The sequence below is a fragment of the Cupriavidus sp. 207A1 genome, assembly GCF_057798955.1.
In genome coordinates, this window is record NZ_JBYOJO010000014.1 from 133646 (window position 1) to 185243 (window position 51598).

General features: G+C 68.6%; 42 protein-coding genes and 1 tRNA gene. 22 read left to right on the forward strand and 21 right to left on the reverse strand.

Annotated features, from left to right (window positions below; all coding sequences use genetic code 11):
- The first annotated feature begins 151 nt into the window (after positions 1-151).
- The 6 genes from AC3FMM_RS24040 (at position 152) to AC3FMM_RS24065 (ending at position 11211) form a co-directional block, all read left to right on the forward strand.
- Positions 152-1615 carry an efflux transporter outer membrane subunit gene (locus AC3FMM_RS24040; protein ID WP_488687582.1) on the forward strand — a complete coding sequence of 488 codons (1464 nt, stop codon included), beginning with the start codon at positions 152-154 and terminating at the stop codon, positions 1613-1615.
- 228 nt (positions 1616-1843) lie between these two features.
- Positions 1844-4567 carry an FHA domain-containing protein gene (locus tag AC3FMM_RS24045; RefSeq protein ID WP_488687583.1) on the forward strand — a complete coding sequence of 908 codons (2724 nt, stop codon included), beginning with the start codon at positions 1844-1846 and terminating at the stop codon, positions 4565-4567.
- Positions 4564-5946 (forward strand): beta-barrel domain-containing protein, encoded by a 1383-nt coding sequence (locus tag AC3FMM_RS24050; RefSeq protein WP_115710254.1) that lies wholly within the window; start codon positions 4564-4566, stop codon positions 5944-5946. The genes AC3FMM_RS24045 and AC3FMM_RS24050 overlap by 4 nt, the downstream gene beginning before the upstream one ends.
- Positions 5947-6024: 78 nt before the next feature.
- The gene (locus AC3FMM_RS24055) at positions 6025-6777 is read left to right on the forward strand and encodes a peptidylprolyl isomerase (RefSeq protein WP_488687584.1); all 753 of its coding nucleotides are present in this window, start codon (positions 6025-6027) and stop codon (positions 6775-6777) included.
- Entirely contained in the window at positions 6758-9871 is a 3114-nt protein-coding gene (locus AC3FMM_RS24060) for a peptidase domain-containing ABC transporter (RefSeq protein ID WP_240987683.1), read from the forward strand. Before AC3FMM_RS24055 ends, AC3FMM_RS24060 begins: the two co-directional genes overlap by 20 nt.
- Complete coding sequence (locus AC3FMM_RS24065; protein ID WP_115710251.1) at positions 9868-11211, forward strand: sigma-54 interaction domain-containing protein; 1344 nt, start codon at positions 9868-9870, stop codon at positions 11209-11211. The genes AC3FMM_RS24060 and AC3FMM_RS24065 overlap by 4 nt, the downstream gene beginning before the upstream one ends.
- A 34-nt stretch (positions 11212-11245) precedes the next feature.
- Here AC3FMM_RS24065 and AC3FMM_RS24070 read toward each other — a convergent pair whose 3' ends face one another.
- Together AC3FMM_RS24070 and AC3FMM_RS24075 are read right to left on the reverse strand one after the other, a co-directional pair.
- Positions 11246-12022, reverse strand: coding sequence for a PP2C family protein-serine/threonine phosphatase (locus AC3FMM_RS24070; RefSeq protein ID WP_115680713.1), 777 nt, complete (start codon positions 12020-12022; stop codon positions 11246-11248).
- A gap of 66 nt (positions 12023-12088) precedes the next feature.
- Positions 12089-12382: a hypothetical protein gene (locus AC3FMM_RS24075; RefSeq protein ID WP_115710249.1), complete on the reverse strand. Its 294-nt coding sequence runs from the start codon at positions 12380-12382 to the stop codon at positions 12089-12091.
- A 316-nt stretch (positions 12383-12698) separates the two neighbouring features.
- Here AC3FMM_RS24075 and AC3FMM_RS24080 point away from each other — a divergent pair.
- The 3 genes from AC3FMM_RS24080 (at position 12699) to AC3FMM_RS24090 (ending at position 13579) form a co-directional block, all read left to right on the forward strand.
- Positions 12699-12773, forward strand: a tRNA-Arg gene (locus AC3FMM_RS24080).
- Positions 12774-12954: 181 nt separating this feature from the next.
- Complete coding sequence (locus tag AC3FMM_RS24085; protein ID WP_115710247.1) at positions 12955-13176, forward strand: DUF2188 domain-containing protein; 222 nt, start codon at positions 12955-12957, stop codon at positions 13174-13176.
- A gap of 124 nt (positions 13177-13300) precedes the next feature.
- Positions 13301-13579: a hypothetical protein gene (locus AC3FMM_RS24090; protein WP_115681475.1), complete on the forward strand. Its 279-nt coding sequence runs from the start codon at positions 13301-13303 to the stop codon at positions 13577-13579.
- Between the two features lie 96 nt (positions 13580-13675).
- Here the strand turns inward: AC3FMM_RS24090 and AC3FMM_RS24095 are convergent, their stop codons facing one another.
- Positions 13676-14008 carry a DMT family transporter gene (locus AC3FMM_RS24095; protein ID WP_115680710.1) on the reverse strand — a complete coding sequence of 111 codons (333 nt, stop codon included), beginning with the start codon at positions 14006-14008 and terminating at the stop codon, positions 13676-13678.
- A 264-nt stretch (positions 14009-14272) separates the two neighbouring features.
- Between AC3FMM_RS24095 and AC3FMM_RS24100 the strand changes: the two genes are divergently transcribed.
- Positions 14273-14791: a hypothetical protein gene (locus AC3FMM_RS24100; RefSeq protein WP_115710245.1), complete on the forward strand. Its 519-nt coding sequence runs from the start codon at positions 14273-14275 to the stop codon at positions 14789-14791.
- A 19-nt stretch (positions 14792-14810) separates the two neighbouring features.
- Here the strand turns inward: AC3FMM_RS24100 and AC3FMM_RS24105 are convergent, their stop codons facing one another.
- Entirely contained in the window at positions 14811-15989 is a 1179-nt protein-coding gene (locus tag AC3FMM_RS24105) for a benzoate/H(+) symporter BenE family transporter (RefSeq protein ID WP_326346721.1), read from the reverse strand.
- 340 nt (positions 15990-16329) lie between these two features.
- Between AC3FMM_RS24105 and AC3FMM_RS24110 the strand changes: the two genes are divergently transcribed.
- On the forward strand, positions 16330-18264 hold the full coding sequence (locus AC3FMM_RS24110) for an ATP-binding cassette domain-containing protein (RefSeq protein WP_473703913.1): 1935 nt from the start codon (positions 16330-16332) through the stop codon (positions 18262-18264).
- Between the two features lie 28 nt (positions 18265-18292).
- Here AC3FMM_RS24110 and AC3FMM_RS24115 read toward each other — a convergent pair whose 3' ends face one another.
- Together AC3FMM_RS24115 and AC3FMM_RS24120 are read right to left on the reverse strand one after the other, a co-directional pair.
- Positions 18293-18433 (reverse strand): hypothetical protein, encoded by a 141-nt coding sequence (locus AC3FMM_RS24115; RefSeq protein WP_172581748.1) that lies wholly within the window; start codon positions 18431-18433, stop codon positions 18293-18295.
- Positions 18433-19644 (reverse strand): MFS transporter, encoded by a 1212-nt coding sequence (locus AC3FMM_RS24120; protein WP_115680706.1) that lies wholly within the window; start codon positions 19642-19644, stop codon positions 18433-18435. The genes AC3FMM_RS24115 and AC3FMM_RS24120 overlap by 1 nt, the downstream gene beginning before the upstream one ends.
- Before the next feature lie 347 nt (positions 19645-19991).
- Here AC3FMM_RS24120 and AC3FMM_RS24125 point away from each other — a divergent pair, with 347 nt between their 5' ends.
- The 3 genes from AC3FMM_RS24125 to parC all read left to right on the forward strand — a co-directional run bounded on the left by AC3FMM_RS24125 (position 19992) and on the right by parC (position 25296).
- Positions 19992-21983, forward strand: a complete 1992-nt coding sequence (locus AC3FMM_RS24125; RefSeq protein WP_115680705.1) for a DNA topoisomerase IV subunit B — start codon at positions 19992-19994, stop codon at positions 21981-21983.
- A 96-nt stretch (positions 21984-22079) separates the two neighbouring features.
- On the forward strand, positions 22080-22877 hold the full coding sequence (locus AC3FMM_RS24130) for a lytic transglycosylase domain-containing protein (protein WP_115710239.1): 798 nt from the start codon (positions 22080-22082) through the stop codon (positions 22875-22877).
- Between the two features lie 79 nt (positions 22878-22956).
- Entirely contained in the window at positions 22957-25296 is a 2340-nt protein-coding gene (parC, locus tag AC3FMM_RS24135) for a DNA topoisomerase IV subunit A (RefSeq protein WP_116312858.1), read from the forward strand.
- Positions 25297-25364: 68 nt separating this feature from the next.
- On the opposite strand, the gene AC3FMM_RS24140 is transcribed toward parC, so the two are convergent.
- Together AC3FMM_RS24140 and AC3FMM_RS24145 are read right to left on the reverse strand one after the other, a co-directional pair.
- Positions 25365-27194, reverse strand: a complete 1830-nt coding sequence (locus AC3FMM_RS24140) for an ABC transporter ATP-binding protein (RefSeq protein WP_115710235.1) — start codon at positions 27192-27194, stop codon at positions 25365-25367.
- 179 nt (positions 27195-27373) lie between these two features.
- On the reverse strand, positions 27374-29056 hold the full coding sequence (locus tag AC3FMM_RS24145) for an L-lactate permease (RefSeq protein ID WP_115681473.1): 1683 nt from the start codon (positions 29054-29056) through the stop codon (positions 27374-27376).
- A gap of 412 nt (positions 29057-29468) precedes the next feature.
- Between AC3FMM_RS24145 and AC3FMM_RS24150 the strand changes: the two genes are divergently transcribed.
- Entirely contained in the window at positions 29469-30119 is a 651-nt protein-coding gene (locus AC3FMM_RS24150) for a LysE family translocator (protein WP_115710234.1), read from the forward strand.
- Between the two features lie 27 nt (positions 30120-30146).
- On the opposite strand, the gene AC3FMM_RS24155 is transcribed toward AC3FMM_RS24150, so the two are convergent.
- From AC3FMM_RS24155 to AC3FMM_RS24185, 7 genes are all read right to left on the reverse strand, one after another.
- The gene (locus AC3FMM_RS24155; RefSeq protein ID WP_115710232.1) at positions 30147-30791 is read right to left on the reverse strand and encodes a glutathione S-transferase family protein; all 645 of its coding nucleotides are present in this window, start codon (positions 30789-30791) and stop codon (positions 30147-30149) included.
- A gap of 38 nt (positions 30792-30829) precedes the next feature.
- Complete coding sequence (locus AC3FMM_RS24160; RefSeq protein ID WP_326346724.1) at positions 30830-32014, reverse strand: aminotransferase-like domain-containing protein; 1185 nt, start codon at positions 32012-32014, stop codon at positions 30830-30832.
- 75 nt (positions 32015-32089) lie between these two features.
- The gene (locus AC3FMM_RS24165; protein ID WP_115680699.1) at positions 32090-32557 is read right to left on the reverse strand and encodes a RidA family protein; all 468 of its coding nucleotides are present in this window, start codon (positions 32555-32557) and stop codon (positions 32090-32092) included.
- A gap of 11 nt (positions 32558-32568) precedes the next feature.
- On the reverse strand, positions 32569-33486 hold the full coding sequence (locus AC3FMM_RS24170; RefSeq protein ID WP_488687592.1) for a DMT family transporter: 918 nt from the start codon (positions 33484-33486) through the stop codon (positions 32569-32571).
- A 119-nt stretch (positions 33487-33605) separates the two neighbouring features.
- Complete coding sequence (locus tag AC3FMM_RS24175) at positions 33606-34268, reverse strand: LysE family translocator (RefSeq protein ID WP_326346725.1); 663 nt, start codon at positions 34266-34268, stop codon at positions 33606-33608.
- Entirely contained in the window at positions 34265-34978 is a 714-nt protein-coding gene (locus AC3FMM_RS24180; RefSeq protein WP_488687585.1) for an alanyl-tRNA editing protein, read from the reverse strand. Before AC3FMM_RS24180 ends, AC3FMM_RS24175 begins: the two co-directional genes overlap by 4 nt.
- A gap of 32 nt (positions 34979-35010) precedes the next feature.
- Positions 35011-35688, reverse strand: a complete 678-nt coding sequence (locus AC3FMM_RS24185; RefSeq protein ID WP_473703916.1) for a VOC family protein — start codon at positions 35686-35688, stop codon at positions 35011-35013.
- Positions 35689-35772: 84 nt separating this feature from the next.
- On the opposite strand from AC3FMM_RS24185, the gene AC3FMM_RS24190 reads away from it, so the two are divergent.
- The 6 genes from AC3FMM_RS24190 to AC3FMM_RS24215 all read left to right on the forward strand — a co-directional run bounded on the left by AC3FMM_RS24190 (position 35773) and on the right by AC3FMM_RS24215 (position 42544).
- Positions 35773-37323 carry an aminotransferase-like domain-containing protein gene (locus AC3FMM_RS24190; RefSeq protein WP_488687586.1) on the forward strand — a complete coding sequence of 517 codons (1551 nt, stop codon included), beginning with the start codon at positions 35773-35775 and terminating at the stop codon, positions 37321-37323.
- Positions 37324-37441: 118 nt separating this feature from the next.
- Entirely contained in the window at positions 37442-39343 is a 1902-nt protein-coding gene (gene htpG / locus AC3FMM_RS24195) for a molecular chaperone HtpG (protein WP_488687587.1), read from the forward strand.
- 113 nt (positions 39344-39456) lie between these two features.
- Positions 39457-39960 (forward strand): DNA-deoxyinosine glycosylase, encoded by a 504-nt coding sequence (locus AC3FMM_RS24200; protein ID WP_115710217.1) that lies wholly within the window; start codon positions 39457-39459, stop codon positions 39958-39960.
- A gap of 231 nt (positions 39961-40191) precedes the next feature.
- Positions 40192-40629: a universal stress protein gene (locus tag AC3FMM_RS24205; RefSeq protein ID WP_111521449.1), complete on the forward strand. Its 438-nt coding sequence runs from the start codon at positions 40192-40194 to the stop codon at positions 40627-40629.
- Between the two features lie 225 nt (positions 40630-40854).
- Positions 40855-41607, forward strand: coding sequence for a tetratricopeptide repeat protein (locus AC3FMM_RS24210; protein ID WP_488687588.1), 753 nt, complete (start codon positions 40855-40857; stop codon positions 41605-41607).
- A 64-nt stretch (positions 41608-41671) separates the two neighbouring features.
- Positions 41672-42544: a class I SAM-dependent methyltransferase gene (locus AC3FMM_RS24215; protein ID WP_488687589.1), complete on the forward strand. Its 873-nt coding sequence runs from the start codon at positions 41672-41674 to the stop codon at positions 42542-42544.
- Between the two features lie 55 nt (positions 42545-42599).
- Here the strand turns inward: AC3FMM_RS24215 and AC3FMM_RS24220 are convergent, their stop codons facing one another.
- Positions 42600-44240: an ABC transporter substrate-binding protein gene (locus AC3FMM_RS24220; RefSeq protein ID WP_488687590.1), complete on the reverse strand. Its 1641-nt coding sequence runs from the start codon at positions 44238-44240 to the stop codon at positions 42600-42602.
- A gap of 118 nt (positions 44241-44358) precedes the next feature.
- Here AC3FMM_RS24220 and trmB point away from each other — a divergent pair, with 118 nt between their 5' ends.
- Positions 44359-45045, forward strand: a complete 687-nt coding sequence (gene trmB, locus AC3FMM_RS24225; RefSeq protein ID WP_115710210.1) for a tRNA (guanine(46)-N(7))-methyltransferase TrmB — start codon at positions 44359-44361, stop codon at positions 45043-45045.
- 63 nt (positions 45046-45108) lie between these two features.
- Here trmB and AC3FMM_RS24230 read toward each other — a convergent pair whose 3' ends face one another.
- From AC3FMM_RS24230 to prpC, 5 genes are all read right to left on the reverse strand, one after another.
- Positions 45109-46311 (reverse strand): DUF2863 family protein, encoded by a 1203-nt coding sequence (locus AC3FMM_RS24230; RefSeq protein WP_115680688.1) that lies wholly within the window; start codon positions 46309-46311, stop codon positions 45109-45111.
- Between the two features lie 108 nt (positions 46312-46419).
- Positions 46420-46584, reverse strand: coding sequence for a hypothetical protein (locus AC3FMM_RS24235; protein ID WP_172581746.1), 165 nt, complete (start codon positions 46582-46584; stop codon positions 46420-46422).
- Between the two features lie 233 nt (positions 46585-46817).
- Complete coding sequence (gene acnA / locus AC3FMM_RS24240; RefSeq protein ID WP_115710208.1) at positions 46818-49523, reverse strand: aconitate hydratase AcnA; 2706 nt, start codon at positions 49521-49523, stop codon at positions 46818-46820.
- A 214-nt stretch (positions 49524-49737) separates the two neighbouring features.
- The gene (locus tag AC3FMM_RS24245) at positions 49738-50298 is read right to left on the reverse strand and encodes a hypothetical protein (protein ID WP_115680686.1); all 561 of its coding nucleotides are present in this window, start codon (positions 50296-50298) and stop codon (positions 49738-49740) included.
- A gap of 176 nt (positions 50299-50474) precedes the next feature.
- Positions 50475-51598 (reverse strand): bifunctional 2-methylcitrate synthase/citrate synthase (gene prpC / locus AC3FMM_RS24250; RefSeq protein ID WP_488687591.1); only part of this gene is annotated, 1124 nt, incomplete at its 5' end.

Here is a 51598-nt window from a genome sequence, read left to right on the forward strand (position 1 = left end):
GGCGACCCCGCGGCGCTTTTGCCGACCCCGTGCCGATCGGGGTTGGAGCGCGCGCCCGCGCGCACCACAATACAGACAGACGCGGCGGCCCCGCTTAACGGCGAACCGGCACAGCCCTGCCGAACGCCGCCGTCGCACGCAGGAACACATCGTGCCCGAATTCCCCATCGCTCCGTCCGTGCCTGCGGTGATCCGCGCGCCGCGCCGTGCGGCCTGGCTTGCCGCGTTGGCGGCCGGCCTGGCGTTGCTGGCGGGTTGCGCCGATTTCCGCCCGCCGGTGTACCAGCGTCCCGAAACGCCCGCCAAGGCCGAATGGTCGCGCCAGGACTCGATCACGGTATCGCCGTCCGAAGCGGTGCAGCCCAACTGGTGGCTGGGCTTCAAGGACCCGTACCTGAACCAGCTGATCGAACGCGCGCTTGGCGGCAACTACGACATCAAGGTGCTGGCGGCGCGCATCCGCGTAGCCAACGCGCAAATCGGCGAGGCCCGCGCCGGCGGGCTGCCGGTGATCGACATCGGCGCGGGCGCGAGCTTTGAAAAAAGCACCGGGCAGAAGTCCACATGGACCTATAGCGCCGGCGCCCAGCTGAACTGGGACATCGACATCTGGGGCAAGGTCGAGAAGGGCGTGCAGGCGCAGACGGCCGAGTTCCGTGCCACCGAGGCCGACTGGCGCGCCGGCTACCTGACGCTGGTGGCCAATGTCTCGACCACGTACTTCCAGATCCTGCAGTTCGACGAGCAGATCGAGCAGCAGTCGCGCACCGTGGCCAGGAACGGGCAGATCCTGTCGACCTACCAGGCCATGTACCAGAACGGGCTGGTGCCGAAGATCCGCGTGATGCAGCAGCAGGCGGAGATCAATCGCCTGAACAAGGACCTGCTCGAGCTGCGCCGTTCGCGCGATGTGGCGGAGAACGCGCTGGCGACGCTGGTGGGCGTGCCCGCCGGCAATCTCAAGGTGCCGGCCGGGCGCCTGCAGGATCGCGTGCAGCCGCCGGCGGTGCCGGCGGGATTGCCGTCGCAGCTGCTGGCCCGGCGCCCGGACGTGGTGGCGGCGGAGTACCGCGTGCTGGCCGCCTACAACATCGTCGGCCAGGCGCGCCTGGCGCAGCTGCCCAGCATCAGCCTGACCGCGCGCGGCGGCACCGCCAGTTTCGCGCTGAGCGACCTGCTCAAGTCCTTCACCTTCGGCTTCATGCCGAGCATCAACCTGCCGATGCTGGACCCGAACGTGCGTGCGCGGGTCAAGACCACCGAGGCGCAGGTGGGCGTGGCGGAAAACGAATATGGCCGCACCGTGATGACCGCGTTCGAGGAAGTCGAAACCGCGCTGGTCAACGTCGACGCCCACAAGAATCAGCGCATCGAGCTGCAGCAGCAGGTGGAACAGCTGCGCGTGGTATCCGCGCAGATCGAGGCGCAGCTGAAGGAAGGCGTGGTCTCGCAGCTCGAAGTGTTCGAGACCGAGCGCTCGCTGCTGGCCGCGCAGCTGCAGTTGTTGGCGGTCCACCAACAAATCCTGGGCGACACCATCACGCTCTACAAGGCGCTCGGCGGCGGCTGGCCCGAGGCCGATGTGCGCAACACCGCCCTGAATCCACCGCAGTAAGTGGTGCCGGCGATGCCGTGCCGGTGCAAAGGTGATGCCGGCGCACGCAACGCGTTGCGCAACGCCTGCGCGCACGCCGGCCGCTGGCTTCAAGCCGATGCCGCTGCCACCCCAACCACGCCTGCCGTGGCCGATTGACTAGCCTAGGCCGTCGCCTACTATGTTCTTAGTCGCTTCATCCCCCCTGGCCCGCCGCAGCGGCAGCCGCGCTGTTGGCTCGCTGGAAACATGGCTCCTGACGAAGCACTGATCATGGAAATGCCGGTGAAAATGGCCCAGGGATCCGCACGGGAACTCGCTCAGCATGCGGCGCAGGACGTGGCGCCGAATGTGGCGCCGAACGTGGCGCAAAACGCCGCGCAAGACGCGGCGCAGGAATTCGATGTCTTCCTGACGCCGGTGGCGCGCCCCGAGCTCGGCGAAATCCGCATCGACGAAGCGCTGTTCGCGGTCGGCCGCAGCGAGCTGCCGTTCGCGACTTACCCGGAAGCGCTGGCCGCACCGCTATCGCGGCGCCATGCGCGCATTTTTGCCGAGCATGGCGCAGTCTATGTGGCGGACCTCGGCAGCAAGAACGGCACGCGCGTCAACGGCGTGGCCGTGGCGCGCCAGCCGGCGCGCCTCTGCGATGGCGATGAAGTCGCGTTCGGGCCGATGCTGTCGTTCCGGGTGCGGCTGTCGCCGCGCGCGCTGCGGCCCGAGCCGCCGCGCGTGGCGCTGACGCTGGTGCCGGAACGCCATGACGTCGGGCTGCAGCCGCTGCACGTGGAGCAGTTCCCCTACCTGATCAGCAAGGGCGACGATGCCTTCGCGCGTTTTCGCGACAGCTATCCGCACCAGGTCAACTACCTGTCGCGGCGCCATGCCCATATCTACCTGAAGGGCGGCATCCCCTTCGTCGAGGACCTTGGCAGCACCAATGGCACCTTCGTCAACGGCAAGCGCCTGGCCGACCACGGCGTGCCGCTCGACGATGGCGACCTGATCGCGTTCGGCGGCAACCACTTTGTCTACCAGGCCCAGGTGCGATCCGACGGCGCCGGCGATGCCACGGCGACGCGTTCGCTGCTGCAGCTCCCAGACCCGCCGGCCGCGCCTGACACGCCCGGCACGCCCGCATCGCCTGCCGCGTTGGCTGCCGCAATTGCCACGCCGCCCGCCCGCGACGACGGCGACCGCACCACCTTTGTCGGCGCGCCCGATTCCTTCCTCGATATCTTCTGCGTCGACTATGCCGCCCATCAGGAAGACGAGGTCAACACCGAAGCCGAGGCCCAGGCCGCGGCAGCCACCGCCGCCGCTGACGGCGCGCGCGGGGGACACCGTGCGCGCGGCCGTGCCGCGCTGCTGCTGGCGGAAGGGGCCCGGCTGTTCGGACTGGAGCAGCCGCCGCGCATGCGGCGCGCGACGCGCTGGGGCGGCGCCTTGCTGCTGCTCGTGCTGGTGGCGGGCGCCGCGGTCTACTGGCGTGGCGCGCCGGAGCGCGCGGTGCAGTCGCGCTTCGCCGCGGGCGATCACGCGGGGGCGGCGCAGGCGGCCGACAGCTACCTGGCGCGGCATCCCGACGATGTCGAAGTCCAGGCCGTCGGCACCGAAGCCTTGCTGCGCGCCTACGTGCCCGACTTTGCCGCCAGGCTGAAGGCCGGCGACATGGCCGGTGCCGATGCCGTGCTGGCGCGCCTGCGCCAGCTCAGCACGCACAACGCGGAAGCACGGCCGCTGGTGGCCGAGCTCGACTGGGTCGGCAGGCTCGAGCGCTTCACCGCGCCGCGCGCCGTCGATGCGCCGATCCGGCTCTACACCGACGAGACGCCGATGCGCCAGCTGCTGGCGTACTGGAACCAGGACACCGCCGCGCACCAGCGCGCGCTCGGGCGCATCGCGGCCGACGTGCCGGCGTTCCGCGACCTGTATGCCGATGCGCTCAGCGATGTGCGCCGGCTGCAGAACGATGCCTCGGTCTATCTGGCGGCGATCGACCGGCTCAATGCCACCATCGCTGCCGAACTGGGCCGCGACCGCCCGGAGGCCTTGCAGCCGGTGCTTGCCGAATACCGCGAGAAGTATCCGCGCCTGGCCGGCCTGGACCGGCTGCAGTCGGACCTGGATCGCTACACCGGCCTGCTGCAGGCATTGCGCGCGCGCCGGCCGGGGCAACTGGTGGCGCGGCTGGCCGACAGCCGTTTCGCCACGCCGCCGTTCCAGGCGCAGCTGGCCACGCTGGGCGCGCGCCTGCCGCCGGCCGAGGTGGCGCGCGCGTATGCGACCGCGGCCCGGGCGTGGCAGCGCGGCGACACCACCACCGCGCTGGCCGCGCTCGGGCAGATCCGTGGCGGGCCGTGGGCCGACGACCTGGCGCGCGACCTGGCGCACAAGCAGAAGGTGGCGGCGCAGTATGCCGCGTTGCAGTCCGCGCGCGGCAGCCGTGGCTACGAGGACCGCCTGCTCGATTTCTACGCCATGCTCGAGGCGGAGGAGGACGGCTATTTCGCCAAGGCGGTCGAGGCCGATGTCAACGGCGTGCGCGACAGCGCCCTGCGCCGCGCGCGCGAGCTGATGGCGAGCGCGCTCGCGGCGTGGAAGCAGTATCGCGCCAACGGCGTGATCGGCGGCGAGCAGCGGCTCGAGCCCGGCATCTCGCCGAAGTTCCGCGCGCAGGCGCGGCTGCTGTCGCAGGCGCAGGACGACGCGCGCCAGGGCATGCGCATCTTCACGCAACTGCGCGCGGGCGAGAGCGCCGACCTGGCGCAACTGGCCAAGGTCGAGCAGGAGATCCGCGCCGAGGCCGAGCAGCAGCGGCACGCGCTGCGCGAGCTAAGCACGGTGCTCGACCCCGCCGTGCTCAAGGCCAAGCTCGCGCTGATCGGCGGTGAAGACACCGGCAAGGCGCCGGAGTCAGTCGCGGCTGCGTCTGCGGCTGCAGCCACGGTCCCGCCACAGGGGAAACCATGAAGGACGATGCCCGCCACGCCGGCCTCAAGCCGCTGTCCGAGGCGCTCGAAGACCACGGCGCCGAAGGCATCGGCCTGCTCAGCGCGGAGCCGTCGCGCCTGGGCCTGCTGACCATCGTCACCACCTTCGCACTGGTGTTGTGCGGGCTGGTCTGGTCCTTCGTCGGCCACGCCGATGTCATCGTCACCGCGCAGGGTACGCTGGCGCCGGAATCCGAGGTGCGGCGCTTCTATGCCCCGGTGGACGGCGAGCTGGCCGACCTTTACGTGGCCGAAGGGCAGCCCGTGTCCAAGGACGATGTGCTGGCGCGACTGAATGCGCGTGGCGCGATCGAAGCCGCCGCCAACGCGCTGGAGGCGCAGCTCAAGCTGGAAGACTCCGAGCGCGAGTGGAAGCAGTTCCCCGACAAGAAGGCGCTGATGGAACGCCGCGCGGCGGCGCTCAAGCAGCAGATCGACGTGGCCACGCGCCAGCACGAGACCCGCATCGCCGAAGGCACCACGCGGCTGGCCGAGCAGCAGCGCGCGCAACTGCAGGAAGCGCGCAGCAACCTGGACAATGCGCGCCGCGCGCGCGAGTTCGCGCGCCAGGAGCAGGACCGCTATGCGCGCCTGCTGGCGCTGCCCGGCGGGGGCGGGGTTTCGCAATCGCAGGTCGATGCCAAGCGTGCCGCGGCGCAGGATGCGGACAACAACCTGCGCGTGGCGCAGTCGCGGCTGGGCGAACTGGAGGCGCGCCTGGGCCGCGAGCTGACCCAGGCCAGCTCCGAGCTGGAAAGCAGCGGCCAGGACCTCGCGGGCTTGCGCGTGCAATATGACGCGGCGCTGCGCGAGATCGCCAATACCGAGGACAAGCTGCGCCTGCAGGTGCAGACCGCCCGGCTGGTGGCGGACGCCGCCGCGCGCATCCGCTTCGAGAACATCGACAAGGACAACTTCCTGCTGATCCTGGCGCCGGTGTCCGGCGTGATCACCGACGTCACCTCGACCCAGCGCGGCGACAAGGTGCAGGCCAATACGCCGCTGGGAGGCATCGCGCCCAAGGATGCGCGCCCGGTGGTGAAGATCGTGATCGCCGAGCGCGACCGCGCCTTCCTGCGCGAAGGGCTGCCGGTCAAGCTCAAGTTCAATGCCTTCCCGTACCAGCGCTACGGGATCATCGACGGCACACTCGAGTTCATCTCGCCTGCGACCAAGCCGGGCGGGGCTGACAAGCAGCCGGTCTACGAGGGCCGCGTGCGCCTGGCGCGCGACTATTACACCGTGGCCGACAACAAGTATCCGCTGCGCTATGGCATGACCGCCACGGCGGAGATCGTGGTGCGCGAACGGCGCCTGATCGACCTCGGGCTCGATCCCTTCCGCGAGGTGGCGGGCTAGCGTCGTGGTGGCACACAGGAACAGGAATCTGGACAGCCGGGCGCGCCACCGCGCCAGGCCGCCAAAGGAGTCGGAAAAATGACTGGCATCGTGCGTATCGATGATGAGGTGCTCGGCGTCGAGGAATTCGTGCGCCTGCTCAAGCTGACCGGGCAGTTCGAAGGGCTGGTCGAGCAGGTCGTGCGCGACAAGCTGACCGTGCACGCCGCCAGGCGCCAGGGGCTGGTGGTCACGCCGGAAGAGATCCAGGAACGCGCCGACCAGTTCCGCCGCGTGCAGGGCCTGCACCGCGCCGCCGACATGAACCACTACCTGGATGCGCTCAACGTCAGCCTGGACGAGTTCGAGGCCTTCATCACCGACAGCCTGTATCGGGAGCGGATGATGGCGCAGGTGTGCAGCGATGCGGCGGTGCAGGAATACTTTGCGCTGAACTCGCCGCGCTTCGACAGCATCGAGGTCAGCCATATCGTGGTCGACAGCGAAGGGAAGGCGAGGGAGCTGATCTCGTACCTGCAGGACGATCCCGAGGCCTTCGCCGAGATGGCGCGCGAGCATTCCATCGCCGACACGCGCGAGCGCGGGGGCGAGATCGGCAAGGTGCTGCGCGGCTCGCTCAAGACCGAGATCGAGGCCAAGGTATTCAATGCCGAGCCGGGCGACCTGCTGGGGCCGTTCCCGGCCGCCGACCGCTCGTTCTTCGAGGTCTTCCTGGTGCGGGCCAAGCACCCGGCGACGCTCGACAGCGAAGTGGCGGTCGAAGTGCGGCGCCTGCTGCGCGAGGACTGGCTGATGGCCAGGGCGCAGGAACATGTCATCGAAGCCCGCTAGCGAGGCCGGTCCGGCCGACGCCGCCACCGCCGCGCCGCAGCCGCTGGAGGCGGGCCCGGCGCTGGCCGCTTTCCTGGCGACGGTCGAGATCCTGTCGGTGCTGACGCCGGATGAACTGGCGCGCCTGGCCGACGCCGCGCAGGTGCTGAGCTTCGGCTTTGGCGACACCGTCTGCAATGCCGGCGAAGCCGCGCCCGGCCTGTTTATCGTCAGGTCCGGCTCGGTGCGCGTGTTCAACGAGGAGCACGGCAAGGAAATCAGCATGGGGGTGCGCAAGACCGGCGAGGTCTTTGCCGATCTCGCGCTGCTGCGCGAATACCGGCACGAGTCGTCGGTGCGCGCCTCGGGCAAGACCGAGTTGCTGATGATCCCGCGCAGCGTGAGCGAGCCCGTGGTGGCGGGCAATCCCGCGGCGCTGGCCTTCATCACCAGCTATGTCGCGATCAGTTCGGCTGGTGGCTTTGTCGCGCGGCTGTTCGACCTGCGCGGCAAGCTCGACAAGCAGGAACTGGAAGACGCGGTGCGCAGCGTCGGCGTGAAGCGCGTCGCGGCCGGCCGGGAAATCCTGAAGCAGGACGGACGCGAGGACCGGCGCCTGTACGTGGTGCGCCAGGGCACCGTGCGCATCGTGCGCAGCGAAGACGGCAGCGAGTTTCCGCTGGCGACGCTGGGCCAGGGCGATATCTTCGGCGAGCGCGCCTGCGTGATGCGGCAGGAGCAGCTGGCGTCGGCCATGGCCGAGACCGACGTGCGCCTGCTGGTGATTCCCGAGAAAACCGTGCAGCTGATCCTGGAGCGCAATCCGCGCCTGCGCGAGGTGCTGGAGGAGCGCATCCGGGTACTGGACCGCGAGCTGCATCGGCAGAAGAAGCTGGCCGAGCGGCGCAAGCGTCCGGTACTGCTCGACCTGGCCTCCCGGCCCGAGCTCGGCGAAAAGCTGATCCGCCGCTTCGCGCTGGTGGAGCAGGCCGAGGAAATGGATTGCGGCGCGGCCTGCCTGGCGATGATCTGCCGGCACTACGGCATCCCGATGACGCTGGGCAAGCTGCGCGAGCTGGCCAACGTCACCACGCAGGGCGCCACGCTCGACAGCCTGGCGCGTGCCGGCGAATCGCTGGGCTTCACCACGCGCGGGGTGCAATGCACGCGCGATTCGCTGATGGGCTTCGAGCTGCCGTTCATCGTCCATTGGGAGGGCTACCACTACGTGGTGGTGTACGGGATCTCGTCGCGCTGGGTGTGGGTGGCGGATCCCGCCATCGGCTTCCGCAAGATGAGTGCCGAGGAATTCGAGCGCGGCTGGAGCGGCACCTGCCTGCTGTTCACGCCGGGCGAGAGCATGACCCAGCTGTCGGTGCAGCGCTCGCCGTGGCTGCGCTTCATCGGCTACCTGGCGCCGTACAAGAAGATCCTGGCGCACCTGTTCCTGGCGACCTTCGTGATCCAGATGCTGGGGGTGGTGCCGCCGCTGATCATCCAGAACATCCTCGATGGCGTGGTGGTGCACCAGAACGTGGGGCTGCTGCACCTGCTGATCGCGGGGCTGATCATCTCGAGCGTGTTCTCGCAGCTGATGTCTACCATCCGCGCCTACCTGGCCAACTTCATGGTGCGCAACATGGATTTCGCCATGATGTCGCATTTCTTCAGGCACACGCTGTCGCTGCCGCTGTCGTTCTTCGCCAAGCGCAAGACCGGCGACATCTTCGCGCGCTTCCAGGAGAACCAGACCATCCGCGCCTTCCTGACCGAATCGACGGTGACCACGGCGCTGAACCTGCTGATGGTGTTTATCTACTTCACCATCATGTTTCTCTACAACGTCAAGCTGACGCTGCTGCTGATCGCCTTCGTGATCCCGATCGCCGCGCTGACGGTGGTGGTGACGCCGCGGGTCAAGGGCTATGCGCGCGACGTGTTCGCTACCTCCACCGATGCCAAGGCCTACCTGATGGAAACGCTGGGCGGCGCCGAGACCGTCAAGGGCATGGGCATCGAACGCCCGGTGCGGCTGCGCTGGGAGCGCAAGTACACCAAGGCGCTGGAATCGCAATACAAGGCGCAGCAGTTCCATATCCTGGTGGGGCTGGCGAGCCAGCTGCTCAATGCCGCCACCACCATCGCGGTGCTGTGGGTGGGCGCGACGCTGGTGCTGGAGCGCGAGCTGACCATCGGCCAGCTGATGGCCTTCAACGCCTTCATGGGCAGCGTGCTGGCACCGCTGATGGGGCTGGTGGCGCTGTGGGGCCAGCTCAACGACGCCGGCGTGGCGATGGAGCGGCTTGGCGACGTGCTCGATCTGGAGCCGGAGCAGAAGCCGCAGGACGTGCTGTCGCGCGTGATGCTGCCCGACCTGCAGGGCGAGATCGTGATGAAGGACCTGTACTTCCGCTACGGCGGCGAAGACACGCCCTATGTGCTGGAGAACATCAGCTTCGCCATCCGGCCCGGCGAGATGGTGGCCATCGTCGGCCGCAGCGGCTCGGGCAAGACCACGCTGGCCAAGCTGCTGGTGGGCTTCTACAAGCCCACCGAGGGTTCGATGACGGTCGACGGCTACGACCTCAACGTGATCGATGCGGCGTTCTACCGCGCCCAGGTCGGTTATGTGATGCAGTCCAACCTGCTGTTCTCCGGCACCATCGCCGAGAACATCGCCTGCGGCGACGACAGCCCGGACCGGCGCCGCATCGAGGAAGTGGCGCGCATGGCCGACGCGCATGCCTTTATCAGCAAGCTGCCGCTGGGCTACGAGCAGGTCGTCGGCGAACGCGGCATCGGACTGTCGGGCGGGCAGATCCAGCGGCTGTGCATTGCGCGCGCGCTGTACCACGACCCGCGCCTGCTGGTGTTCGACGAAGCCACCTCGGCGCTGGATACGCAGTCCGAGAGCAACATCCTGGCCAATATGCAGGAAATCCTGCGCGGGCGCACGGCGGTGATCATCGCGCACCGGCTCAGCACCATCATGCAGGCCGACAAGATCCTGGTGCTGTACGAAGGCGCCATCGTCGAGCAGGGCCGGCACGAGGAGCTGCTGGAGCGCAAGGGCATGTATTTCCAACTGGTGCAGAAGCAACTGAGTGCCGCATGAAGCTATACAACCAGGGTGCCACCCCCGTCTCGGTGACTTCGCCGGTGTCGTTCGCCGGGCTGATCGAGAAAATCGAGATCCTGCGCTCGACGCTGCGCTGGGCGTCGAAGCTTGACCGGCCCGAGATCGAGAAGCTGCTCAAGCAGGCCACCACGCTGCGCGACGAGGTGATGGGGCTGTCGCACAAGGAGCGCTTCGTGCAGGCGGCATCGTCTGCCGACACCGCGGCAGGATCCACGGCCACAGATGCGCCGCCGCAGGCGGAGGTCGAGCGGCTGCCGCGCGAGCGCCGCCAGGCGCTGATGGAGCGCAGCTTTATCTTCGAGGGGACCTTCGGCGACAATCCCCGGCTGCTCGAGGCGCTGGAAATCGCCGAGAAGGCCGCCCCGACCGACCTGCCGGTGCTGATCGACGGCGAAAGCGGCACCGGCAAGGAGCTGATGGCCAAGGTGATCCACGCCAACGGTGCGCGCACCGACAAGCCATTCATCTCGGTCAACTGCGGCGCCATTCCGGACAGCCTGCTCGAGTCCGAGCTGTTCGGGCACAAGAAGGGCGCCTTCACCGGCGCCAGCAACGACCGGCGCGGCAAGTTCGAGAGCGCGCATACCGGCACCATCTTCCTGGACGAGATCGGCGAACTGCCGCTGACCGGGCAGGTCAAGCTGCTGCGCGTGCTGGAGGCGCACGAGATCCAGCGCGTCGGCTCGGACGAGATCATCTCGGTCGATGCGCGCATCGTCGCCGCGACCAACAAGGACCTGCGCCGCATGAGCCAGGCCGGCACCTTCCGCGAGGACCTGTTCTATCGCCTGAGCGTGATCCACGTCAGCCTGCCGGCGCTGCGCGAACGGCGCGACGAGATCCCGCTGCTGGTGTCGTACTTCAGCGACGAGGCTGCTGGCATGCTGCGGCGCGCGCCGGTGCGGCTGACGCCGCGACTGCGCGACTTCCTGCTGCACTACGACTACCCAGGCAATATCCGCGAGCTGCGCAACCTGCTGTACCGGCTGAGCTGCCTGGCCGGCGATACCGCCGATCTGCCGCACCTGCCGCAGGACATCCGCCCGAAGCCTGCCGCGCTGGCGGTGGTCGGCGCGGGCGCATCCGGCGCTGACATCGCCATGGCGACCTCGCTGAGCGAAGCCAAGCGCGCGGCCAGCGACGAGGCCGAGCGCGCCTTTCTCGAGCGCGGATTGCAGGAGGTGGGCGGCACCGTCGCCGAACTGGCGCGGCGCTTCGACATGAACCGCTCGCACCTGCAGATGCTGCTGAAGAAGCACGGCATCCACTCGAAGGATTTCCGCGCCAGCCGGCAGGCCGAAGCCGGCAAGGGCTAGGTCGCGGCCGGTTTCTGGCGTCAGGCGTCAGGCGTCAGGTGTCGAGCTCGGGGTTGACCAGGGTGCGGTCCGATCCGCAAGGATCGGCCGCGCGCAGCACCACCACCGAGATGTTGTCGCGCCCGCCCGCGTCGAGCGCCTTCTGCACCAGCGTCAGCGCGGCCTGCGCCACGTCCTGCTGCGCCAGCACCGCGGCGATCGCATCATCGTCGACTTCGTTGCTCAGGCCGTCGCTGCACAACAGGTAGACGTCGCCGTCGGCCACGTCGGTCAGCAGCTGTTCCGGCGCCAGCGTCGGCGCCGCGCCGACGGCGCGGGTGATGGTGTTCTGGGCGGGATGGTGGCGCGCCTGCTCCGGCGTGATCAGCCCGCGCGCGAGCAGGCGCTCGACCTGGTTGTGGTCGCGCGTGAGGCGCGCCAGCTGGCCGCCGCGCAGCCGGTACAGGCGGCTGTCCCCGGCCCACAGGCAGGCACAGCGGCTGTCGCCGGCCAGCAGCACCACCACCGTGCTGCCGATGCAGCGCACGCCCAGGCGCGCGGCTTCGTCGACCAGCGCCAGATTCACGCCCTGCAAGGCCGCGCGCGTGGCGTCGATGCGGTCTTCCAGCCGCGCCTGCGGCGGCAGGGCTGTCAGCGCCCGCACCACCGCCTGGCTGGCGAAATCCCCCACGGCATGGCCGCCCATGCCGTCGGCCACGGCCCACAGTTCCTGCCCGGGCAGGTCCAGGCAGGCGTCCTCATTGCGCTCGCGCACGCGCCCGACGTCGGTGCACGCCGCCGAGGTCCACCGGAAATGCGAGTCGAAACCCAAGCTGGTCTCCGCTGCGATCCGCAACGCTCCACGCCAGCGCCGGAGGGCACCCGGGCTACGGCCAAATCAGACCAGCCGGCCGTCGTTCCTGGCACCCTGGTCGCCCCGCACATTGATATTGGCGTTCGGCGCGTTGTTGCGGATATCGATGTTCTGGAACTGGTTGTTTATCTGATCAGCATAGAAGCTGTAGTTGATCTCGTAAAAGTTGATCACCGTGCCGAGCGGCGCCGGCGACGACGGCACGAACGGCCGGATCCAGCCGAATACCCATTGCCCACCCGCGCCGCGTACGCGCGCCATGGCGGCGGGAGCCAGTTCGCGGCAGGCGGCAAGGTCATTGATCGAGAGGGTGGCCATATGTGGTCTCCGGTGGAAGGCGCCGATGCGCCGGGGGCGGTACGGGCTATCGAGCAAGCGGCGTGCCACCGACGGCCAGCGGGCCGGCTCGGGCCGGAATCCGGGGCCTCACGCGGTTTCCCGGCAGGGCGGGGGACCCGCCGCCACTTGCCGCCGGCGCCGCCGCGTTGGATGCGCGCCGACACCCCGGCATGCCGGTGTCGGCCAACACCCACCACCCCGGCGGCGCCGGGCCGCGGGCGTGCGGATTTTGATATACTCCCGCCCGTCTCCAGGATCACCGCGCCCGCGGCTTCCGGTCCTGGCAGTCCTGTCCCTCGCCGTAGTTCAATGGATAGAACGAGCGCCTCCTAAGCGCTAGATACAGGTTCGATTCCTGTCGGCGGGACCACCGATCCTTTTGGCAACCGTCTGCCAAAAATCCTTCCTCCCGCGTCACTCCAGGATTTTCAGCGGCCTTATCGCCTGCCGTAGCTCATCCTCCGCCGTTGCAAATCTGCCCTGTCGGACAAAATCCGATACCGACCCGGGGGCCGACTGCAGATACTCTCTCCGTCAGTTTTGGAGCAGCCATGTCGGACGTTCACGTTTTGCGGATCGAGGGACTTCAGTGGGTGGTGGAACGCGCCTGCGGCAGCGAGGGCCGTCTGCTTTTCCCCAACCGGGAGGCGGCCATCGCGGCCGGCACGGCGAAGGCCGAGGAAGATCGCGTCGACCTGATCGTCCACACGCGCGATGGCCGCGTCGGCCGGCGCATCTCCTTTGGCAAGGACAAGGTCCGGATCCACCCATAATGCCCTTGTCAGCGCGAATGATTCGCGTTGCCCGGTGAATTACCGATTTGTAGGACGGAGCCTGATACACAGGGCTTTGCATCTGGCCTATCACCTAACCATATCGCTCAGATGGGAGATGGCCATGCAACCGGGAGTCGAGCCCCTTCGCAGCATCGAGGAGGATCTCCAGGATCTGGACGAAACCGATCAGGCGATCGAGCGCCTGTCCAACCGAATCGATGCCCAGCAGCTGCGGGTTGCGCAGCTGAAGCGCGAGCGCGTCAACGCCGACACGGCGGAATCGATGCTGGCAAACATGCGCGCGAGCCTGAAGCAGCTCGTCATGCATCGCGCGCTGGTGGTGCATGCCATGGCCCGGCGCGGTGCCGGGCGTACCCGCGTGGCCCGGTTTCACAACTAGCCGACCTGGAGTCGGCCAAGCGGCGCTCGGCAAGTGCGCGGCAATGCGGGGAATCCGGCGTCCCGGAACTGACCGGTGTTGGATTTTCCCGCCCTGTCAATGTGCGCTGGTCTTGGAAAACAGCTGGATCACCGCCACCCCGGCAATGATCAGCCCGATGCCGACACAGGCCGCCAGGTCCGGCACCTGCCGGTACAACACCACTGCGATCAGCGATACCAGCACGATGCCCGCGCCGCTCCAGATCGCATAGGCGATGCCGACCGGGACGGTGCGCATCACCAGCATCAGCAGATAGAAGGCGGCGACGTAGCCGGTGACCACCAGCACGCTGGGCAGCAGCCGGGTAAAGCCCTGCGAGGCTTTCAGGCTGCTGGTGGCGATGACCTCGGCGACGATGGCGAGGGCGAGAAGCACGTATCCGTTCATGGCATGCAGAAGAGGCTGGCCGGCAATGGGCCTGAGCCGGCATCTTAGCGTCCCGCGCATGTTGCGCCAAAGCCGCGTCCCTCCCTCGCGGTGGTTGTGCGAAGCGGCAACGCACGGTTGAATGTGCCGCACAAGACCGCAGCAGGCGGGCGCAGGCCGGCCCGCGGCAAGACGGTCGTTCCAGGCAGTCGCGGCAGTCTCGCCTGACCAGGCCGGCACATCCCTGACGATGCCGGCGGCGGGCATGGGGTATAGGGGAGCGGTATGCAACACACTGGCATCGACGGCGCACCCGTCCCGGCGTCCTTGGCATCCTCGGCGTCCGGGGACACGGCCATGGCGCCGGACGGCAATCCTTGGCAGGACACCATCGCAGCGGCGGACCAGGCGCTGGAAGAGGCCGCGCGCATCCAGCGCGGCGTGCAGCAGAACCTGAAGCAGCTGCAGGACCTGCGCGCGCTGCGCGAGGAACTGCGCAAGGCCCATGCGGAGACCGACCGCTACCGCGGCATGCACGCCAGGGTGGTGGTGAGCATGCGGCAGCTGGAAGAAGAAAACACCGGCGCCATGAGCCAGCTGCATGCCGAGAACGAGATGCTGCGGGTGCGGCACCGGGTCTACCGGCTGCTGGCCGAGCACTACGCGCGCGTGGCGCTGCGGCTGGATCCGGAAACCTTCGCCGGCAATCGCGACCGCGTGCTGCAGCACATCCTGTTCCAGCGGCGCAAGGGCGTGCCGCCGGAGGACATCGGCCTGTCCGACCTGGCTTTCCTGCTGCTGTAGCCCCGCGCCGGATCTGCTGTCAGCCTGCCCGGCGGCGCAGCACGTGGTAGGCGAGCATGCCGCCCACCACGCCCCAGAAGGCCGAGCCGATGCCGGCCAGGGTCATGCCCGAGGCCGTGATCATGAAGGTCAGCAGGGCGGCTTCGCGCTCGGCCGGGACCTGCATGGCGACGGTCAGGCCGTTGGCGATCGAGCCCAGCAGCGCGAACGCGGTCACGCCCACCACCAGCGCCTGCGGGAAGGCCGCGAACAGCGCCGCGATGCTGGCGGCCAGCGTGCCCGCGACCAGGTAGCCGACGCCGCAGACCACCGCCGCGGTATAGCGCCGATGTCGGTCGGGATCGGCCTGCGGGCCGGTGCAGATCGCCGCGGTGATGGCCGCCAGGTTGATGCCGTGCGAGCCGAACGGCGCCAGCGCGGCCGATGCCAGTCCGGTGATGGTGATCAGCCGCGAGGCCGGCACGTGGTAGCCATCGGCCTGCAGCACGGCCAGCCCCGGGATGTTCTGCGACGCCAGCGCGACGATGAACAGCGGAATGGCGAGGCTGATGAAGGCCGGCATCGAGAACGCCGGCGTGGTCCACACCGGCACCGCCAGTTCCAGCCGCACGCCCGAGAAATCGAGCTGCCCGAGCACGCCTGCCACCACCACGCCGGCCAGCAGCACCCCCGGCACCGCATAGGCCGGCCACAGCCGCCGCCCGAGCAGGAAGGCGGCGAACATCGCCAGCAGCAGCACGGTCTGGTGCTGCGCCTGCACGAACACGTCGACGCTGATGCGAAACAGGATCCCGGCCAGCAGCGCTGAGGCGATGCTGGCGGGCAGGGCGCGCATCAGCTTGTCGAACCAGCCGGTCATGCCGGCCGCGGTCATCAGCAATGCCGCCATCAGGAAGGCGCCGATCGCCTCGGCATAGGGCACGCCGGGCAGGCTGGCAATCAGCAGCGCCGCGCCCGGCGTGGACCATGCCACCACGATGGGCACGCGCAACGCCAGCGACAGGCCGATGGTGGTGACCCCCATGCCGATCGACAGTGCCCAGATCCACGACGAGATCTGCGCGTCGGTCAGGTGGGCCGCGTGCCCCGCCTGGATCATCAGCACCAGCGAACTGGTATAGCCGGTGAGCGTGGCGACCAGCCCGGCGACGAGCGCCGACACGGACAGGTCGGAAAATTTGAGGGTGGCGGTGGTCATGGGGACGGGCAGCAGGCACTTGGGTACGGCCGCCATCTTCGCATGAGTGCCTTGGTCGTACCAATTTGGCCGGGCCCGGCCAGGCGGCGGCGCGGCGACCGCCGTTGACGGGGCTTTCCCTTACGGACTTGTCCGACTGGAGCGGGCCGTGGGCCGTTGATATGCTGGTTCCGTGCCTTGCGAGCAGGGCACCGAGGAGAGACTCTTGGGCCCGCAATGCGCGGGCCCTTCTTTTGCCCGGCCGGCCCACGCGGCCGGTCGTCTACAATGCGGGCTGCCGCCGGGTGGCCCCGCGCCGCCGGCCCGTCCCTTCTTTCCTCGCGGTCTCGCCTTCCTTCCCATGGCCCTGTTTTCCATTACCGACGCCCAGCTTGCCTTCGGGCACGTGGCCCTGCTCGATCACACCGACTTTTCGCTGGAGGCTGGCGAGCGCGTGGGGCTGATCGGGCGCAACGGTTCGGGCAAGTCCTCGCTGCTGAAGATCGTGGCGGGGCTGTCGGCGCCGGATGACGGGCTGATCGCCCGCCAGAGCGGCGTGACCAGCGCCTACGTGCCGCAGGAGCCGCAGTTCGCGCCCGGCATCACCGTGTTCGACGCGGTGTCGCAGGGCATGGGCGACGCGCACGACCTGCTGGTGCGCTATGAGGCCGCCGCCGACCGCGTTGCCGAGCACCATGACGACGAAGCGGCGCTGGCCGAACTGCACCGGCTGCAGTCCGAGCTCGATGCCGCCGGCGCCTGGCAGCTGCGCACCCGCGTGGAAACCACGCTGGCGCGACTGGGGCTGGATTCGCACACGCGCGTCGATGCGCTCTCGGGCGGCCTGCAGAAGCGCGTGGCGCTGGCGCAGGCGCTGGTGGCCGAGCCCGACATCCTGCTGCTGGACGAGCCCACCAACCACCTCGACGTGGAAGCGATCCGCTGGCTGGAAGACCTGCTGCTGCAGTTCCGCGGCAGCGTGCTGCTGATCACCCACGACCGCGCCTTCCTCGACCGGGTCGCCACGCGCATCGCCGAACTGGACCGCGGGCGGCTGGTGTCCTTTCCCGGCAACTTCGCCGCCTACCAGGCGCGCAAGGCCGAGATGCTGGCCGCCGAGCAGGTCGAGCAGGCCAAGTTCGACAAGCTGCTGGCACAGGAAGAGGTGTGGATCCGCAAGGGCGTGGAAGCGCGCCGCACCCGCAGCGTGTCGCGCATCCAGCGGCTGGTGGCGATGCGCAACGAGCGCGCCGCGCGCCGCGAGGTGCAGGGCAACGTCAAGCTGGAGGTCTCGCAGGCGGACCGCTCCGGCAAGATCGTGGCCGAGCTGACCGACGTGGGCAAGGCGTACGGCGACAAGGTGGTGGTGCGCGATTTCACCGCCACCATCATGCGCGGCGACAAGGTCGGCCTGATCGGCCCCAACGGCGCCGGCAAGACCACGCTGCTGCGCCTGATCCTGGGCGAACTGGCGCCGGACAGCGGCACCGTGCGCAACGGCAGCAACCTCCAGGTGGCGTACTTCGACCAGATGCGCACCGCGCTGGACCTGGAGAAGTCCCTGGCCGACACCATCAGCCCGGGCAGCGACTGGGTCGAGGTCAACGGCCAGCGCAAGCATGTGATGAGCTACCTGGGCGATTTCCTGTTCGCGCCGGAGCGCGCGCGCTCGCCGGTCAAGTCGCTGTCGGGGGGCGAGCGCAACCGGCTGCTGCTGGCGCGGCTGTTTGCGCGGCCGGCCAATGTGCTGGTGCTCGACGAACCCACCAACGATCTCGACATCGACACGCTGGAACTGCTGGAGGAGCTGCTGCAGGACTACGGCGGCACCGTGTTCCTGGTGTCGCACGACCGCGCCTTCCTCGACAACGTGGTGACCTCGACGCTGGCCGCCGAAGGCGATGGGGTCTGGCGCGAGTCGGTGGGCGGTTATTCCGACTGGGTCGAGCAATCAGCGCGCAGCGCGGCGCTGCAGGCGGCGCGCAAGCCGGCAGAGCAGAAGGCGGCGGAGCCGGCCAGGGGCAAGGATTCGCGCGAGGCGCGCGGGGCCAATCGCACGGTCAAGCTGTCGTACAAGGAGCAGCGGGAGCTGGATGGGCTGCCCGAGCGCATCGCTGCGCTGGAGACCGAGCAGAAAACGATTTCGGCGCAGCTCGCGGACGGCTCGCTCTATGTCAGCGATGCGGCCAAGGCCGCGCAGCTCGGCACGCGGCATGACGAGATCGAGATGGAACTGCTGGAAGCGCTGGAGCGCTGGGAAGTGCTGGAGGCGAAGTCGAAGGGCGAAGGCGCCTGAGGCCCGAGGGTCCGGCAAGCGCCGGACCTCACCCACACCAGGCCAGCACCATATTGGTCAGGTCGACCATGAACCCCGGCCGCAGGTAGGCCACGAACCCGAGCGCCAGCACCCCGGCCAGCACCGCCAGCCCGGCTGCCTTCGCCATGCGCGCCTGGGCCGTGCTCATCACGCCGCCGCCGGCTGCGCCCGCACTACCGCCTGCTCGCGGATCGGCAGGTTGACCAGCGCCGCCAGCACGCCCAGCGCGATCGCGATCATCCACACCGTGTTGTAGCCCCCGGTGCGGTCGTAGAGATAACCACCCAGCCACGCGCCCAGGAAACTGCCGATCTGGTGTGAAAAGAACACCACCCCCGACAGCATCGACAGGTATTTCACCCCGAACACCTGCGCGATGATGCCGTTGGTCAGCGGCACGGTCGACAGCCACAGGAAACCCATCACCGCCGCGAACACCCAGGTGCTGGCGACTGTCAGCGGCAGCAGCAGGTAGGCGGCGATCACCACCGAGCGCGCCAGGTAGATAGCCGCCAGCAGGTAGCGCTTGGGCAGGCGCTGGCCCATCGCGCCGGCGGTATAGGTGCCGAAGACATTGAACAGGCCGATCAGCGCCAGCGCCACCACGGCCACCTTGGGATCGGTCAGCCCCTGGTCCTTCAGGTACGGTGCCAGGTGCACGCCGATAAAGACCACCTGGAAGCCGCACACGAAGTAGCCCAGCGTCAGCAGCTGGAAGTTGCGGTTGCCGAAGGCTTCATGGATGGCCTGGCCGATGGTCTGGTGGTGGCCGCCAGTGTGGGCGGCCTCGCGCGGCTCGCGCAGGGTCAGCGCCAGCGGCAGCATCACGCACGCCATCAGCGCCATCACGTACAGCGCGTTCTGCCAGCCCAGGCCGGAGATCAGCCCCTGTTCCACCGGGATCATCAGGAACTGGCCGAACGAGCCCGCCGCGGCGGCAATGCCCATGGCCCAGACCCGTTTTTCCGGGCTGGCCACGCGGCCGATCACGCCATAGACGATGCTGTAGGTGGTGCCGGACTGGGCGATGCCGATCATCACCCCGGCGCCGGTGGCGAAGGCGGTGCCGCTGGTCGCCAGCGCCATCACCACCAGCCCGGCGACGTACAGCGCCACGCCCACCAGCATGATGCGCAGCGCGCCGAACTTGTCGGCCAGGGCCCCGGCGAAGGGCTGGCTGGCGCCCCACATCAGGTTCTGCAGCGCCAGCGCAAAGGCAAAGGTCTCGCGGTTCCAGCCGTGGGCCTGGGTGATCGGCAGGTTGAACAGGCCGAAGCCGTGCCGGATGCCCATCGAAAGCGTGACCAGCAGGCCACCGCACACAAGCACGGTGGTCAGGGAGAGTTGTCGGTTCTGCATGTCTTGGCTCGGTGTGCGGCGGCCGCGCCGGGTGAAGCGGCGCCGACAGGATTGTCTGTGCTTGTTGTTTTACCGCGCCGGAACGGCAATCAGGCTTGCCGGGGCCGGGTGGTGGGGAGTTTACTCTGCCTCGGGAAAACGCGTACGGCGCAGCCCGCAGACGCGGCGCTCCGGCAAAAACTGCCGGCGGCCCGGCAAGCCGGAGCCGGTGCGGGCCTGGCGGGCGTTGGCTTTTTTCTGCGGGATTGGCGTCGCGCGCTTCCATTACAATGCAGTGCCCGGTGCCCCTGCGCGTGCACAGTTGTACGCCTCGCGGCAGCCGGGACCATCACTTTCGTAGCGACTCCATGGCGAGCAAAACCAGTCAGTACAGCGAATCTTCCATCCGGGTCCTGAAGGGCCTGGAGCCGGTCAAGCAGCGCCCCGGCATGTACACCCGGACCGACAACCCCCTGCATATCGTGCAGGAGGTGATCGACAATGCCTCGGACGAGGCCCTCGGCGGTCATGGCTCCGAGATCCTGGTGACCCTGCACCGCGACGGCAGCCTCAGCGTGGAAGACGACGGCCGCGGCATCCCGGTGGGGATCCACCCGGAAGAGGGCGTGCCGGTGGTCGAGATCGTCTTTACCCGGCTCCATGCCGGCGGCAAGTTCGACAAGGGCAAGGGCGGCGCCTATGCCTTTTCCGGCGGCCTGCACGGCGTCGGCGTGTCGGTGACCAATGCCCTGTCGACGCAGCTGGACGTGACCGTTTGGCGCGACGGCATGTGCTCGACGCTGACCTTCTCGGGCGGCGACGTAACGGTGCCGCTGGCCTCGCGCAAGCTCGAGCGCGGCGAGAAGAAGAACGGCACGCGCGTGCAGGTGTGGCCGGACGCCAAGTATTTCGATTCGGCCGCGATCCCGCTGGCCGAGCTGCAGCGCCTGCTGCGCAGCAAGGCCGTGCTGCTGCCGGGCGTCAAGGTCACGCTGGTGACCGAGAAGACCGGCGAGCGCCAGACCTGGCAGTACGACCAGGGCCTGAAGGGCTACCTGGTGGAAGCGCTGGCGCAGGGCAGTGGCGCCGAGCTGGTGATCCCGATGTTCGAGGGCGAGCACTTTGCCGATCCCGACGCCAACCCCGGCGAGGAAGGCTTCGCCGACGGCGAAGGCGCGTCGTGGGTGGTGGCCTGGACCGAGGACGGCGCCCCGGTGCGCGAGTCCTACGTCAACCTGATCCCCACGCCGGCCGGCGGCACGCACGAGTCCGGCCTGCGCGAAGGCCTGTTCCAGGCGGTCAAGAGCTTTATCGAGATGCACGCGCTGCAGCCCAAGGGCGTCAAGCTGATGAGCGAGGACGTGTTCGCGCGCGCCTCGTTCGTGCTGTCGGCCAAGGTGCTGGACCCGCAGTTCCAGGGCCAGATCAAGGAGCGCCTGAACAGCCGCGACGCGGTGCGGCTGGTGTCCACCTTCAGCCGCCCGGCGCTGGAGCTGTGGCTGAACCACCATGTCGAGTACGGCAAGAAGCTGGCCGAGCTGGTGATCCGCCAGGCCCAGGCGCGCACGCGCGCGGCGCAGAAGGTCGAGAAGAAGAAGGGCTCCGGCGTGGCCGTGCTGCCCGGCAAGCTGACCGACTGCGAGTCCACCGACGTGACCCGCAACGAACTGTTCCTGGTCGAGGGCGACTCCGCCGGCGGCTCGGCCAAGATGGGCCGCGACAAGGAATTCCAGGCCATCCTGCCGCTGCGCGGCAAGGTGCTGAACACCTGGGAGACCGAGCGCGACCGCCTGTTTGCCAACAACGAGGTGCACGACATCGCCGTGGCCATCGGCGTGGACCCGCACGGCGCCAACGACGAGCCCGACCTGTCCAACCTGCGCTACGGCAAGATCTGCATCCTGTCCGATGCCGATGTGGACGGCGCGCATATCCAGGTGCTGCTGCTGACACTGTTCTTCCGGCATTTCCCCAAGCTGATCGAGACCGGCAACGTCTATGTGGCGCGCCCGCCGCTGTTCCGCGTCGATGCCCCGGCGCGCGGCAAGAAGCCGGCGCAGAAGCTGTACGCGCTGGACGAAGGCGAGCTCGAAGCGATCCAGGACAAGCTGCTCAAGGACGGCGTCAAGGAAAACTCGTGGCAGATCTCGCGCTTCAAGGGCCTGGGCGAGATGAGCGCCGAGCAGCTGTGGGAAACCACCATGAACCCCGACACGCGGCGCCTGCTGCCCGTGATGCTGGGCGAATACGACCTGCCGCAGACCGTCGAGATGATGAACATGCTGATGGGCAAGGGCGAGGCCGCCCAGCGCCGCAGCTGGCTGGAAGAGAAGGGCAACGAGGTCGAGGCCGACATCTGAGCCGGGGCGCCGCGCCGCGAGCGCGGCCGCTCCGGTGCCGGCCAGGCCCGATTGGCGCATAATGCCCGCTCCGGTCCGCCTACTCTGGAACGCACGATGAAGACGAGAACCCCCGGCAATCCCTGGCGCAAGGCAACGACAGTCCTGCTGGCGCTGGCAGGGCTTGCCTGCGTGCCGGCGGCGCATGCCGAGCTGTGGGGCTTTATCGACGCCGACGGCGTGGCGCACTTTGCCGACCAGAAGCTCGACGCGCGCTACAAGCTGTTCATGAAGGACGGCGGCAGGCTCGACACCGGGCGCCTGGCGGCGAAGCAGGCGCAGGCGGCGCGCGGCGACATCGACTTCGAGCAGCACAAGCTGTACCGCTACGTCCTCAACCATCCCAACATCAAGACCGTGGAGCCGCTGATCCACCAGATCGCCGGCAAGCAGGATGTCGATCCCGCGCTGGTCAAGGCGGTGATGGCGGTGGAGTCGGGCTTCAACCCGGCGGCGGTGTCGCCCAAGGGCGCGATCGGCCTGATGCAGGTGATTCCCGACACCGGCGCGCGCTTTGGCGTCAGCGCCGATGCGCGCCGCACCATCGAGCAGAAGCTGGCTGATCCGCGCACCAACATCACCGCGGGCGTGCGCTACCTGAGCTGGCTGATGCAGCAGTTCCCCGACAACCTCGAGCTGGTGCTGGCGGCGTACAACGCGGGCGAGGGCGCGGTGCAGCGCTACAACAACCGTATCCCGCCCTATCCGGAGACCCGGCAGTATGTCAGCACCGTGCTGCAGTTCTACCGGCTGTACCAGCCGCAGCAGGGCGTGGTGCTAAAGCGCGCCAGCGCCGGCGGCGACGACGGCCCGCGCGTGAAGATGGTGATCGGCGCGCGCCGGCCCATGCCCTGACCGGCACCGAAGAATCACAAGCAACCGGTGCGCCGGCCGTCGAGGTCGAACGCGTGGCGCGCCGAATCCTTGCCTATCCATGGAACAACAAGACATCACGTTTCAACCTGAAGAGCCGGCCGATTCGCTGACGCTGGCCCGCTACGCCGAGCGCGCCTACCTGGACTACGCCGTCAGCGTGGTCAAGGGCCGCGCGCTGCCCGAGGTGGCCGATGGCCAGAAGCCGGTGCAGCGGCGCATCCTGTTCGCGATGCACGAGATGGGGCTGCGCGCCGACGCCAAGCCGGTCAAGTCGGCGCGCGTGGTCGGCGACGTGCTGGGCAAGTTCCACCCGCACGGCGACCAGTCCGCCTATGACGCGCTGGTGCGGCTGGCGCAGGACTTCTCGCTGCGCTATCCGCTGATCGACGGCCAGGGCAACTTCGGCTCGCGCGACGGCGACGGCGCCGCGGCGATGCGCTACACCGAAGCGCGCCTGACGCCGATCTCGCGGCTGCTGCTCGACGAGATCGACGAAGGCACGGTCGACTTCATCCCCAACTACGACGGCTCGATGCAGGAGCCCAGGCTGCTGCCGGCGCGGCTGCCGTTCGTGCTGCTCAACGGTGCCTCGGGCATCGCGGTGGGCATGGCGACCGAGATCCCGCCGCACAACCTGCGCGAGGTCGCCGCCGCGACCGTGGCGATGATCCGCAACCCGAACATCGCGCTGGCCGAGTTGCTGGCGCTGATGCCCGGGCCGGACTATCCCGGCGGCGGCCAGATCATCTCGCCGGCGGCGGACATTGCCCAGATCTACGAGAACGGCCGCGGCAGCCTGAAGGTGCGCGCGCGCTGGACCATCGAGGAGCTGGCGCGCGGCCAGTGGCAGCTGGTGGTGACCGAACTGCCGCCGAATACCTCGGCGCAGAAGGTGCTGGAAGAGATCGAGGAAATCACCAACCCCAAGATCAAGACCGGCAAGAAGGCGCTGACGCCGGACCAGCAGCAGCTCAAGGCCACCGTGCTGGCGGTGCTCGACGCGGTGCGCGATGAATCCGGCAAGGACGCGCCGGTGCGGCTGGTGTTCGAGCCCAAGAGCAAGAACATCGACCAGCAGGAGTTCATCCAGACGCTGCTGGCGCATACCAGCCTGGAATCCGGCGCGCCGATCAACCTGGTGATGATCGGCACCGACGGCCGTCCGCGCCAGAAGGGCCTGCGCGAGATCCTGGGCGAGTGGATCGCGTTCCGCTTCGATACCGTCACGCGCCGCACGCGCCATCGCCTGGGCAAGGTCGAGGACCGCATCCACATCCTCGAAGGCCGGATGCTGGTGCTGCTCAATATCGACGAGGTGATCCGCATCATCCGCGAGAGCGACGAGCCCAAGCCCGCGCTGATCGAGGCCTTCGGCCTGAGCGACCGCCAGGCCGAGGACATCCTGGAAATCCGGCTGCGCCAGCTGGCGCGCCTGGAAGCGATCCGCATCGAGAAGGAGCTGAAGGAGCTGCGCGAGGAGCAGGCCGAGCTGGACGTGCTGCTCAAGTCCGAGACCATGATGCGCCGTCGCATCATCAAGGAGATCGAGACCGACGCCAAGCAATACAGCCCGGAAGACAAGGACCCGCGCCGCACGCTGATCCAGGAACAGCGCCGCGCCGCGGCCGAGGTGCGCGTGATCGACGAGCCGGTGACGGTGGTGATGTCGCAGAAGGGCTGGGTGCGCACGCGCCAGGGCCATGGCCACGATCCGCAGCAGTTCACCTTCAAGGCGGGCGATGCGCTGTACAACACCTTCGACTGCCGCACCGTCGACGTGCTGCTGGTGTTCGGCACCAATGGCCGCGTTTATTCCGTGCCGGTCTCCAGCCTGCCGGGCGGGCGCGGCGACGGGGTGCCCATCACCACGCTGATCGAGCTGCAATCCGGCAGCCAGGTGGCGCACACCTTTGCCGGCAGCGCCAGCCAGCGCGTGCTGATTGCCACGGCCAACGGCAACGGCTTCCAGACCACGGTGGGCGACATGACCGGCCGGCAGAAGGGCGGCAAGTCGTTCCTGACGCTGGACGACGGCGATGCCCCGCTGCCGCCGGCACCGATCGGCGACGAGGCCACCCATGCGGCGTGCCTGTCCGGCAACGGCCGCCTGCTGCTGGTGGCGCTGGATGAAGTGAAGGTGCTGTCCGCCGGCGGGCGCGGCGTGATCCTGATGGAGCTGGAAGCCAAGGAGAAGCTGCTGCAGGCGGTTGCCGTGGGCGCGCCCGGGCTGGTGCTGTCCGGCGCGGGCCGCGGCGGCAAACCGTCGTCGCAGAAGCTGGCCGGGCAGTCGCTGCTGCCGTATGTCGGCAAGCGGGCGCGCAAGGGCAGGCAGCTCGAGGCGAAGCTGAAGGAGCCGAGGATCGAGCCGGTGCGGGTGGAGGTGCCTGCGGGCAATTGAGTGGCCTGCTGGTTTGCTCCCCTCTCCCGCAAGCGGGAGAGGGAGCCCCCAATCCGGCGGGCAACATATCAATCCACCCCCACGAATCCCCCAGTCTGATGCGCCCACAGCCGCGCATACAGCCCCCCATGCGCGAGCAGTTCCGCATGCGTGCCGTTCTCCACGATATGCCCGTTGTCCAGCACCACCAGCCGGTCCATCCGTGCGATGGTCGACAGCCGGTGCGCGATGGCGATCACGGTCTTGCCCTGCATCAGCGTTTCCAGGCTTTCCTGGATCGCGGCTTCCACTTCGGAGTCCAGCGCCGAGGTCGCTTCGTCCAGGATCAGGATCGGCGCGTTCTTGAGCAGCACCCGCGCGATCGCGATGCGCTGGCGCTGGCCGCCTGACAGCTTCACGCCGCGCTCGCCGACCTGTGCCTCCAGCCCGGTATTGCCGTGGGCATCGACCAGGTGCGGAATGAACTCGTCGGCGCGGGCGCGGTGCAGCGCGGCGGCGATTTCGGCGTCCGTGCTGGAGGGCTTGCCGTAGAGCAGGTTCTCGCGGATCGAGCGGTGCAGCAGCGAGGTGTCCTGCGTGACCATGCCGATCTGCGCGCGCAGGCTCTCCTGCGTGACCGTGGCGATGTCCTGGCCGTCGATCAGGATGCGCCCGCGCTCGACGTCGTAGAGCCGCAGCAGCAGGTTGACCAGCGTCGACTTGCCCGCGCCCGACGGGCCCACGAGCCCGATCTTCTCGCCTGGCCGCACCGTCAGGTTGACGCCCTCGATCACGCCCGAGCCCTTGCCGTAGTGGAACCCCACCTGCTCGAAGCGGACTTCGCCGTGCGTGACGCGCAGCGGCTGCGCGTTGGCGCGGTCGGTGACCTGGCGCGGCACCGCGATGGTCTTCATGCCGTCCTGCACCTGCCCGACATTCTCGAAGATGCCGTTGACCACCCACATGATCCAGCCCGACATATTGTTGATGCGGATCACCAGCCCGGTGGTCAGCGCGATCGCGCCGGTGGTGACATGGCCGGTGCTCCACAGCCATACCGCCAGCCCGGTGGTGCCGGCGATCAGCGCGCCGTTCATCGCGGTGATGGTGACGTCCATGCCGCTGACCATGCGCCCGGCCTGCCGCGTCTTCTCGGTCTGCTCGGCCATGGCGTCGCGCGCGTAGTCTTCTTCCTGCCGGGTATGCGCGAACAGCTTGAGCGTGGTGATATTGGTATAGCCGTCGACGATGCGCCCCATCAGCCGGGAGCGCGATTCGGTGGCGATCACCGAGCGCTGCTTGACGCGCGGCACGAAGTACAGCAGCGCGGCCACGTAGCAGACGATCCACAGCAGCAGCGGGATCATCAGGCGCCAGTCGGCCTGCGCGAACAGCACCAGCGAACTGACCGCATAGATCGCCACGTGCCACAGCGCGTCCACCGCCTGCACCGCGGAGTCGCGCAGCGAGAAGCCGGTCTGCATGATGCGCTGGGCGATGCGCCCGGCAAAGTCGTTCTGGAAGAACGACAGGCTCTGCTTGAGCACGTAGCGGTGGTTCTGCCAGCGGATCAGGTTGGACAGGCTGGGGCTGATCACCTGGTGCACCAGCACGTCATGCAGGCCGAAGAAGATAGGACGCAGCAGCACCGCCACCACCGCCATCCACACCAGCTCGTTGCGGTGCCGGCTGAAGAACTCGGCGCCGGGCGTGGTCTGCGCCATGTCGACCAGCCGGCCGAGGAAGCTGAACAGCGCCACCTCGATCAGCGCGCCGACCAGGCCCACCAGCAACAGCAGCACGAACACGCCCCAGACCTCGCGCAGGTACCAGGTGTAGAAGCGCAGCACCTGGCCCGGCGGCTCGCGGTCCGGCATATGGCGGAAGGGGTCGATCAGTCTTTCCAGGCGACGCAACATGGCAGGGTTCCCGTTGTGTGCCACGGCACGCCTGCTCGTCCTGGTGGGATGCCGGGCGCTTGCGGCGGATCAGACGCAACATGATACGCGCCTTGCGCAATGGAAAAGCCCCGCCGGGGGCGGGGCCTTGTCTGATACGCGCTGCGAAAACCGCCGCGGCGTCGGCCGCGCCGGCCGCGTCAGGGGTGGTGGATCACCATATGCGTGAACGGCGGCACGTAGGCCTGCAGCGTCACGAACAGGCCCACCAGGATCGCCAGCACGATCGAGTGGAAGAACACGTAGCGCAGGATGTCGCCCTCGTGGCCGTACCACTTGGTCGCGGTCGACGCGACCACGATCGACTGCGCGTCGATCATCTTGCCCATCACGCCGCCTGAGCTGTTGGCCGAAGCCATCAGCACCGGCGACAGGCCCAGCTGCTCGGCGGTGGTCTTCTGCAGGCCGCCGAACAGCACGTTCGAGGCGGTGTCCGAGCCGGTCAGCGCCACCCCCAGCCAGCCCAGCATGGTGCCGAACAGCGGGTAGAACACGCCGGTGTGCGCAAAGGCCAGGCCCAGCGTCGCATCCAGGCCCGAGTAGCGGGTCAGGTAGCCGACGCCGAACATGGCGCAGATGGTCAGCAGCGAGTAGCGCACCAGCTTGATGGTTTCCCAGTACTCGCGGAACAGCCGCGGCACCGAGTAGCCCATCAGCAGACCGCCGGCGATGGCCGAGACGAAGATGCCGGTGCCGGCCATCGACAGCACGTTGAAGTTGAACACGGCGCCTTCGATGACTTCCTTGGGCACCACCGGCGGCACCTTGACGATGGCCTTGTCGAGGCCCGGCACCGGGAATTTCCAGGCCCACAGGCTGTCCATCAGCTTCTTGAACTCGGGGATGCCCCAGACGAACACGAACACCGTCAGGATCACCCACGGCATCCAGGCCTTGGCCACCGAGATCCCGGCCGAGGCGGCGCTGGCGCGGGCGTCGGCTTCCAGTGCTTCGGGGTGGTCGACCTTGGAGTCGTCGTGGCGGCCGAGGATCTTGGTCGAGGTCCAGATTTCCTTCGGATGCCAGACCTTCAGGAACAGCGTCAGCGAACCCATCGACACCAGCGCGGCGATCACGTCCACCAGCCACGGGCCGTGGAAATTCGACACCAGGTATTGCGGCACGGCGAAGCTCACGCCCGCCACCAGGATCGCCGGCCAGATCGCCAGCATGCCGCGGAAGCCGGCGAAGGCCCAGATCAGCCAGAACGGCACGATCACCGAGAAGAACGGCAGCTGGCGCCCGATCATCGCCGACAGGTCGAGCAGGTCCAGTCCGGTCACCGAGGCCAGCCCGATGATGGGCGCGCCCAGCGCGCCGTATGCCACCGGCGCGGTGTTGGCGATCAGCGCCAGGCCCGAAGCCGCCAGCGGCGAGAAACCCAGCCCGATCAGGATCGCGCCGGTCACCGCCACCGGCGTGCCGAAGCCGGCCGCGCCCTCGAAGAAGGCGCCGAAGCTGAACGCCACCAGCAGCAGTTGCAGCCGGCGGTCTTCGGTGATGCCGGAAATCGAGTTCTGCAAGACCTTGAAGGATCCGTTCAGCGTGGTGAGCCGGTGCAGGAAGATGATGTTCAGCACGATCCAGCCGATCGGGAACAGCCCGGAGACGATGCCCAGCCCCGCCGCCTTGCCCGCCATGGCCGCCGGCATGCCGAACACGGTCGACGCCACCACGATGCCGATCACCAGCGCCAGGCCCGCCGCCAGATGCGCCTGCATATGAAAGAACGCCAGCGCTGCCAGCAGCACGGCGACGGGAATGCCCGCGGCAATGGTCGACAGCGCCATATTGCCTAGCGGGTCATAGACTTGACTCCACACGATCGAAATCCTCCTCTGGTTTGGCTCGGGCGCCCGGGCGATCTGCGTGCCCTGGAACTCCCGCATGCGCTTTGCACCGGCGTGCGCTAGCCGCCGCGCCGGCAAAGAACAAGGATTTTAAAAAAGGGCCTGCCGGCGCCTGCCGTACATCGCGTCATGATCGCGATGAGCCACATTCAGGGATCAGGGTTTGCCCGGACGAGCAGCGCGGCGCACATGGGGCCCTTGCGGCACACCGGCCAGAGTACTCTAAACGGCGCCCGTTGCAAAAGTATGCAAGCCAGCGGCGCGGCAGCATGACTGGCGGCGAGGACGATGCCCCGGCTGGCGCCGGCATCGCGGTGGCGCCATACTGGCGGGCAGTGCGCCGGCACACGCCGGAACCGATTCCACTCCGAGACGAGGTTTCCCCATGACTGAATTCCTTCCGCCGTGGCCGCTGCTGACGGCCTTCGTGGTGGCCAGCCTGGCGCTGGCGATCACGCCGGGTCCGGCCGTGGTCTATATCGTCACCCGCACGCTGGCGCAGGGGCGGCAGGCCGGGCTGGCGTCGATCGGCGCGGTGGCGCTGGGCAACCTGGGCAATGCCATCGGCGCCTCGCTGGGGCTGGCGGTGCTGTTCTCGGTGTCGGCGCTGGCCTTTACGGTGGTCAAGTACGCCGGCGCGGCGTACCTGATCTGGCTGGGCGTGCGAGCCTTGCGCGGCGGCGGCGGGGCCGATGGCGGCACCCCCGAGGTGTCGCCGCGCAGCCTGCGACAGGTGGTACGCGACGGCTTCGTGGTGGCGCTGCTCAACCCCAAGACCGCGATCTTCTTCGCCGCCTTCCTGCCGCAGTTCATGAACCCGGCGGGCTCGGCGCTGGCGCAGAGCCTGGCGCTGGGCGTGGCCTTCGTGCTGATCGCCGCGACCACGGATGCGTGCTACGTGATGGCCGCCGCCGCGGTGATGCCGGCGCTGCGCCGCGCCGGCCGGGCGCGCGCGCTGGGCCGCTACCTGACCGGCGCGGCCTTTATCGGGCTGGGGGTGTTCACCGCGGCATCGGGCTCGCGCGCGCCGAAGTAGAAGGGCGGGTGAAAAAACTGCCGCGGCTCAGCGCAGCGGCAGTTCGAGGATGCCGCCGGCGGCTGGGCGGGCACGCATGGCGTTGAGCCAGCGCTCCAGCTCGGGGCGCGGCTGGTGCTGGCGCGGCAGTCCCATCCAGCGGTGCGCGGCACAGGCCAGCGAGATGTCGGCCATGGTGAAGCGGTCGCCGCCGATGAACTCGCGTCCGGCCAGCGCCTTGTCCAGCAGCGCGGCGAGCGGCTCGGTGCGCTCGCACGAGGCCTCGATGGCGGCCGGGTCGCGCTCGGCTTCGGGCTTGCGCACCAGGTTCAGGAACGCGGTCACCATCGCCGGGCTGAAGGCGGTGGTCTGCCAGTCCATCCAGCGGTCGGCCGAGGCGCGCGCCTTGACGTCCTCGGGCCACAGCGTGCCTTCGCCGTAGCGTGCGCACAGGTAGCGCACGATCGCATTGGACTCCCACAGCACGAACGGCTCGCCACCGACATCCGTGCCGCGGAAATCCTCGATCACCGGGATCTGGCGGTTAGGGTTCAGGCGCACGTAGGCCTCGGTGTCGAGGTCGCCCTTGGTCACGCCGATATCGACGCGCTCATGGTCCAGGTGCAGCTCGCGTGCGCACCAGACCACCTTCTGCACGTTGATGGAGGAAAGCCGGCCCCAGATACGCAACATGTCGTCTCCCAAGTCAGGTGCGCCCGTTTGCCGTGGCGTCAGGCCGCGCGCGGCTGCCGCGCCGCGGCAATGGCTTCGCGGAACAGCTCGCCGAGGATCGCCACGCCCTGCTCGATGCGCTCCGCCGGCACCGTGACGAAGGCCAGGCGCAGCGCGTTGCGCTTCGGGTTGTTGGCGTAGAACGGCGCGCCCGGTACGTAGGCGACGTTGCGCCTGACCGCTTCTTCCAGGATCACCATGCTGTCCAGCCCCTCGGGCAGCTCCATCCAGATAAACATGCCGCCTTCCGGCGTATTCCAGCTGACGCCTTCGGGCATGTGGCGCGCAAGCGCATCCAGCATGGTCTGGCACTGCTTGCCGTAGAGCTCGCGGATGGTCGGGATATGGGTGTCGAGCAGGCCGTCGCGCACGGTCTCGTAGGCCACGCGCTGCGTGAACGTGGGCGTGTGCAGGTCCGAGGCCTGCTTGGCCTGGCACAGCTTGAAATGCAGCTCCGGCGGGGCGATCACGTAGCCCAGGCGCATGCCGGGGGCCAGGATCTTGGAGAACGAGCCCATGTAGATCACGCCGTCGGGGTTCATCGACAGCAGGCTCGGCAGCTGGTCGCCGGTGTAGCTGAGCGCGCCGTACGGATCGTCCTCGACCAGCAGCACGCCCAGTTCCTGCGCGCGCGCCACCAGCGCCTGGCGGCGCTCCAGCGGCAGGCGGCGCCCGGTCGGGTTCTGGAAGTTGGGCAGGGCGTACAGGAAGCGCGCGCCGGCGGTCAGTTCGGGCGTCAGCGCCTCGGGCAGCAGGCCCTTGTCGTCGCTGGGGATCGAGACGAATTCCGGCTCGAACAGCGAGAACGCCTGCAGCGCGCCGAGGTAGCTGGGGGTTTCCACCATCACCTTGCTGCCGGGGTCGATCATCACCTTGGCGATCAGGTCCAGCGCCTGCTGCGAGCCGGTGGTGATCAGCACGCGCTCGACCGCCACGTCATGGCGCCGGGCGACGAACTCGCGCAGCGGCAGGTAGCCTTCGGTCGCGGCGTACTGCAGCGCCGCCTGCGGGTTGTCGGCGAAGACGCGGGCCGTCGCGGCTTCCATCGCCGCTACCGGGAACGACGCCGGCGACGGCAGGCCGCCGGCGAACGAAATGACTTCCGGACGCTCGGTGACCTTAAGGATTTCGCGGATGGCCGAGCTGGTGAGTTGCTGCGCCCGGCGGGAAATGGCCCATTTCATGATGTGTCTCTAGTCTGCGGTGATTCTTGGGAGAGCGGCACGGCAACGGCCGGCCGCTCAGTCAACGATAAAGCTTCAGCCCTGCACTTCGGCGATCAGTTCGATCTCGACGCACGCGCCCAGCGGCACCTGCGCCACGCCGAAGGCGCTGCGCGCGTGCTTGCCCTTGTCGCCGAAGACCTCGGCCAGCAGCTCGGAGGCGCCGTTGGTGACCAGGTGCTGCTCGGTGAAGTCGGTGGTCGAATTGACCAGGCTCATCACCTTGACGATGCGGGTGACGCGGTTCAGGTCGCCGACATGCGCATGCAGCGTCGCCAGCAGGTCGATGGCGACGGCGCGGGCGGCGGCCTTGCCGGTTTCGGTGTCGATCTCCTGGCCCAGCTTGCCGGTCCAGACCTTGCCGTCCTTGCGCGCGATATGGCCGGACAGGAACACGGTGTTGCCGGTCTGCGCGGCCATCACGTAGGCGGCGGCGGGGGCGCTGACGGCCGGCAGTTCGATGCCGAGGCGGGCAAGGGTATCGTAGACCGAGGTTTGGGACATGTAGGCTCCAGTCAGTGAATGCGTCCGGGAAGGATCGGTGAGGGTTCCGGGGCAGGTGCGGATTGCTGCACGGCGGCGCGGCGGCCCAGCGCCACGACGGCAATCACCGCCACCGCGAAGGCGATGGTGGCAGCGTCGAGCGGCTCGGACAGGATCAGCGCGCCGCCCGCCAGCGTCAGGAACGGCTGCAGCAATTGTATCTGGCCGACGCGGGCCACGCCGCCTTTTGCCAGGCCGGCGTACCAGAAAAGGAAGCCCACGAACATCGAGAACACCGAAACATAGGCCATGCCGCCCCAGGCCCGCGGCGACGCCGCGGCGATCGCCGGCAGGTCGCGCAGCGTCAGCCATGCCACCACCGGCACCAGCACCGGCAGCGATACCACCAGCGCCCAGCTGATGGTTTCCAGCCCGCCCAGCTCGCGCGACAGCTTGCCGCCCTCGGCATAGCCCAGCGCGCCCAGCAGCACCGCGCCGAACAGGAACCAGTCGGCATGCTGCAGGCCGCCGGCCCCCTGCCACACGGCAAAGCCGATCACCAGCGCGCTGCCGGCGACGGCCGACAGCCAGAACGCCGGCGACGGCCGCTCGCGCCCGAACCACGCGGCGAACACCGCGGTGGCCAGCGGCAGCAGCCCGATCACGATGGCGCCGTGGCTGGCCGGCACCTCGCGCATGGCCAGCGAGGAAAACAGCGGAAAGCCCGCCACCACGCCCAGCGCGGTCACGGCCAGCCGCGTCCATTGCCCGCCGCGCGGGCGCCGGCCCGCGCGCAGCGCGCCGCGCCAGGCCAGCAGCGCCAGCGCCAGCAGCGCGGCCAGCACGGCCCGCGCCAGCGCGACGAAGATCGGGTCCAGTTCGGCCACCGCCATGCGCGTGAACGGCAGGGTCTGGCTGAAGATCGCCACGCCGACCAGGCCCAGCAGCATGCCGCCGGAGGCCGGCACGGCAGCAGCCGGGGGTGTCGTCGATGACAAGGGTGTTGGCGGAGCGGGGCGGCTGGCGGGCATGATTGGCCTCGGTGTTGTCAGGGTGTTGAACTCGCGGGTCAGGCTGCCGCGGGCACGCCGGGGCGGGCCCCGACCGCAATCCACAGCGCCGTCAGCGCCAGCGCCGCGCCCATGGCGCGGTTGAACCAGCGCACGCGCTGGCCGTGCTGCAGCCACTGCCGCAGCGACGCGCCCACCGCGCCATAGACGCCGTTGCTGACGAAGCCCAGCACGCCAAACACGCCGCACACCAGCAGCACGCGTTGCACCGGCGACGCCGCGCCCGCCATGTACGAGGCCGCCACCGCCAGCGCCAGCATCCACGCCTTGATATTGGCGTACTGCAGCGCCGCCGACTGCCACACGCTGAGCGGGCGCAGCACCTGCTTTTCGGCCAGCGCGGTGCTGCGCGCGATCTTCCACGCCAGCCACAGCAGGTAGGCCACGCCGGCCGCGTGCACGGCGGCGGCCAGCGCGGGCTGGCCCAGCACCAGCGCACCCACGCCCAGCGCGCACAGCGCCAGGATGCTGGCAAAGCCGAAGGCGACGCCGACGCAATGCGGCAGCGTCGCGCGCAGGCCGAAGTTGGCCCCGCTCACCGCGGCGATGGTGGTGTTGGGTCCGGGTGTGAACAGGCCGACCGTCAGCAGCGTCAGCAGCGCCGCGAACTGCGCCGTGCTCAGGCCGGTGAGCAGGTCCGTGAGCAGTGCCGAAGCGGTCATGCGAACGCCACCGCCACGCGCCGGTTGGTGCGGCTCTTCTTTTCGATCTTCGTCACCACCACCGCGCCGATCTCGCCGGTGTTGGCCACGTGCGTGCCCCCGCACGGCTGGCGGTCGACCCCGGGGATCTCGATGATGCGGATGCTGGCCGTGCCCGCCGGCGGCGCGGCGCCGATGGTGCGCACCAGGTCGGGCTGCGCGGCCAGTTCCTGCGGCGTGATCAGGGTGGTGCGCACCGCGGTGTTGGCGCGGATCAGCGCGTTCAGGCGCTCGCTCAGGTCGGCCTTGTCGAGCGTGGATTCCGGCAGGTCGAAGTCGATGCGCGCGCTGTCCGGCGAGATGCCGCAGCCGGTCACCGGCACCGGGATCAGCGAGCCCAGCAGGTGCAGGCAGGTATGCAGGCGCATCAGCCGGTGGCGGCGGTCCCAGTCGATCGCCACGGTGACGCGCTCGCCGACGCGCGGCAGCGGCGCCCCGGCGGCCGGAACATGCAGGATGCGGCGGCGGTCGTCGGCGTAGACCGTGTCGACGATGGCCACGGTGCGCCCGTCGGCCAGCGTCAGCGTGGCGGTGTCGCCGGCCTGGCCCCCGCTGCGCGCGTAGCACACGGTCTCGTCGAACTCGATGCCCTCGGCGCTGGCGGCCACCACGGTGGCGGCGCAGTGGTCGAGGTACGGGTCTTCGTCGAAACGCTTGCGGGTGGCGGACATCGGGGGCTCCTTGGGGCTTGTTGTGGGGACGGCTAGCGCAGGGTGCGGATGCCCTGCGCGGTTTCGATCTCGGCAATCAGGCCGGGCGGGCCGTCGTCCTGCTCCACCGCGAGCAGGTGGTCGGCACCCAGCCATGCCAGCCCCTGACGCAGCAGCTCGGCGCGCGGGTGGCGCGCGCACAGCCGGCGCAGCGCCAGGTCCTGCCGCGGCAGGCTGGCGCCGGGGGCCGGGGTCACGTCCCACTGGATCAGGCTGGGCAGCGCGCCGTCGCCGGCGCTGCCGGCTTCGCCCGGCCAGGCCGGCAGGCTGCCGTCGGCGGGTACGGTGATGCGCCAGTGCAGGCTGCCGCGGCTCATCGGGATCACCGGGGCGATGCGTTCGGGATACTGCGCCTGCCAGCGGCTAATGTCGGCGGGCCGTTCCACGCGCGCGGCCCAGTGCAGCAGGAACGGGCCATCGCGCAGGCGCTGCCGGACCGCTTCGCTTTCCAGGCCGAACCAGCGCGGCCGTGCCGGCGCCGGAGCGGTCGGATCGATCGCGATGACTTCCAGGTAGATGCCGCCGAACAGGCCCAGCACGCGGTTGTGCGTGCCCATGGCCGCATGCGCGCCGCCGCCCTGGGGCGCAATGCCCAGCACGCCGGCAACGTAGTCGGTGCCGGTGTCGAGGTCGGGGGCGGCAACGACGAGGTGATCGAGAGCTAGCTTCATCTTGGCTTGATGGTAGACAAGGTACTCGGTACAGTACCGGTACAGTTCAGCGGATCGTCTTCAGTACAGTTGCAGGAGCAGCACATGGATGCCCCATCCAGCAAGGGCGACGCCGGCGGCGACAGCGCCGCCGTGGCCCGCGAGAAGGATAGCCGAGGCGGCGCGCAAGCCCCAGCCGGCGCCGCAGCCGCGCGCGCGCTGCAGCTGGTGCTGCCGTCCACCGCGCGCTTGCCGGACCCGGTGCCGTCGGCGCAGATGACGCTGGTCGAGCAGCTGACCGAATGGGCCCGCATGCGCATCGACGAGCGCGTGTTCCGCGCCGGCATGCGCATGCCGTCGATCCGGCAGCTTGCGCAGGAGAAGGGCATCTCGCGCTTTACCGTGGTCGAGGCCTACGAGCGGCTGGTGGCGCTGGGCTACCTGGAATCGCGCCGGGGCTCGGGCTTCTACGTGCGCGAGCGGGCCCCGGCCGCGCCGGCGGCGCCGGTCTCGCGCGACGCGCCGGCGGCGCGCAAGATCGACGTGACCTGGCTGCTGCGCAGCATGTTCCATACCGCCGAGGCACACAAGGCGCCGGGACTGGGCTTCCTGCCCAACGACTGGCTCGACGGCGAGCTGATCGCCAGCGCGCTGCGCGGGCTCGGCCGCCAGCCCGGCAACCATTTCCTGGCCAGCGGCACCCCGCAGGGCTTCCTGCCGCTGCGCCAGCAGCTGCGCACCCGCCTGGAAGAACTGGAGATCCGCGCCGGCGCCGAGCAGATCGTGCTGACCTCGGGCATCACCCAGGCACTCGACCTGATCGCCCGGCTTTACCTGCAGCCCGGCGACGCGGTGCTGGTGGGCGACCCGGCATGGTTCGTGATGTTCGGCCGCTTTGCCGCGCAGGGGGCGCAGGTGATCGGCGTGCCCTATACCGGGGAGGGCCCGGACCTGGAGGCGCTGGAGCGCATCGTGCAGGCGCACCGGCCCCGGCTGTTTGTCATCAACTCGGTGCTGCACAACCCGACCGGCACCTCGCTGTCGGCCGCCAAGGCGTTCCAGCTGCTGCGCCTGGCCGAGCAGTACGACTTCCTGATCGTCGAGGACGACATCTATTGCGACCTGTGCCCGCCCGGCCACGCCGCCACCCGGCTGGCCAGCCTGGACCAGCTGCGCCGGGTGATCTACCTGGGCAGCTTTTCCAAGACGCTGGCGGCCAACCTGCGCGTCGGCTTTGTCGCGGCGCATCCGGACACGGCCGCGGCGCTGACCGACGGCAAGCTGCTGGCCGGGCTGGCCACGCCCGAGATCAACGAGCGGGTGCTGTACAAGGTGCTGACCGAAGGGCATTACCGCAAGCACGTCGAGCGCGTGCGCACCCGGCTCGACCGCGCCCGCGACGAGACCCGGCGCGAGCTGGAGGGGCTGGGCCTGCGCCTGTTCCCCGGCCAGCATGCCGGCATGTACCTGTGGGCCGACACCGGCCGCGATTCCAACGCCATCACCACCGCCGGCCATGAAGAAGGCTACCTGTTCGCCCCGGGCAGCCTGTTTTCGCCGTCGCAGATGCCGTCCGGCTGGATGCGCTTCAACGTCGCCAGCAGCGGCGATCCGGACATGCTGCGCTTCCTGGCGCGGCAGCTCGAGCGGCTGTAGCCGAGCGCCCGGCGCGCCCCCCGGGTCTTGAAAATGGCCCGGGCGTCCCTATTTTTGCCGGCACGGCCCCGGTGGCCAGCCAACCTATCCAGATTCGCCTGTTTTCAAGAGGAGAACCATGACCGCACCGCACGAGACGATGAGCTTCCAGGCGGAAGTGAAGCAGCTGCTGCACCTGATGATCCACTCGCTGTACAGCAACAAGGAAATTTTCCTGCGCGAGCTGGTCTCGAATGCTTCGGACGCCACCGACAAGCTGCGCTTCGAGGCGATCGCGAATCCGTCCCTGCTCGAGAACGACGCCGACCTGGCCATCCGCATCGAGGCCGATGCGCAGGCACGCACGCTGAAGATCACCGACAACGGCATCGGCATGAGCCGCGACGAGGCCATCCGCAACCTCGGCACCATCGCCCGTTCGGGCACCAGGGAATTCTTCCAGCAGCTGTCCGGCGACCAGCAGAAGGACGCGGCGCTGATCGGGCAGTTCGGCGTGGGCTTCTATTCGGCCTTCATCGTCGCCGACAAGGTCACCGTGGAAACGCGCCGCGCCGGCCTGGGCGCCGAAGATGCGGTGCGCTGGGAAAGCACCGGCGACGGCGAGTTCACCGTCGACGCGATCGCGCGCACCGAGCGCGGCACCACCATCACGCTGCACCTGCGCGAGGGCGAGGACGATTTCCTGTCGGCGTGGCGCCTGAAGAGCATCATCCAGAAGTACTCGGACCATATCTCGCTGCCGATCCGCATGCCCAAGGAAGTATGGGATGCGGAAGCCAGCAGCTACAAGCGCACCGACGAGTGGGAGAGCGTGAACCAGGCCAGCGCGCTGTGGACCCGCGCCAAGTCCGACATCACCGACGAGCAGTACACCGCTTTCTACCAGCACATCGCGCATGACAACGAGGCGCCGCTGGCGTGGACCCACAACCGCGTCGAAGGCCGCAGCGAATACACCCAGCTGCTGTACATCCCGGCGCGCGCGCCGTTCGACCTGTGGGACCGCAACCACAAGGCCGGGCTCAAGCTGTACGTGAAGCGCGTCTTCATCATGGACGACGCCGAGCAGCTGCTGCCGGGCTACCTGCGCTGGGTCAAGGGCGTGGTCGATTCCGCCGACCTGCCGCTGAACGTGTCGCGCGAGCTGCTGCAGGAGAGCCGCGACGTCAAGGCGATCCGCGAGGGCTGCACCAAGCGCGTGCTGTCGATGCTGGAATCGATGGCCGACAGCGAGGACGAAGCCGAGCGCGCCAAGTACGACACCTTCTGGCAGCAATTCGGCCAGGCGCTGAAGGAAGGCGCCGGCGAAGACCAGGCCAACCAGGAGCGCGTGGCAAAGCTGCTGCGCTTCGCCTCGACCCATAACGACACCGCCGAGCAGAACGTGTCGCTGGCCGCCTATGCCGGCCGGATGAAGGAAGGGCAGGACAAGATCTACTACGTCACGGCCGACACCTGGTCCGCCGCGAAGAACAGCCCGCACCTGGAAGTGTTCCGCAAGAAGGGCATCGAAGTGCTGCTGCTGACCGACCGTGTCGATGAATGGATGTTGTCGTTCCTGCGCGAATTCGACGGCAAGGAGCTGGTGTCGGTGGCGCGCGGCGACCTCGACCTGGGCAAGCTGGCCGACGAGGCCGAAAAGGCCGAGCAGGAAAAGGCCGAAGCCGACTGGAAGGACGTGGTCGAGCGCGCCAAGGCCGTGCTGGCCGGCAAGGCCAAGGACGTGCGCGTGACGCTGCGCCTGACTGCATCGGCATCGTGCCTGGTCTCGGACGAGGGCGACATGAGCGGCTACCTGCAGCGCCTGCTCAAGCAGGCCGGCCAGAAGGCGCCGGATGCCCAGCCGATCCTGGAACTGAACCCGGAGCACGCGCTGGTGAAGAAGCTGCGGGGCCTGCCGGAAGGGGATGCCTTCAGCGACCGCCTGCAGGTGCTGTTCGACCAGGCGCTGCTGGCCGAAGGCGGCATGCTGGAAGACCCGGCAGCCTACGTCCAGCGCGTGAACAAGCTGCTGGCCTGAGCGGACGCGATTCGGCCTTGCACACCGCTGGTTTGCTCCCCTCTCCCGCTTGCGGGAGAGGGGAGACAACAATCGCAGTTTTTGCACTGTCAGCAGGCCCCTGCGTTCTTGCCATGCCCGACACGTTCCCGCCTCAACCCGACCTCCACCAGGGCCTGCCCCCCGTCATCGACGCCCACACCCGCGTGCTGGTGCTGGGCAGCTTTCCCGGTGCCGCGTCGCTCGCCGCGCGCCAGTATTACGCCCATCCGCGCAACCAGTTCTGGCCGCTGCTGGGCGCGCTGACCGGCGAGCCGCTGGCGGAGCTGCCCTATGCCGAACGGCTGGTGCGGCTGCTGGCGCATCGCATCGGCGTGTGGGACGTGCTGGGCGCGTGCCAGCGCGAAGGCAGCCTGGACAGCAATATCCGCTATCCGCAGGCCAACGATTTCACGCGCCTGCGCGCGCTGGCGCCGTCGCTGCGGCGCATCGGCTTCAACGGCGGCACCTCAGGCCGCTTTGCGCCGCAGTTCGCCGCGCAGGGCTACGAGACCGTGGTGCTGCCCTCGTCCAGCCCGGCGCATGCCGCGCGCAGCTTCGAGCAGAAGCTTTCGTTATGGCGCAGCCTGCTGGACTGAGGGGCTCGCTGCCGGCATTGCGCGTATGGAATCGGCCTGCCTGGAAGTGACGCGTTCCGGATTGTCGTGGGCCATCGCGCACCTATACTGGAATCGGGCTGGCCCATGATTCCAAACCGGGAGTATCGGCCGCTCCTTGTGCGCCTTGCGGGCTCGCACTTTCTGACGCATGGCGCGAATGCATCGGAAGTGAGTTGCCTGAGCCGGCAAACATGCGGCAAGGAGGCAATCATGTTCAAGCATCTGCTGCTGGCGGTCGATGGCTCCGACCTGTCTGAATCGGCGTTCCGCAAGGCGCTCGCGCTGGCGCGGGACATGGGGGCGCGTACCACCGCGGTGCGGGTCTGTCCGAACTACCACGTGCTGACCTACCAGGTCGAGATGCTGGAGGACACCCGCGAAACCTACGTCAAGGAAGCCGCGGCGGGCGCCACGCAGTACCTGCGCGAGCGCGCCGAGGAAGCCAGCGCGGCGGGCGTGCCGTGCGACACCGCCTACGCCGTCAACGACCATCCCTACGAAGCCATCATCAAGACCGCCGAGGACAAGGGCTGCGACCTGATCGTGATGGCATCGCACGGGCGGCGCGGCATCCAGGGCATGCTGATCGGCAGCGAGACGCTGAAGGTGCTGACGCACAGCAAGATCCCGGTGCTGGTCTATCGCTAGCACGGCGACGCGCGTCAAGCAGCAGGCCCTGGCAGGCACCGGTTGCAAAACCGGCGCTGCCGGGGCCGCTTTTTTGCCGGCGCGAGGCGCTTCTGGCATCCTGAGGGCCTGTCCGCAGCCCCGTTTGCAACCCTATGCGGCGCCCGCGCCCGGGCCGCCGCCGCGCCTTTCTGTCACAATGCCGGCGGCTGGCGCGCCCGCCATGGTTTCAAAGGTGATTTCCCTATGCGTATTTTCGGCATCAGCATCCATATCATCGTTGCACTGTTCTTTGCCGTGCACGCGGTGCGCACGCACCAGAACATGTACTGGCTGCTGATCCTGTTCCTGTTCCCGGGCCTCGGCAGCGTGGTCTATTTCTTTGCGATCTACCTGCCCGAGCTGCGCCAGTCGCGCGGGGCGCGCGCGGCGACGCGCGCCATCACGCAGCTGGTCGATCCCAACCGCGCGGTGCGCGAGGCCCGCTCGGATTTCGATCGGGCCCCGACGGTGGCGCACCGCATGCGCCTGGGCGCGGCGCTGCTGGCCGCCGGCGAGCCGGCCGAGGCGCTGCAGCACTACCAGGCGGCCGCCAACGGCCCGTTCGCGACCGATCCCGCGCTGCTGCAGGGCCTGGCGCAGGCGCTGTTCGCCACCGGCGATGCGCCCGGCGCGCTAGCGACGCTGGAGAAGCTGTTCGCGGCCCAGCCGCGCGCGCGCCAGCAGCCGGAGCCGGCCCTGCTGTACGCGCAAGCCCTGGCCGCCACCGGCGCGGCCGGCACGCGCGCCGCCTTCGAGCAGGCGCTGACCAGCGCCAGCGACGCCGCGCCGCGCTGCCTGTTCGCCGACTGGCTGGCGGCCCAGCCCGATCCGGCCGACCGCGAGCGCGCGCAGCGGCTGTATGCCGAAATCGTCCACGACGCCCGCCACTGGCCGCGCCACGCCCGCGACCACAACCGCGCCTGGCTGCAGCGCGCGCAGGCGGCGCTGGCCAGGTAAATCCGCGTTCGTTCCCATCGCCTCCATCGCCTCGGCGGGGGCGGCGAACGCCTTTCTCGACGACATGACCCTACTGAAACGCAAATCGATTGAAGCCGTGGCCTCGCGCCGTCCGGCACGCGGCACCCGCACCCGTGGCGAGGCGCCAGCCCGCGAAGAAAAACGCATGACGCCGCGCTTCGCGCCGGTGACGTTCTCGGAAATGGAAGGCGTGCGCTACCTGCACTTCGGCACCGAGTGGGTACAGGGCGCGATGCGCCTGCGCAAGCCGGATGCGATCGAACTGGAATACGCGCAGCAGATGATGGCCTGGCTGCTGTTCCTGTCGCCGTCGGTCGATGAATTCCACGTGGTGCAGCTGGGCCTGGGCGCCGCGGCGCTGACCAAGTTCTGCCATCGCCAGTTCAGCCGCGCGCGGGTGACCGCGGTGGAGCTGAACCCCGCCGTGATCGTCGCCGGGCGCAGCATGTTCGGCCTGCGCGAGAACGACGCACGGCTGACCGTGCGCGAGCAGGACGCCTGGGACTACGTGATGGACGGCGCCCACGCCGGCGCCGTCGACGTGCTGCAGGTCGACCTGTACGACGCCACCGCGCGCGGCCCGGTGCTGGACACCACCGCGTTCTACCGCGCCTGCCGCCGCACGCTGAAGGCGCCGGGTGTGATGACGATCAACCTGTTCGGCGACCACGACAGCTTTCCGAAGAACATCGAGCGCATCTGCGATGCCTTCGACAACCGCGTGCTGGTGTTTCCGGAAGTGCATGACGGCAACATCATCGCGCTGGCCTTCAACGGGCCGGAAATCGATGTGGCGTGGGACGTGCTGGAAGCGCGCGCCGACGTGGTCGAGGGCACCACCGGGCTGCCGGCGCGGGACTGGGTGAAGAAGCTGCGCGCGGCCAATGCACGGCAGGAAGAGCGGTTGATGATTTAAGCACCTCTCCCCCGCAAGCGGGAGAGAGGAGAAAACCCTCGGCGCGCGGACGCCTTCACTCCTTGTGAAAGAACTGCGCCAGCGACCACTCGTCGGTGCGCGCCTCGTACTTCAGACCCTTCTTCATCGCCCACATCGCCAGCTGGCTGTGCGACGGAATGATCGCGTGGTCGGCCAGAGCGAACTTTGCCGCGACGCGCGCATTGTCCTCGCGCGCCTTGTCGCTGCTGACCGTGGTCAGCGATTTCTCGATCAGCTGGTCCAGCTGCGGGTTGCTGTACTTGCCCCAGTTCCAGGTGCCGTAGCCGGTCTTCGGGTTGGGCGTGCCGGTGATCGAGCGCAGCGCCACGTCGGCGGCGGCCGAGCCCCAGCCCAGCATCTGGAAGGCAAACTCGCCCTGGCGCGCGCGCGTGAAGTAGGCCGCCACCGGCATGGTTTCCACCCTGGTCTGGATGCCGATGCGGGTCAGCATGCTGGCGGTGGCCTGCGCCACCGCGGCGTCGTTCAGGTAGCGATTGTTGGTGGCGTGCAGCGTCAGGGCGAAACCGTCCGGGTAGCCCGCCGCGGCCAGCAGCTTCTTCGCGCCTTCCGGGTCGTAGGCGTCGGGTTTGGTGCCGGGATGGCCGAAGATCTGCGGCGACACGATCGACGAGGCCGGCACCGCCAGCCCCTCCATGATGCGGCTGACGATGGCGTCGCGGTTCAGCGCCTTGCTGACCGCGGCGCGCACGCGCGCGTCCTTGAACGGATTCTTGCCCAGCGGCTTGCCCGCCTTGTCGGTGACAAAGGGCGGGTTGTCGCGCGACTGGTCCATCTGCCAGAACACGGTGCGCCACGACACCTGCTGCTCGATTTTGAACTTCGGGTTCTGCCTGAGCTTGGCGACGTCGGCCGAGGGCACGCTCTCGATCACGTCGACATCGCCCGCCAGCAGCGCGGCGCTGCGCGCGCCGTTGTCGGTGATGATGCGGAACACCGCGCGGTCCCACTCGGGCTTCGGGCCCCAGTAGTCGGGATTGCGCGCCATCACGATTTCCTGGCCGCGCGCAAAACGCACGAACTTGAACGGGCCGGTGCCGATCATGGCCTTGCCCGAGTCGAAATCGTTCTGCGTCAGCGTGGCCGCGATCTTTTTCGGCATGATCGGCACGCTGTTCAGGTCATTGGCCAGGTTGGCGTAGTTGGGCACGCTCATGGTCAGGCGCACGGTGAGCGGGTCGGGCGTGTCGATGCGGGCGATCGGCTTGGTGTAGCTGGTGAACGAGCCCGGGCTGTTGACCAGCTTCTCCGGCCGCTCCAGCGAGGCCTTGACGTCTTCGCTGGTAAAGGGCGAGCCGTCGTGCCACTTCACGTGGGGGCGCAGCTTGATTTCCCAGGTGATGGCGTTGACCGGCTTCCACGACAGCGCCAGCCCGGGGATGTAGCGCGCGTTCTTGTCCATGAACACCAGCGACTCGAACACGTGCAGGGCAATGGCGTTGTTGGGACCGGCATTGTTCCAGTGCGGATCCATCGACGTGACGTCGGCGGCCAGGCCGATGCGCAGGTCTTCGGCATGCGCGGCGCCGGCCGGCAGCAGGGTGAAGGCGGCGCTGCCGAAGACGAGCGCCGCGGCGGCACGGAGCACCGCGCGGCGCGCGGGAGTGGCACGGCGGCGCGGCGGACGTTGCGGCGGCAGGGCGTGGATCATGGTCATCGGGCAGGCTCCTCGTACGGGTCCGCGCGGTCGCGGACGGGTTCTCAGACGGGTTTGTCCCGCATTGTGCCGCTAAAGTGGCATGGTTGCAGCCTTGCTGGCAGGGCTGCCCGGTAAAATGGCGTCCATGTTCGCCAATTCCCGCACCATCGTCTCGGCGCAGTCCGATGTCCATGAACACCTGGCCGCGCGCGTCGCGCGCCACCTGGCCGAGCCGTTCCGCAAGCCCATCGGCGAGCCCAGCCGGCGCGAGCTGGCCGCGGCGCTGCAGCGCTGGCAGCAGGCTGGCGGCGCGCCGCTGATCCTCGATGCCGGCTGCGGCGTCGGCGAAAGCACGCTGCGCCTGGCCACGCAGTTCCCCGGCCATTTCGTCATCGGCGTCGACCAGTCCGAAAAGCGCCTGGCCGCCGGCAAGGACTGGTGGGGCGACGCGCCGATGCCGGCGAATTTCTGCTGGGCCCGCGCCGATCTGGTCGATGTCTGGCGGCTGCTGCAGGCGGATGCGGTGCCGGTGGCGCGCCACTACGTGCTGTACCCGAACCCGTGGCCGAAAATCGGCCACCTGGGGCGGCGCTGGCAAGGGCACGCGGTGTTCCCGGCGCTGGCGGCGTGCGGCGACTACCTCGAGTGCCGCAGCAACTGGCGCATCTATATCGACGAGTTCGCGCAGGCGCTGGAACTGGCGGGACGGCCGGCGCGGATCGAGGCCTGGGCGCCGGCGCAGCCGATGACGCCGTTCGAGCGCAAGTACGCGGCCTCGGGCCATGGCTTGTGGCGCTGCGTCAGCGAGCGGCAGCCCGGCTGAACGCACGATGAAAAACGGCCCGCAGTGCGGGCCGTTTCGCTGCCTGGCTCGCTGCCAGCGCGCTTAGTGGAACAGCGGCTGCTGCGTCGGCGCGTCTTCCGGCAGCTCGGCGTGGACGATCTCGCCGTTGCGGTCGGCGTACAGCGGCGTGCCGCAGTCTTCGCAGTATTCCGGATCGAACAGCGCGGCGTGGCGGAAGATGTCCTCGACGCCGGCATTGCGCAGTTCCTCGCAGATCTGCTCGAGCGGATTGCCTTTTTCGTCGGCATCGACCTCGCCGGCTTCGCGGCCGTAGACCGGCCAGACGATGCCGTAGATCACATCCTTCTCGCCGCGCATGGTGAAGCCGACGCGGTATTCCTCGACCACTTCCTCGCCGAAGGCGGCCACCACCGCGGCCAGTTGACCCGCGGAGATGTCCAGCGTGCCGCACAGGTAGTTGACGGCGGCGCGCACGGTCAGCGGGCGGATGCTCTTGTCGGATTCGCGGCAGGACAGGAAGAACGCGTCCGGCAGCAGCAGCTCGAACTCGCAGCCCGGCAGCAGCAGCGCCACCGAAGGCTGCACCTGGCTGCGCCATTGTTCCAGGCAGGTCGAGCGCTCGGCGTGATGGTCCTTGGCGTCTTCCTGCCAGCGGAACAGCGCCTGTTCGCGCGGCGCCACCACCACCGCCAGCAGGTAGCGCGGATCGGCCAGGATCGGCGCGGTCTCGGGCAGGTCGCGCAGGTCGACCTTGGGCACCGCGCCGGCCAGGGCGGCCGCGGCCAGCTTGTGCGTCAGCGCGAAGGTGTCGCTGTGCGTGCGCGGCAGCTGGTCGATGCTGTACAGGTAGGGCGACAGCGCGACCTTGGTGCCGTTGGCGAGCACATGTGCCTGCAGGTGCACCGCCAGGGTCTGCGCCAGTTCGGGCTTGAGCGTGCCGGACGGGATCGCGTAGCGGGTGTGCGCCAGGATCGGCGCGGCGATCAGCAGCGCGTCATAGTGCTGGCCGTCGACCTCGATCGAGGCGGATTCGGCCAGCGTCTCGGCCTGCTCGGCGAGCACGTCGGAGGCGTCGGCATTGTGCTTGAACAGGTGCTCCAGCGCCGCGTCGAGCGCGGTCTGGCTACCGTTCTTCAGCAGGCGGCCAAGGCGCTGCGAAAGCCGCCGCTCCCAGTATCCGTCTTCCATGCGGCTGCCCGATGCGTCGAGGGCGAGCGCATCGGCCACCAGACGCTCGGCGTCGGGAGAGAGTCGCGGGGAAGCCTTGGGGCGAAAACCTGCCATAGAAAGAAACCGTCCGTTTTTTGCGTAAAACGGTATTCTACTCGTTGCGTTGACAGGGAGACCGCTATATGCGTGCGGTCGATGTGGATGCTGCTGCCTGCGCGACGATTATTTCTCGGCCGGGGCGGGGGCCGCGGACGCTGCCGGGGCCGCGGGCGCATGGCTCTCGACGCTGTGCGATTCGCCGGAAATGGAAACGTCGCTGCCGCCCTTGGTCAGCAGGTAGAGGGCCGCGCCGGCGACCACGATGAATGCGATGAGGATCTTGACCATGGTGTCTCCTGGTTCTGGGTGATGCCGGGGTCCGGCTTGCGGTCGTTCGGCCGCGTTCTTGTGCGACACAGTTTGACAGCCATGGCTTGCGTCAAACTTACACGCGATGCGCGGGCCCGCAGGTGATGCCCGAGTCGCAAGCGCCAATGAAAAAACGCCGCCTGCCCCGGACCTGGAAAGGACGGGACGGGCGGCGTCGTTGGCGCGGATGGCGCGGATGGCGCTGATGGCGCTCAGGCGGCCAGCAGCTGGCGCAGCACGAACGGCAGGATGCCGCCGTGGTTGTAGTAGTCGACCTCGATCGGCGTATCGATGCGCAGCAGCACCGGCACGCGCTGCACGTCGCCGTTGGCGCGCTTGATCACCAGCACCACGTCCTGCTGCGGCTTCAGGTCGCCCTCGATGCCTTCGATGTCGAAGGTCTCGTTGCCGGTGATACCCAGCGTCTGGGCGCTGTCTGCGCCCTTGAACTGCAGCGGCAGCACGCCCATGCCGACCAGGTTGGAGCGGTGGATGCGCTCGAAGCTGCGCGCAATCACGGCCTTTACGCCCAGCAGCTGGGTGCCCTTGGCGGCCCAGTCGCGCGACGAGCCGGTGCCGTATTCTTCGCCGCCGAACACCACCGTGGGCGTGCCCTCGGCGACATACTTCATCGCCGCGTCATAGATCGACATCTGCTCGCCGGTGGGCTGGTGGATGGTGATGCCGCCTTCCACGCGCGCACCGTCCGCCGTCGGCGGGATCATCAAGTTCTTGATGCGCACGTTGGCAAAGGTGCCGCGCATCATCACCTCATGGTTGCCGCGGCGCGAGCCGTAGCTGTTGAAGTCGGCCTTGAGCACGCCGTGCGACAGCAGGTACTTGCCCGCCGGCGAGGTGTCCTTGATCGAGCCGGCCGGCGAGATATGGTCGGTGGTCACCGAATCGCCGAAGATGCCCAGCGCGCGCGCGCCGCGCACGCTCGCCGAGGTCGCCGACGGCTCCATGCTGAAGTCCTGGAAGAAGGGCGGCTCGGCGATATAGGTGGAGCGGGGCCAGTCGTAGACCTGGCCCTTGGTGCCCTGGATCGCGCCCCACAGCTTGCTCGGCTTCTTGACCTGCTCGTAGTTGCCCTTGAAGGTCTTGGCGTCCATCGCGTACTTCATCAGGGCGTGGATCTCGTCGGAGCTTGGCCAGATGTCGCCCAGCCAGATGTCGCGGCCGTCCTTGCCCTTGCCGACCGGCTCGGTCATCAGGTCGCGCGTGACGTTGCCGGCGATGGCATAGGCCACCACCAGCGGCGGCGACGCCAGGAAGTTGGCGCGGATGTTGGGGTGGATGCGGGCCTCGAAATTGCGGTTGCCCGACAGCACCGCGGCGGCGACCAGGTCGTTGCTGGTGATGGCCTCGTTCAGCTCGGGCGTCAGGTCGCCGGCATTGCCGATGCAGGTGGTGCAGCCGTAGGCGGTCACGCCGAAGCCCAGCTTTTCCAGGTACGGCAGCAAGCCCGCGGCCTTCAGGTATTCGGTGACCACGCGGCTGCCCGGCGCCAGCGAGGTCTTGATATGCGGCGCCACGCTCAGGCCGGCTTCGACCGCCTTCTTGGCCAGCAGGCCGGCGCCCAGCAGCACGCTGGGGTTGGAGGTGTTGGTGCACGAGGTGATGGCGGCGATCAGCACGTCGCCGTTGCGCACTTCGATGCCGTCGGCGGTGCTGTAGCTGCGGTTCAGGTCGGCGGCATCCTTGTTGAAGCCGTTCTCGGCCACCGGCTTGCTGAACAGCGAGGCAAAGGTGCTCTTGACGTTGCCGATCTCGATGCGGTCCTGCGGGCGCTTGGGGCCCGCCAGCGACGGCGCCACCGTGGCCAGGTCCAGCGTCACCACCTTGCTGTAGTCGATCTCGCCGGCGCCGGGGATGCCGAACATGTCCTGCGCCCGGAAATAGCCCTCGAATGCGGCGATTTCCTCGTCGGTGCGGCCGGTGCCGCGGAAGTATTCGATGGTCTTCTCGTCCACCGGGAAGAAGCCCATGGTGGCGCCGTATTCGGGCGCCATGTTGCCGATGGTGGCGCGGTCGGGCAGGGCCAGGCTGGCGGTGCCTTCGCCGAAGAACTCGACGAACTTGCCCACCACCTTCTCCTTGCGCAGCATCTCGGTGATGGTCAGCACCAGGTCGGTGGCGGTCACGCCTTCGCGCAGGCGGCCCTTGAGTTCGACGCCGACCACGTCCGGGGTCAGGAAGTACACCGGCTGGCCCAGCATGCCGGCCTCGGCCTCGATGCCGCCGACGCCCCAGCCGACCACGCCGATGCCGTTGATCATGGTGGTGTGCGAATCGGTGCCGACCAGCGTGTCAGGGTAGTAGACGCCGTCCTTGCGGTGCACGCCGCGCGCCAGGTATTCCAGGTTGACCTGGTGCACGATGCCGAAGCCCGGCTGCACCACGCCGAAGGTGTCGAAGGCCTGCATGCCCCACTTCATGAACTGGTAGCGCTCGTTGTTGCGCTGGAATTCCAGCTGCATGTTCAGGTCCAGGGCCTTCTTTTCGCGGAAGTGGTCGATCTGCACCGAGTGGTCGACCACCAGGTCCACCGGCACCAGCGGCTCGATCTGCTTGGGGTTCTTGCCCATCTTCTCGGCGACGTTGCGCATCGCCGCCAGGTCGGCCAGCAGCGGCACCCCGGTGAAGTCCTGCAAGACCACGCGCGCCACCACGAAGGGAATCTCGTCGACGCGCTCGGCGTTGGGCTTCCAGTTGGCCAGCTGGCGGACGTGTTCCTCGGTGACCTTCTTGCCGTCGCAGTTGCGCAGCACCGATTCCAGCACCACGCGGATCGACACCGGCAGGCGGCCGATGTCCAGGTCCAGTGCCTCGCCCAGCTGGGGCAGGGAGTAATACTGGCCCTTGCCGGAAGAGCCGATGCTGAATTCTTTTAGCGTGTTCTTGAGGTTGTGGGGCATTGCCGTACTCCGATCGAAGGATGATGCGATGGCATTGGCTCGGACCTGAATCGAGACCCCGGTGCGCTGCCACGGCGTTTGACCGCGGTCCGAGGCAGGCAGCGCACTGCAACTGCATACTCTAACCGGGGTGCGGCTCCGCCGCCACCCGGCACGGCAAGGCAAAAGGGCGCTGGCGGCCGCAAGGCAGCGGCCGCCAGCGCCCCGGTACGGCTTACTGCTTGGGCGCGGCGGTTTGCTGGGTGCTTCCGGGCTGAATCGTCTGGCCGTCCGGCGGGGTCACCAGCAGCGGGGTGGTGGCCGGCGCGCGCAGGCCGCCGGCCTGGGTCGGGGCCGCGGCGCCGGCCTGCATGGCGGCGCTCTGGCAATCGTCGGCGAGGCGCTGGCCCAAGTTCTTGTTGAACAGCATGGCCTTGCTCGGGATCACCACCAGGTCCAGGCCGGTGCGGGCGTCGTAGTAGCGGTCGGCGCCGGTCACCGTGGCCTGGCGCGGCAGCTTGTAGTCGCGGCCTTGCCAGTGCACGGTCAGGATTTCGTCGCGCAGCATGTCGCCGGCGATATACAGGCTGTTGCCCAGTTCGCATTGCCACTTCTCGCCGCTCGGGGTCACCGCCGCAGCGGTGCCGGCCGCGGCGGCCGCGCCGGCGGCGGCCTTCTTCTTGGTCGACGACTTCTTCTTGGTGGTGGTCTTCTTGGCCGGCTCCTGCGCCATCACGGCGGTGGCGGTGGTCAGGCTGAAGGCGCCGATGCAGGCGGCAAGGACAAGATGTTTCATTTTGTGAGTGCCTTTCGGATACTGAAATCGATTTATGGTCATGTGCCCCCGGCAGGCGGGCGGCGCTGGGATCATTGCCGCCGCTATTCTCTACGATTTGGCCGGGGCGGCGTAGTGCTCTGGGCTTTGGTTACATAATCGGCGCCGCTGTTGGGCCGGCTTCACTTGGGCCGGCTTCACTTGCGCTTGCCGATCGGCACGAACTTCAGGTTCTCCGGCCCGGTGTAGTTGGCGCTGGGGCGGATGATCTTGTTGTCGATGCGCTGCTCGATGATGTGCGCGGCCCAGCCCGAGGTGCGCGAGATCACGAACAGCGGCGTGAACATCGCGGTGGGCACGCCCATCATGTGGTAGCTGACCGCGCTGAACCAGTCCAGGTTGGGGAACATTTTCTTGATGTCCCACATCACCGTTTCCAGGCGCTCGGCGATGTCGAACATCTTCATCGAGCCGGCGTCCTTCGACAGCTTCTTCGCCACTTCCTTGATCACCTGGTTGCGCGGGTCGCCGGTGGTGTACACCGGGTGGCCGAAGCCGATTACGACCTCCTTGTTCTCGACGCGGCGGGTGATGTCGGCCTGGGCCTCGTCCGGGTTGTCGTAGCGCTTCTGGATCTCGAACGCGACCTCGTTGGCGCCGCCGTGCTTGGGGCCGCGCAGCGCGCCGATCGCGCCGGCGATCGACGAGTACATGTCCGAGCCGGTGCCGGCGATCACGCGCGCGGTGAAGGTCGAGGCGTTGAACTCGTGCTCGGCGTACAGGTTGAGCGAGGTGTTCATGGCGCGCTCCCACAGCGCCGACGGCTTCTCGCCGTGCAGCAGGTGCAGGAAGTGGCCACCGATCGAGTCATCGTCGGTCTCCACTTCGATGCGGCGGCCGTTGTGGCTGTAGTGGTACCAGTACAGCAGCATCGAGCCGAGGCTGGCCATCAGCCGGTCGGCGATGTCGCGCGCGCCCGGGGTGTTGTGGTCTTCCTTCTCCGGCAGCACCGTGCCCAGCACCGACACGCCGGTGCGCATCACGTCCATCGGATGGGCGCTGGCGGGCACCCATTCCAGCGCCGCCTTGACGTTGGCGGGCAGGCCGCGCAGCGACTTCAGCTTGGCCTTGTAGGCGGCCAGCTCGGATTTGGTCGGCAGCTTGCCGTGCACCAGCAGGTGGGCGATCTCCTCGAATTCGCAGGTCTCGGCGATGTCGAGGATGTCGTAGCCGCGGTAGTGCAGGTCATTGCCGGTGCGGCCGACGGTGCACAGCGCGGTGTTGCCGGCGGTCACGCCCGACAGCGCGACGGATTTCTTGG

Excerpts from the sequence above, each read along its gene's own strand:
- AC3FMM_RS24170 (WP_488687592.1), bottom strand. The coding sequence starts at position 33,486 with ATGCTGCTGGGCCTGGTCGGCGTGGCGATCTTCAGCCAGACCCTGCCG.
- AC3FMM_RS24115 (WP_172581748.1), bottom strand. The coding sequence starts at position 18,433 with ATGAGCACGGCCCAGGCGCGCATGGCGAAGGCAGCCGGGCTGGCGGTG.
- AC3FMM_RS24120 (WP_115680706.1), bottom strand. The coding sequence starts at position 19,644 with ATGCAGAACCGACAACTCTCCCTGACCACCGTGCTTGTGTGCGGTGGC.
- AC3FMM_RS24075 (WP_115710249.1), bottom strand. The coding sequence starts at position 12,382 with ATGGCCACCCTCTCGATCAATGACCTTGCCGCCTGCCGCGAACTGGCT.
- AC3FMM_RS24160 (WP_326346724.1), bottom strand. The coding sequence starts at position 32,014 with ATGAAATGGGCCATTTCCCGCCGGGCGCAGCAACTCACCAGCTCGGCC.
- AC3FMM_RS24110 (WP_473703913.1), top strand. The coding sequence starts at position 16,330 with ATGGCCCTGTTTTCCATTACCGACGCCCAGCTTGCCTTCGGGCACGTG.
- AC3FMM_RS24235 (WP_172581746.1), bottom strand. The coding sequence starts at position 46,584 with ATGGTCAAGATCCTCATCGCATTCATCGTGGTCGCCGGCGCGGCCCTC.
- AC3FMM_RS24200 (WP_115710217.1), top strand. The coding sequence starts at position 39,457 with ATGCCCGACACGTTCCCGCCTCAACCCGACCTCCACCAGGGCCTGCCC.
- AC3FMM_RS24190 (WP_488687586.1), top strand. The coding sequence starts at position 35,773 with ATGGATGCCCCATCCAGCAAGGGCGACGCCGGCGGCGACAGCGCCGCC.
- AC3FMM_RS24245 (WP_115680686.1), bottom strand. The coding sequence starts at position 50,298 with ATGAAACATCTTGTCCTTGCCGCCTGCATCGGCGCCTTCAGCCTGACC.
- trmB (WP_115710210.1), top strand. The coding sequence starts at position 44,359 with ATGGCGTCCATGTTCGCCAATTCCCGCACCATCGTCTCGGCGCAGTCC.
- AC3FMM_RS24065 (WP_115710251.1), top strand. The coding sequence starts at position 9,868 with ATGAAGCTATACAACCAGGGTGCCACCCCCGTCTCGGTGACTTCGCCG.
- AC3FMM_RS24045 (WP_488687583.1), top strand. The coding sequence starts at position 1,844 with ATGGCTCCTGACGAAGCACTGATCATGGAAATGCCGGTGAAAATGGCC.
- AC3FMM_RS24155 (WP_115710232.1), bottom strand. The coding sequence starts at position 30,791 with ATGTTGCGTATCTGGGGCCGGCTTTCCTCCATCAACGTGCAGAAGGTG.
- AC3FMM_RS24140 (WP_115710235.1), bottom strand. The coding sequence starts at position 27,194 with ATGTTGCGTCGCCTGGAAAGACTGATCGACCCCTTCCGCCATATGCCG.
- parC (WP_116312858.1), top strand. The coding sequence starts at position 22,957 with ATGGAACAACAAGACATCACGTTTCAACCTGAAGAGCCGGCCGATTCG.
- acnA (WP_115710208.1), bottom strand. The coding sequence starts at position 49,523 with ATGCCCCACAACCTCAAGAACACGCTAAAAGAATTCAGCATCGGCTCT.
- AC3FMM_RS24175 (WP_326346725.1), bottom strand. The coding sequence starts at position 34,268 with ATGACCGCTTCGGCACTGCTCACGGACCTGCTCACCGGCCTGAGCACG.
- AC3FMM_RS24205 (WP_111521449.1), top strand. The coding sequence starts at position 40,192 with ATGTTCAAGCATCTGCTGCTGGCGGTCGATGGCTCCGACCTGTCTGAA.
- AC3FMM_RS24215 (WP_488687589.1), top strand. The coding sequence starts at position 41,672 with ATGACCCTACTGAAACGCAAATCGATTGAAGCCGTGGCCTCGCGCCGT.
- AC3FMM_RS24055 (WP_488687584.1), top strand. The coding sequence starts at position 6,025 with ATGACTGGCATCGTGCGTATCGATGATGAGGTGCTCGGCGTCGAGGAA.
- htpG (WP_488687587.1), top strand. The coding sequence starts at position 37,442 with ATGACCGCACCGCACGAGACGATGAGCTTCCAGGCGGAAGTGAAGCAG.
- AC3FMM_RS24050 (WP_115710254.1), top strand. The coding sequence starts at position 4,564 with ATGAAGGACGATGCCCGCCACGCCGGCCTCAAGCCGCTGTCCGAGGCG.
- AC3FMM_RS24150 (WP_115710234.1), top strand. The coding sequence starts at position 29,469 with ATGACTGAATTCCTTCCGCCGTGGCCGCTGCTGACGGCCTTCGTGGTG.
- AC3FMM_RS24130 (WP_115710239.1), top strand. The coding sequence starts at position 22,080 with ATGAAGACGAGAACCCCCGGCAATCCCTGGCGCAAGGCAACGACAGTC.
- AC3FMM_RS24165 (WP_115680699.1), bottom strand. The coding sequence starts at position 32,557 with ATGTCCCAAACCTCGGTCTACGATACCCTTGCCCGCCTCGGCATCGAA.
- AC3FMM_RS24085 (WP_115710247.1), top strand. The coding sequence starts at position 12,955 with ATGTCGGACGTTCACGTTTTGCGGATCGAGGGACTTCAGTGGGTGGTG.
- AC3FMM_RS24180 (WP_488687585.1), bottom strand. The coding sequence starts at position 34,978 with ATGTCCGCCACCCGCAAGCGTTTCGACGAAGACCCGTACCTCGACCAC.
- AC3FMM_RS24210 (WP_488687588.1), top strand. The coding sequence starts at position 40,855 with ATGCGTATTTTCGGCATCAGCATCCATATCATCGTTGCACTGTTCTTT.
- AC3FMM_RS24125 (WP_115680705.1), top strand. The coding sequence starts at position 19,992 with ATGGCGAGCAAAACCAGTCAGTACAGCGAATCTTCCATCCGGGTCCTG.
- AC3FMM_RS24185 (WP_473703916.1), bottom strand. The coding sequence starts at position 35,688 with ATGAAGCTAGCTCTCGATCACCTCGTCGTTGCCGCCCCCGACCTCGAC.
- AC3FMM_RS24060 (WP_240987683.1), top strand. The coding sequence starts at position 6,758 with ATGTCATCGAAGCCCGCTAGCGAGGCCGGTCCGGCCGACGCCGCCACC.
- AC3FMM_RS24090 (WP_115681475.1), top strand. The coding sequence starts at position 13,301 with ATGCAACCGGGAGTCGAGCCCCTTCGCAGCATCGAGGAGGATCTCCAG.
- AC3FMM_RS24220 (WP_488687590.1), bottom strand. The coding sequence starts at position 44,240 with ATGACCATGATCCACGCCCTGCCGCCGCAACGTCCGCCGCGCCGCCGT.
- AC3FMM_RS24095 (WP_115680710.1), bottom strand. The coding sequence starts at position 14,008 with ATGAACGGATACGTGCTTCTCGCCCTCGCCATCGTCGCCGAGGTCATC.
- AC3FMM_RS24105 (WP_326346721.1), bottom strand. The coding sequence starts at position 15,989 with ATGACCACCGCCACCCTCAAATTTTCCGACCTGTCCGTGTCGGCGCTC.
- AC3FMM_RS24100 (WP_115710245.1), top strand. The coding sequence starts at position 14,273 with ATGCAACACACTGGCATCGACGGCGCACCCGTCCCGGCGTCCTTGGCA.
- AC3FMM_RS24230 (WP_115680688.1), bottom strand. The coding sequence starts at position 46,311 with ATGGCAGGTTTTCGCCCCAAGGCTTCCCCGCGACTCTCTCCCGACGCC.